At 46.1% G+C, this 57671-nt stretch carries 52 protein-coding genes and 2 pseudogenes (1 of these 54 running past the window's edge); 40 read left to right on the top strand and 14 right to left on the bottom strand.

Annotation, left to right across the window (positions count from 1 at the left end):
- From CS921_RS11460 to CS921_RS11400, 13 genes are all read left to right on the top strand, one after another.
- On the top strand, window positions 1-309 hold the 3' portion of the coding sequence (locus CS921_RS11460) for a DUF3284 domain-containing protein (RefSeq protein ID WP_099224013.1). The gene continues 165 nt to the left of window position 1, outside the view; 309 of the gene's 474 nt are visible here — the last part of the coding sequence; the start codon falls outside the window, past its left edge; it ends in the stop codon at window positions 307-309.
- Window positions 310-949: 640 nt separating this feature from the next.
- A complete protein-coding gene (locus CS921_RS11455) occupies window positions 950-3025 on the top strand; it encodes a LapB repeat-containing protein (protein WP_099224012.1) in 2076 nt (691 codons plus the stop codon).
- A 159-nt stretch (window positions 3026-3184) separates the two neighbouring features.
- Window positions 3185-4924, top strand: a complete 1740-nt coding sequence (gene dnaX / locus CS921_RS11450) for a DNA polymerase III subunit gamma/tau (protein ID WP_099224011.1) — start codon at window positions 3185-3187, stop codon at window positions 4922-4924.
- A gap of 31 nt (window positions 4925-4955) precedes the next feature.
- The gene (locus CS921_RS11445) at window positions 4956-5273 is read left to right on the top strand and encodes a YbaB/EbfC family nucleoid-associated protein (protein ID WP_099224010.1); all 318 of its coding nucleotides are present in this window, start codon (window positions 4956-4958) and stop codon (window positions 5271-5273) included.
- Window positions 5274-5363: 90 nt separating this feature from the next.
- Entirely contained in the window at window positions 5364-5960 is a 597-nt protein-coding gene (gene recR / locus CS921_RS11440) for a recombination mediator RecR (protein ID WP_099224009.1), read from the top strand.
- 12 nt (window positions 5961-5972) lie between these two features.
- Complete coding sequence (locus tag CS921_RS11435; protein WP_099224008.1) at window positions 5973-6230, top strand: YaaL family protein; 258 nt, start codon at window positions 5973-5975, stop codon at window positions 6228-6230.
- Window positions 6231-6391: 161 nt separating this feature from the next.
- A complete protein-coding gene (locus CS921_RS11430; protein WP_099224007.1) occupies window positions 6392-7753 on the top strand; it encodes a glycoside-pentoside-hexuronide (GPH):cation symporter in 1362 nt (453 codons plus the stop codon).
- A 1-nt stretch (window position 7754) separates the two neighbouring features.
- Window positions 7755-9320, top strand: coding sequence for an alpha-L-rhamnosidase-related protein (locus CS921_RS11425; protein ID WP_099224006.1), 1566 nt, complete (start codon window positions 7755-7757; stop codon window positions 9318-9320).
- A gap of 48 nt (window positions 9321-9368) precedes the next feature.
- Window positions 9369-10334, top strand: coding sequence for an AraC family transcriptional regulator (locus tag CS921_RS11420; RefSeq protein WP_099224005.1), 966 nt, complete (start codon window positions 9369-9371; stop codon window positions 10332-10334).
- Window positions 10335-10546: 212 nt separating this feature from the next.
- Window positions 10547-10771: a hypothetical protein gene (locus CS921_RS11415; protein WP_099224004.1), complete on the top strand. Its 225-nt coding sequence runs from the start codon at window positions 10547-10549 to the stop codon at window positions 10769-10771.
- Window positions 10768-11157, top strand: a complete 390-nt coding sequence (locus tag CS921_RS11410; protein WP_099224003.1) for a hypothetical protein — start codon at window positions 10768-10770, stop codon at window positions 11155-11157. The genes CS921_RS11415 and CS921_RS11410 overlap by 4 nt, the downstream gene beginning before the upstream one ends.
- 134 nt (window positions 11158-11291) lie before the next feature.
- Complete coding sequence (locus tag CS921_RS11405; protein ID WP_162921754.1) at window positions 11292-12935, top strand: LapB repeat-containing protein; 1644 nt, start codon at window positions 11292-11294, stop codon at window positions 12933-12935.
- Window positions 12936-13074: 139 nt separating this feature from the next.
- Window positions 13075-13725 (top strand): DUF1266 domain-containing protein, encoded by a 651-nt coding sequence (locus CS921_RS11400; RefSeq protein ID WP_099224000.1) that lies wholly within the window; start codon window positions 13075-13077, stop codon window positions 13723-13725.
- A gap of 67 nt (window positions 13726-13792) precedes the next feature.
- On the opposite strand, the gene CS921_RS11395 is transcribed toward CS921_RS11400, so the two are convergent.
- From CS921_RS11395 to CS921_RS15725, 5 genes and pseudogenes are all read right to left on the bottom strand, one after another.
- A complete protein-coding gene (locus CS921_RS11395; protein ID WP_099223998.1) occupies window positions 13793-14650 on the bottom strand; it encodes an aldo/keto reductase in 858 nt (285 codons plus the stop codon).
- Window positions 14651-14950: 300 nt separating this feature from the next.
- The gene (gene dhaM, locus CS921_RS11390) at window positions 14951-15325 is read right to left on the bottom strand and encodes a dihydroxyacetone kinase phosphoryl donor subunit DhaM (RefSeq protein WP_099223996.1); all 375 of its coding nucleotides are present in this window, start codon (window positions 15323-15325) and stop codon (window positions 14951-14953) included.
- Window positions 15326-15922, bottom strand: a complete 597-nt coding sequence (gene dhaL / locus CS921_RS11385; protein WP_099223994.1) for a dihydroxyacetone kinase subunit DhaL — start codon at window positions 15920-15922, stop codon at window positions 15326-15328. It abuts the gene before it with no gap.
- An 18-nt stretch (window positions 15923-15940) separates the two neighbouring features.
- Window positions 15941-16931, bottom strand: a pseudogene (dhaK, locus tag CS921_RS11380) (dihydroxyacetone kinase subunit DhaK).
- Window positions 16932-17139: 208 nt separating this feature from the next.
- Window positions 17140-17235, bottom strand: a complete 96-nt coding sequence (locus CS921_RS15725; protein ID WP_240422347.1) for a type I toxin-antitoxin system Fst family toxin — start codon at window positions 17233-17235, stop codon at window positions 17140-17142.
- Between the two features lie 209 nt (window positions 17236-17444).
- Here CS921_RS15725 and CS921_RS11375 point away from each other — a divergent pair, with 209 nt between their 5' ends.
- The 3 genes from CS921_RS11375 (at window position 17445) to CS921_RS11365 (ending at window position 19950) form a co-directional block, all read left to right on the top strand.
- Window positions 17445-18833, top strand: a complete 1389-nt coding sequence (locus CS921_RS11375; protein ID WP_099223992.1) for an aminotransferase class I/II-fold pyridoxal phosphate-dependent enzyme — start codon at window positions 17445-17447, stop codon at window positions 18831-18833.
- A gap of 39 nt (window positions 18834-18872) precedes the next feature.
- Window positions 18873-19505: a dTMP kinase gene (tmk, locus tag CS921_RS11370; RefSeq protein ID WP_099223990.1), complete on the top strand. Its 633-nt coding sequence runs from the start codon at window positions 18873-18875 to the stop codon at window positions 19503-19505.
- Between the two features lie 115 nt (window positions 19506-19620).
- The gene (locus CS921_RS11365; RefSeq protein ID WP_099223989.1) at window positions 19621-19950 is read left to right on the top strand and encodes a cyclic-di-AMP receptor; all 330 of its coding nucleotides are present in this window, start codon (window positions 19621-19623) and stop codon (window positions 19948-19950) included.
- Between the two features lie 186 nt (window positions 19951-20136).
- Here the strand turns inward: CS921_RS11365 and CS921_RS11360 are convergent, their stop codons facing one another.
- Window positions 20137-21507 carry a LysM peptidoglycan-binding domain-containing protein gene (locus CS921_RS11360; protein ID WP_476738463.1) on the bottom strand — a complete coding sequence of 457 codons (1371 nt, stop codon included), beginning with the start codon at window positions 21505-21507 and terminating at the stop codon, window positions 20137-20139.
- Between the two features lie 684 nt (window positions 21508-22191).
- Here CS921_RS11360 and CS921_RS11355 point away from each other — a divergent pair.
- Both CS921_RS11355 and CS921_RS11350 read left to right on the top strand, forming a co-directional pair.
- Complete coding sequence (locus tag CS921_RS11355) at window positions 22192-22758, top strand: TetR/AcrR family transcriptional regulator (protein WP_099223985.1); 567 nt, start codon at window positions 22192-22194, stop codon at window positions 22756-22758.
- 112 nt (window positions 22759-22870) lie between these two features.
- Window positions 22871-23194, top strand: a complete 324-nt coding sequence (locus CS921_RS11350) for a nitrous oxide-stimulated promoter family protein (RefSeq protein ID WP_099223983.1) — start codon at window positions 22871-22873, stop codon at window positions 23192-23194.
- Window positions 23195-23278: 84 nt separating this feature from the next.
- Here CS921_RS11350 and CS921_RS11345 read toward each other — a convergent pair whose 3' ends face one another.
- The 3 genes from CS921_RS11345 to CS921_RS11335 form a co-directional block, all read right to left on the bottom strand.
- A complete protein-coding gene (locus CS921_RS11345) occupies window positions 23279-23581 on the bottom strand; it encodes a PTS sugar transporter subunit IIA (protein WP_099223981.1) in 303 nt (100 codons plus the stop codon).
- A 30-nt stretch (window positions 23582-23611) separates the two neighbouring features.
- Window positions 23612-24916 carry a PTS sugar transporter subunit IIC gene (locus CS921_RS11340; RefSeq protein WP_099223979.1) on the bottom strand — a complete coding sequence of 435 codons (1305 nt, stop codon included), beginning with the start codon at window positions 24914-24916 and terminating at the stop codon, window positions 23612-23614.
- Window positions 24917-24990: 74 nt separating this feature from the next.
- Window positions 24991-25296 (bottom strand): PTS sugar transporter subunit IIB, encoded by a 306-nt coding sequence (locus CS921_RS11335; protein WP_099223977.1) that lies wholly within the window; start codon window positions 25294-25296, stop codon window positions 24991-24993.
- A 258-nt stretch (window positions 25297-25554) separates the two neighbouring features.
- Here CS921_RS11335 and CS921_RS11330 point away from each other — a divergent pair, with 258 nt between their 5' ends.
- From CS921_RS11330 to CS921_RS11295, 8 genes are all read left to right on the top strand, one after another.
- On the top strand, window positions 25555-25644 hold the full coding sequence (locus CS921_RS11330; protein ID WP_099223975.1) for a potassium-transporting ATPase subunit F: 90 nt from the start codon (window positions 25555-25557) through the stop codon (window positions 25642-25644).
- Window positions 25641-27329 (top strand): potassium-transporting ATPase subunit KdpA, encoded by a 1689-nt coding sequence (gene kdpA, locus CS921_RS11325; RefSeq protein WP_099223973.1) that lies wholly within the window; start codon window positions 25641-25643, stop codon window positions 27327-27329. The genes CS921_RS11330 and kdpA overlap by 4 nt, the downstream gene beginning before the upstream one ends.
- 10 nt (window positions 27330-27339) lie before the next feature.
- Window positions 27340-29397, top strand: a complete 2058-nt coding sequence (kdpB, locus tag CS921_RS11320; protein WP_099223971.1) for a potassium-transporting ATPase subunit KdpB — start codon at window positions 27340-27342, stop codon at window positions 29395-29397.
- 1 nt (window position 29398) lies between these two features.
- Window positions 29399-29974: a potassium-transporting ATPase subunit KdpC gene (kdpC, locus tag CS921_RS11315; RefSeq protein WP_240422346.1), complete on the top strand. Its 576-nt coding sequence runs from the start codon at window positions 29399-29401 to the stop codon at window positions 29972-29974.
- A 20-nt stretch (window positions 29975-29994) separates the two neighbouring features.
- Complete coding sequence (locus tag CS921_RS11310) at window positions 29995-32742, top strand: sensor histidine kinase (protein ID WP_099223969.1); 2748 nt, start codon at window positions 29995-29997, stop codon at window positions 32740-32742.
- Complete coding sequence (locus tag CS921_RS11305; RefSeq protein WP_099223967.1) at window positions 32711-33415, top strand: response regulator; 705 nt, start codon at window positions 32711-32713, stop codon at window positions 33413-33415. Before CS921_RS11310 ends, CS921_RS11305 begins: the two co-directional genes overlap by 32 nt.
- Window positions 33416-33720: 305 nt before the next feature.
- Window positions 33721-34422: a Crp/Fnr family transcriptional regulator gene (locus tag CS921_RS11300; protein WP_099223966.1), complete on the top strand. Its 702-nt coding sequence runs from the start codon at window positions 33721-33723 to the stop codon at window positions 34420-34422.
- A 22-nt stretch (window positions 34423-34444) separates the two neighbouring features.
- Entirely contained in the window at window positions 34445-36217 is a 1773-nt protein-coding gene (locus tag CS921_RS11295; protein WP_099224049.1) for an LPXTG cell wall anchor domain-containing protein, read from the top strand.
- Window positions 36218-36364: 147 nt separating this feature from the next.
- On the opposite strand, the gene CS921_RS11290 is transcribed toward CS921_RS11295, so the two are convergent.
- Window positions 36365-37822: a PTS transporter subunit EIIC gene (locus tag CS921_RS11290; protein WP_099223965.1), complete on the bottom strand. Its 1458-nt coding sequence runs from the start codon at window positions 37820-37822 to the stop codon at window positions 36365-36367.
- A 17-nt stretch (window positions 37823-37839) separates the two neighbouring features.
- Entirely contained in the window at window positions 37840-38724 is an 885-nt protein-coding gene (gene murQ / locus CS921_RS11285) for an N-acetylmuramic acid 6-phosphate etherase (RefSeq protein ID WP_099223964.1), read from the bottom strand.
- A gap of 142 nt (window positions 38725-38866) precedes the next feature.
- Between murQ and CS921_RS11280 the strand changes: the two genes are divergently transcribed.
- Complete coding sequence (locus CS921_RS11280; protein WP_099223963.1) at window positions 38867-39925, top strand: MupG family TIM beta-alpha barrel fold protein; 1059 nt, start codon at window positions 38867-38869, stop codon at window positions 39923-39925.
- A 45-nt stretch (window positions 39926-39970) separates the two neighbouring features.
- Here CS921_RS11280 and CS921_RS11275 read toward each other — a convergent pair whose 3' ends face one another.
- Together CS921_RS11275 and CS921_RS11270 are read right to left on the bottom strand one after the other, a co-directional pair.
- A complete protein-coding gene (locus CS921_RS11275) occupies window positions 39971-40822 on the bottom strand; it encodes a MurR/RpiR family transcriptional regulator (RefSeq protein WP_099223962.1) in 852 nt (283 codons plus the stop codon).
- Between the two features lie 62 nt (window positions 40823-40884).
- Window positions 40885-41757, bottom strand: a complete 873-nt coding sequence (locus tag CS921_RS11270) for a class I SAM-dependent methyltransferase (RefSeq protein ID WP_162921753.1) — start codon at window positions 41755-41757, stop codon at window positions 40885-40887.
- Window positions 41758-41883: 126 nt separating this feature from the next.
- On the opposite strand from CS921_RS11270, the gene CS921_RS11265 reads away from it, so the two are divergent.
- Window positions 41884-43545, top strand: coding sequence for a bacterial Ig-like domain-containing protein (locus CS921_RS11265; RefSeq protein WP_099223960.1), 1662 nt, complete (start codon window positions 41884-41886; stop codon window positions 43543-43545).
- A 196-nt stretch (window positions 43546-43741) separates the two neighbouring features.
- Window positions 43742-44557, top strand: a complete 816-nt coding sequence (locus tag CS921_RS11260) for an alpha/beta fold hydrolase (RefSeq protein WP_099223959.1) — start codon at window positions 43742-43744, stop codon at window positions 44555-44557.
- Window positions 44558-44640: 83 nt separating this feature from the next.
- On the opposite strand, the gene rpiB is transcribed toward CS921_RS11260, so the two are convergent.
- A complete protein-coding gene (gene rpiB, locus CS921_RS11255; RefSeq protein WP_099223958.1) occupies window positions 44641-45096 on the bottom strand; it encodes a ribose 5-phosphate isomerase B in 456 nt (151 codons plus the stop codon).
- Window positions 45097-45356: 260 nt separating this feature from the next.
- Between rpiB and CS921_RS11250 the strand changes: the two genes are divergently transcribed.
- The 11 genes and pseudogenes from CS921_RS11250 to CS921_RS11200 form a co-directional block, all read left to right on the top strand.
- Window positions 45357-45653 carry a WXG100 family type VII secretion target gene (locus tag CS921_RS11250; protein WP_099223957.1) on the top strand — a complete coding sequence of 99 codons (297 nt, stop codon included), beginning with the start codon at window positions 45357-45359 and terminating at the stop codon, window positions 45651-45653.
- A gap of 97 nt (window positions 45654-45750) precedes the next feature.
- Window positions 45751-49182, top strand: a complete 3432-nt coding sequence (gene esaA, locus CS921_RS11245; RefSeq protein ID WP_099223956.1) for a type VII secretion protein EsaA — start codon at window positions 45751-45753, stop codon at window positions 49180-49182.
- Window positions 49172-49699, top strand: coding sequence for a type VII secretion protein EssA (essA, locus tag CS921_RS11240; protein WP_240422345.1), 528 nt, complete (start codon window positions 49172-49174; stop codon window positions 49697-49699). Before esaA ends, essA begins: the two co-directional genes overlap by 11 nt.
- Before the next feature lie 25 nt (window positions 49700-49724).
- Entirely contained in the window at window positions 49725-49976 is a 252-nt protein-coding gene (locus tag CS921_RS11235; RefSeq protein ID WP_099223954.1) for an EsaB/YukD family protein, read from the top strand.
- A gap of 18 nt (window positions 49977-49994) precedes the next feature.
- Window positions 49995-51209: a type VII secretion protein EssB gene (gene essB / locus CS921_RS11230; RefSeq protein WP_099223952.1), complete on the top strand. Its 1215-nt coding sequence runs from the start codon at window positions 49995-49997 to the stop codon at window positions 51207-51209.
- A gap of 4 nt (window positions 51210-51213) precedes the next feature.
- Window positions 51214-55725, top strand: a complete 4512-nt coding sequence (gene essC / locus CS921_RS11225) for a type VII secretion protein EssC (protein WP_099223950.1) — start codon at window positions 51214-51216, stop codon at window positions 55723-55725.
- A 12-nt stretch (window positions 55726-55737) separates the two neighbouring features.
- Window positions 55738-56136: a chorismate synthase gene (locus tag CS921_RS11220; protein ID WP_099223948.1), complete on the top strand. Its 399-nt coding sequence runs from the start codon at window positions 55738-55740 to the stop codon at window positions 56134-56136.
- Window positions 56133-56432, top strand: coding sequence for a WXG100 family type VII secretion target (locus tag CS921_RS11215; protein ID WP_099223946.1), 300 nt, complete (start codon window positions 56133-56135; stop codon window positions 56430-56432). The genes CS921_RS11220 and CS921_RS11215 overlap by 4 nt, the downstream gene beginning before the upstream one ends.
- On the top strand, window positions 56429-57133 hold the full coding sequence (locus CS921_RS11210) for a DUF5081 family protein (RefSeq protein WP_099223944.1): 705 nt from the start codon (window positions 56429-56431) through the stop codon (window positions 57131-57133). Before CS921_RS11215 ends, CS921_RS11210 begins: the two co-directional genes overlap by 4 nt.
- Window positions 57134-57469 (top strand): hypothetical protein, encoded by a 336-nt coding sequence (locus CS921_RS11205; RefSeq protein WP_099223942.1) that lies wholly within the window; start codon window positions 57134-57136, stop codon window positions 57467-57469.
- 14 nt (window positions 57470-57483) lie between these two features.
- A pseudogene (locus CS921_RS11200) lies at window positions 57484-57671 on the top strand (hypothetical protein); the annotation flags it as partial.

Here is a 57671-nt window from a genome sequence, read left to right as displayed (position 1 = left end):
ACGACGATCGAGGAAATCACACCAAATTCGGTTTATCGTTTCCAAACGAAGGGACGCGTCAATACACATACAACGACGTACACGATCACGCCAAACAGTGAACACAGCTGTGAAGTGGAGTATTTGGAAACCATTGAAGCAGAAGCGACCATGCAAAAAATGAACAATGTGCTAGTCGGCTTTATTTTCGGCTTCTTCCGCAAAAGAAAAGTCAAAAATCTGCTGAAATCCATCGAACTATCCGTTATCAACCAAAATAAAGAAAAGCAAAAAGTAGGACAGAACGTAGAAGCACCACCAGAAAAATAGTTGTTGCACTTATATATTTTCTTACCGGCCAAGATATGCTCTTGGCCTTTTGGTTGTGCAGAATAAAGGGAGTTTTACCACGGGTGAATAACAGGGGGATTTTCATAGAAGATATCCTGCTAACAGTTATGTGAGCTGGAGAGAGGTTCGACCGCCTACTCAAGCTCGCCAAGTTTGTCAAAATTTGGATGTATGTGAATACAAACAAATGGCTTTAGTGAAGACCAATCATACAACCAAGCCTATCAAACCATGCTCGATGTCTGAAATATAGAGTTAAGTAATATCAAAGCAATTTTTTCGCGAAGTGCTCAAATAACGTGAGATTATTATATCGCTGAGGAAAATTTCTGGCTTTCGAAACATAAAATTAGAGGCAGTGCGTATTTTACTGAGAAATTTTCTGTAGGGACTCTTTTGACGGCGAAAATTATTTGGGATTAGAGATGTACTTTGTTCTACATGATATAGTTTTATTTCTTATTTCAATAATAAAAATTTGAGTGAAAATTCATCAATCACTATAAAAGACACTAAAAGTTAACATTTATGCTTCGATAAGTACTTGTATGAGAATTATTTATTTTTGATATAAAGTATAATAAATAGTACGATAATAGTGAATTGAGGAGTCCTTATCTTGAAAACACCTAAAGTCTTAACCGTTTCTTTTATTAGTTTAGCTACACTTTTAAGCCCAATTACAACTTTAGCAGATACTGTTGATAATAATACATTAGTACCATCTGAGCAAAAAGAAGAGAACAAAGCAAGTTCGCTGAAGCAAGTTTCGGCAACTTCGCAAACTTTTGATGAATGGTTTCCTGATGATAACTTAGCAAAGACAGTTGCCGCTGCTTTTTCACAGCAGTCAACGGATTATATTAGTGAAGAGCAATTAGCCACGCTAACCAGCTTAGATTGCAGGGGTAAAAATATTACCGATATGAGTGGTTTGGAAAAATTAACAGGATTAACAAGTTTGGATTGCGGGTGGAATTCGCTAGGTACACTTGACCTGAGCGGTAATCCACAATTAAAAAAGTTGGATTGCAGTTACAGTCAGTTGACTTCTTTGAATATTAGCCAGAATCTGCAGCTGACAACTTTGGATTGTAGCCTTAATATGTTACAAACATTAGATGTTACACAAAACCCTCAACTTTCTTCTTTGAATTTTTCTGGCAATTTATTAACCCAACTTGATGTCAGTCAAAATTCTAAATTGCATTTTCTAGATGGTTATTATAATGACCTTCGGACTCTTGACCTTAGCCATAATCAAGCACTTAGCAGTATTTTTTGCTATGGAAACAGTCTTTCAGAATTGGATGTAAGCAATAATCCTAATCTAACTCAATTGAATTGTGCAAGTAATAATTTAACAGAATTAAATCTGGCGAATAATGTAGCTTTAGATAATTTGGATTGTTCGAATAATCAATTGACCCAACTGGATGTAACTAATAATACCCAGTTAACTTATCTTGCTTGCGCGCATAATAAAATAGAAAAGCTTGATTTAACGAATCAGCATAAATTAGATACCTTAAATGGGGATGACAACGAACTAACTTCGTTAAAAGTGGATAAAAATGGTGCATTAACAACCGTTAACTGTTCCAAAAACCACTTGACTGATTTTTCTTCCATACCAGAGGGAGCGGCTATTGATGGTTCAAGCCAAAAGATTACACTAGAAACCGTAATCGGTGTGAATGGTATGATCACGCTACAACTTGATGATTCCTGGAAAGATGTATTTGGAAATCGGTTGATTATTACCCCTGAAGGAAACGGAACCTATGATAAAACAACTAATACTATTACTTGGGAAAATGTGCCGAATAACAGCGAAACAGAGAATTTCAGCTTTACGTCTGAAAACGGACAAATAAGTGGTAATGTATGGGTTCCTTTTAATGTCGTTATGATCAATTTAACGGCAGATGATGAAATAACCTATGATGTGAATGCTGATGTGACGGAGGCGGAGTTCTTAGAAGATATTAACGCAGAGACAGATGAAGGCAATGAACTTGATAGTGATTTTGAAACGCAGGTGAATTTTTCGACGCCGGGGGATTATCAAGTAACGGTTTCAGCAAATGCTGGATCGGCCAAAGTGGAAAAAGAAGTAACCGTGCATGTGGTTAGTCAAGCACCAACGATCAAAGCGGAAACGGATGTTACTTTTGAACAAAATCAGTCAGTATCAGAAGTAGAATTTCTTGAAAAAATCAATGCAGAAACAGCTACTAATGCAACAATCAGCTCAGATTTTGATTCAGTTGTAGATTTTTCGACGCCAGGGGACTACATCGTTACTTTGCAGGCAGAAAACCAATACGGTCAGAAGTCAGAAACGTTACAAGTGATAGTGCATATCGAGAAGAATGAGGAGGATGTTGTGCCACCTGATTCGGATGATTCGGGAACTCAGGCGAATGACCGTGCAAGTGACGGAGTAAAGGACGATGTAGAAGAATCAGTTTCATCTTCAAGTGTGAAAGAAAATGATGCGCAGAAAGTAGTAGCGACTGAAAAACAAACAGATTTAGATGTACAAACAAATACGTCAGAAAATGTTTCACAGGTTAAAAATATATTACCAAAAACCGGTGATAAACAAATGAACGTTTGGATAGCAGCTGGTGTAATCATTGCTCTTGTAGGTTTTAGCTTGCTAAGAAGACGGAAACATAGTGAGAATTGAGTTTATAAGGTCTAACAAGGTCTTCTGTTTTTGACAGAAGGCTTTGTTTTTTCATGCAGTGAGAAAAGGGGGTTTTTTCCAAATTCCAGCAGTTTCTTCTTATCAAATGCAGGCAGATAAGCTATAATAAAACTACTAAGGTTTAGAGGAGCGTGACAGATGGCATACCAAGCATTATATCGTGTTTTTCGGCCGCAGTCTTTTGAAGATGTCGTCGGGCAGAGCCATGTGACGAAGACGCTTCAAAACGCCATCACCCAAAATAAAACGTCGCATGCCTATTTGTTCAGCGGACCTCGTGGAACTGGGAAAACAAGTGCGGCGAAAATTTTTGCGAAAGCGATCAATTGTGAACACAGTACGAATGGGGAGCCTTGCAATGAATGTGAGATTTGCCAAGGGATTACGGATGGAAGTATTCCCGATGTGCTTGAGATTGATGCTGCCAGCAATAATGGTGTGGAAGAAATTCGGGACATTCGGGAAAAAGTAAAATATGCGCCGACTGTCGCTAAATATAAAGTGTATATTATCGATGAAGTCCATATGCTTTCGACAGGTGCTTTCAATGCCTTGCTCAAAACACTGGAAGAGCCGCCGAAGCATGTGATTTTTATTTTGGCTACGACTGAGCCGCATAAGCTGCCGCTGACGATTATTTCACGTGTGCAGCGCTTCGACTTTAAGCGAATCACAACGCAGGATATCATTGGACGAATGGCTTACATTCTGGACGAAGAGAAAATCGCGTATGATGAAAAAGCTTTGATGATTGTGGCACGTGCGGCTGAAGGCGGGATGCGGGATGCGCTGAGTCTGCTCGACCAGGTGATTTCTTACGGTTCGGAAGAGGTGACGATTGCGGATGCGCTTGAGATTACCGGCTCCGTTGCGCAGAACCTCTTGACGAGTCTGGTGGACAGTGTGATGACGCAGGATGCTGCCAAGGCGCTGGAAACATTATCGGCACTTCTTTCGGAAGGGAAAGACCCGGTTCGACTGGTGGAAGATTTGCTGGTCTTTTTCAGAGACATTTTGCTCTACCAGAAGGCACCCAATCTCGAGGAAACGCTTGAACGGGCGCTGGCGGATGATGCGTTCAAAGAGTTGGCGGACAGGGCGGATACCAGTAAAATCTATGCCTGCGTGAAGGTCCTGAATGATACCCAGCAGCAAATGCGGTTTACCAATCATCCTGGCATCTACGTCGAGGTGGCAATCGTCCAAATGACCCAACTTAGCGGCGGGGCGGCTCCTGCTACAGGAGCGGGCGACAGTACAGCGGCACCGGTCGATACGAGTGCGTTCAGGCAGGAAATCGATCAGTTGCGCGGCGAGATTGCCAGTTTGAAAAAACAGTTGGCAAATGGCGGGGCGGCTCCAAGCCAAGCTGAAGCCAAACCGGCGCGCGGCAAAAAGGCGAATATTAATAACGGCAAGCAGTTCAAGGCACCGGTGGGCAGGATTAATCATGTGCTCGGCGCGGCGAAAAAACAGGACTTGCAGCTGATTCGCGGCTGTTGGGGAGAACTGCTTTCCATGCTGATGGCTTCTCAGGCGGCACTTCTCAATGAAGCGGAACCTGTGGCTGCCTCTGAAGACACTTTTGTGTTAAAATTTAAGCATGAGATTCACTGTCAGATGGCGATGGATAATCCGAACTTTGTCGAAACGGTCACATCCGGGATTTCACGGCTGACCAAGGTCAATTATACATTTATCGGCATTCCTGAGAACCAATGGATCGAGGTGCGTGAAAGCTTCCTCCAAAGCCATGACATGCAGTCGGATGGTGATGACGAGGCAGGGGCGCCAAAATCGGCACCGAAGCAGGAGGATACTTTTGTCAGTGAAGCAATGAAGCTGGTAGGAGAGGACTTGCTTGAAATCAAGGAGTAAATAATCTTAAATAGAAGAGGAGATTTTAAATATGCGTGGAATGGGAAATATGCAAGGTATGATGAAACAAATGCAGAAAATGCAAAAGGATATGGCGAAAGCACAGGCTGAAATCGAAGCGTCTGAATTCGTTGGAACAGCTGGCGGCGGTATGGTCAGCGTAAAGGTTACTGGTAAACGTGAAGTTTTAGATGTTGAAATCAAAGAAGAAGTGGTAGATCCTGAAGACATCGAAATGCTGCAAGATCTTGTTCTGGCTGCAACGAATGATGCGCTGAAACAAGTGGATGAAACAACGGCTCAGAAGATGGGCAAATTTACACAGGGTATGAATATCCCAGGACTTTAATTTGAAATATGAATCAGTGGGGAGCGTTTGTCTGAGCGGAGTTTCCGGCGGGCAGACGCTTTTTCCTTCAATGAAAGCGAGCGATGAAAAATGCATTATCCAGAGCCGATTACACGACTAATGGATAGTTTTATGAAATTGCCGGGAATCGGCCCAAAATCGGCTGCCAGACTTGCATTTTATGTACTAGACATGAAAGAAGATGACGTGCTTGATTTTGCCAAGGCACTGGTCGATGCCAAGCGTAATTTGAGTTTTTGCTCCGTGTGCGGACATATTACGGATAAGGATCCCTGCTATGTTTGTTCAGATACGTCGCGCGACCAAACCGTTATTTGTGTGGTGGAGGAGCCGAAAGATGTGATTGCGATGGAAAAAATGCGCGATTATCATGGTCTTTATCATGTACTGCACGGAACGATTTCGCCAATGGACGGGATCGGGCCGGAAGATATCAATATTCCTGATCTGATCAAACGCCTTCAAAATGAAGAAGTGGAGGAAGTCATTCTTGCCACGAATCCAAATGTAGAAGGTGAAGCAACTGCCATGTATATTTCTCGTCTTGTCAAACCAAGCGGAATCAAAGTGACGCGAATTGCGCACGGACTTCCAGTTGGCGGCGACTTGGAATATGCAGATGAAGTAACTCTTTCTAAGGCGCTTGAAGGCCGTCGGGAAGTTTAAAGAGGTGATCATGTGGAAGCACGAAGCGCCAGACATGGCCGTAAGAAAAAGAAAAAAATCGGTAAACTGCATAAGGAATATGACCGCTATCTGCTCGATTTGATCGAAGCCACACAGGAAAATTGGCACAAGCAGAAGGTGTTGCTGCACAAGAGCTTTGGCTACGATCCTCGGCTTGAATTTGAAGAAAAAAAGGCGGAGGCCAAGTATTTCTATTTGTTCAAAGAAGCGCGTCATCGCGAAGTACAAAACAGACCGCATAATCAGTGATTGATTATGTGGTTTTTTTGTGGCTTTAAACAAGAGTTTTGTGGTCTTTCTGTAAAAAGCGGATAAATACATGTAAAAATGACATTGAGCTTTTCTTGAGAAAGCGCTTTAATAAAGATGTTACGTAACGCTGAAAAAATGACTTAGATGGAGGGAATAAAATGGAAAAAACTGCCGTTGTTGAAGTAAAGACGGTTTCCAAGTGGCAGCAGCGCATTGGGTACGGTGCCTCTGATCTTGCATGTAATTTGATTTGGCAAATGATAACGCTTTATTTAATGTATTTTTATACGGATGTATTTGGACTGGCCGCAGTGCAAGTCAGTTTGCTTTTTCTGGTCACGAGAGTAATCGACGGCTTTTCCGATGTGTTGATGGGAATCATTATTGATAAAACAAACACGCGTTGGGGGAAATCACGTCCATATTTTCTAATTGGCGCCATTCCATTCGGGTTGCTGGGCGTGCTGGCGTTCTTCGTTCCTGATATTGGCGATGTTGGCAAGCTGGTTTATGCCTATATCACCTATATCGGGCTATCGATTGCCTATACAATGGTCAATATTCCGATGGCTTCAATTCTGCCTAGCCTGACAAGTGATACGAATGAACGGACCGTACTGGTGACATTTCGGATGATCTTTGCGGTCATTGGTTCGACGATTGTGAGTGTGCTGACCATGCCGCTTGTGCAAATGCTTGGCGGTGGCTCGGAGCAGCAGGGCTTCTTCTTCACCATGCTGATTTTTGCAGTTGTTGGCACGCTGCTGTTCTTTTTCACCTTCCGAAATGTGGAAGAAAAAGTGAAAATTCGCAAAGAGCAGGTGACGGTCAAGGAGGCGTTCACGGCGCTCAAGGGCAACAAACCGTGGTACATTTTTGCGGTTAACATCTTGTTTATGTGGGGCTCGGTCTTCCTGATGTCCGGCTCGCTGATTTATTATTATACCTATAACGTAGGGCGGCCGGATATTGCGGGAGTGATTGCTGGGATTGGCTCGTTTGTGCCGCTTGCTGGGACGGTCATCACGCCTTGGCTGTCTCAAAAGTGGATTAAGAAGCGCATTTTCATGCTGGGAAGTGTGATCAACCTGCTCGGCTTCGTGGTCATGTTTTTGGCGAATGTCAATGTACCGCTACTGATTGTTGGGGCAATTGTTATGGCGTTTGGCAGCGGTCTCCGTCAGGCCATCTACTTTTCCATGCAGGCCGATCCGGTCGACTATGGGGAATTCAAGACGGGTGTCAGCGCGGCCGGGGTGCTTTCGGCAATCAACGGCTTTCTTGGAAAAGTGGCAATGGCGCTAACGGGTGCTATGTCCGGTTTCATGCTGGCGTGGGGCGGTTATGTGGCAGGTGCTGAGCAAACGACTAGTGCCCTCTTCGCCATTAAGTTGAATTATTTGATATTACCGGCGATTCTCGTGATTATCTCGATGATCATCATGTCTTTCTATGATTTGGATAAAATCTATCCGGCGATTCGGAAAGAACTGGATCGGCGTCTGCAAGAGGAGGAATAACATGGATATGCAGATAAATAAAGAAGTGAAAATTATTCGAAATGAGGCGTTTTTGGAAAAAGCAGAAGCGCTCGACCATCCGCTGTTTGAAGAATGGGTCCGCCCGGTGCGAATGGTCAAAATGGTAGCAGACGAAGCGGCCATCCATGGTTTTCGGGCAGAAGCGCTGCCGGACAGCCCGCTTGAAACTGCGCCGCTCGGCAAAGGGGACTGTGTGATTTTTGATTTTGGTCGGCACCTGGTTGGCTATCCTTCTTTCGAGTTGGAGCCAGTTGGGAGCCCTCCTGATGCACCGCTCTACTTTCGGCTCACCTTTGCGGAAATGCCTGTTGAGGCGGCAGTCGATTTCTCTGCATATGACGGCTGGCTGAGCAAATCGTGGCTGCAAGAGGATGCTTTTCATATTGACGTGTTGCCGAAAATTTTCCATGCAGAACGGCGGTACAGTTTTCGCTATATGAAACTGGAGGTGATTGACTCGTCGCCCAAGTATCAAGTGAAGCTAGCTCACATCAAAGTTCGAGCGGTGACATCAGCCGACCAAGCCAGTTTGGCACCACTTCACGCGACGCGGCCGGAAAACCGTCAGCTGGACCATGTGAGTCTTGAAACGCTCAAGAGCTGCATGCAGTCAGTCTATGAAGATGGACCAAAACGGGACCGGCGTTTATGGCTGGGCGATCTTTATCTGCAGGCTCAGGCCAGTTATGTCAGTTTCCAAAATGTCGACCTGGTCAAGCGCTGCCTCTATCTGTTTGCCGGACTGCCGGATACACAGGGACGAGTGCCGGCCAATCTGTTTATCGCGCCGGAAGTGAGGGCAGATGATACCTATCTGGTCGACTATGCGCTGTACTTTATGGACACCTTATATGACTACTATCAGCATACAGGCGAAAAGGAAACGGTGCGCGAACTCTGGCCGACTGCCAAAAGTCAGCTGAACTTTGCGGCGGAGCATTTGAATGAGCTGGGCATCATGGAGGACCGGCCCTACTGGTGGTCATTTGTCGACTGGAATCCCGATTTGAGCAAAGCGACCCCCACGCATGGTCTCTACTTGCTGACTTTGAAGCGCGCGGCAAGTCTGGCGGCTGAATTTGAACCGGCACTTGTCGAGGAGCTCACCGCCAAATGTGAAATGGGCAAGCAGGCGGCAAGAGACCATCTTTATGATGCGCCGACTGGCTTTTTCCGAAGCGGCACGGATCATCAAATTTCTTGGCATAGTCAAATCTGGATGGTGCTGGGCGAAGTGGTTTCTAAAGAAGAGGGCAGGCAGCTACTTTTGCGTACCATGCGGAAGAATCCGGAAATCGGTTTGACGACGCCATTTGCCTATCATTTCATGGTGGAGGCACTGTTTAAAACGGGTCTCAAAGAGGAAGCGGAACGGATGATGGATACGTATTGGGGCGGCATGATCAAGGCGGGGGCTGATACATTCTGGGAACTGTTTAAGCCGGACGATTTGAATTTCTCTCCGTATGGCAGTCATCTGATCAATTCGTATTGCCATGCGTGGAGCTGCACGCCAACTTACTTTATTCGCAAGTATCAACTATAATGGAGACGGGGCGGCAGGTGACCGCTCCGTTTTTAGGAGGTTTTGAGAATGGATTTTGCTGAACTCGACCATTTCCTGCGGCGGTATGATGAGATCGAAAAGCGGCAGGTGATCGACCATGTGAACATTAATGATATTGCGCTTGAGGCATCAAGTGGCACTTTTATCATGCCGCAAGACCCCTTTTTCAAAAAAGATGAGATTTTCATTCGGAAACATCACCGATTTGCCGCCATGCCCGAGCATCAGCATGCGTTTATTGAGTTGAATTACTTATATTCGGGGGAGTCAACGCAAATTGTCAACGGGAAGGAGATTACTTTTCCGCAGGGGACTTTCGTTCTGTTTGACAAAGGAACGCGGCACAGCATTTGCGACATGGGGGAAGACGATATTTTGATCAATATCATTTTTCGCAGTGAGACCATTCAGACCACCTTTTTTAAAACGCTGGAAAATAGTCGAAGTATTGTCTCTGATTTTTTGCTGAGTGCGGCGCTTCAATCCACTACAAGGAATCATTTTATCCCGTTTTACGGGGCCAAAAATAAACGGCTTCAAGAAATTACCAGAATGATGCTTTGTGAATTCTATGATCCGTCCGATTACTCGGCTGAGCTGATCAAACATTATCTGAGCATCATTTTGATGGAGCTGGCACGTGTTTTTCATCAAAACACCAAATATCAGAAAAATAAAAGCAACCAGTTTTTTGCAGTGCTGGAGTATATTGAAGATCATTATCAAACTGTGACTTTGCAGGAGCTGGCGCAGAAATTTGGTTTCAATAAAAATTATCTGGGCAACAAGCTGAAAAGCGAGACGGGCAAGACGTTCCTTGAGCTTGTCAAACGGAAGCGGCTGCATCATGCCTGCTATTTGATGAAATATACAGATAGGCAGATTTCGGCGATTGCAGAAGAAGTGGGCTACTCTTCGCCGAGTTTCTTCTTTGAGCAATTTCAAAAAGAATATCAAATGACGCCTGGAAATTGGCGGAAAATAAATGAATAAGAGAGGTGCGTGTTGCTACTAGTATTAGTAGTAACACGTTTTTCGTTTTTTTGTGAATAAAGAGTGAAGTTTACAAGTAAGATTAAAAACTTTTTTTGAAAGAACTTGTTTTTAATCGCTTTAATAGATATTATAAAAGTCTCATTAATTTTTATGAAAATGAGTAGTCTAACGAGAATGGTCCACTGTCTAATTTGTAAAGGAGAGCAAAAATGAGTCCGCAGATTGTAACATATTTGGTTTTATTAATATCCGCTGTCTATTTAGGGCACACGATTTATTCCGCCCGCCGAGCACGTAAAAAGGGGATGCGAATAGCCTTCCAACCGATTCGCTGGATAGGTGCCGCCCTTGTCTTCTGTCTCGCTTTGGTGGCAGTTGTGACGAACATGACGTATGATGATTTGATCAATCTAATTAATGGTTGGTTTGAATGAGTTCTTTTCAAAGGATACTGTTAAAAATTGTTTCGATTCTGTCGGTGATTTTTGTGCTGACAATGACCTTTTTTTATCGAGAAATGAAAAGCGGAGATATAACTTCGCTGACGCACTATTATTGGGTGCTATGCGTGGGTGCTGTGGTGATTCTCAGCTTGTTTATAATTAGTCTGCTGAACCGAAAAAATGCCATTTGGCTGGTACTACTGGTCGTGGCATTTTTAGTTGCGGCGGCTGTTTTTGCAACGGTTTATTTGGGGATGACATTTCTGCCGGATGAGCTGACAAATTGGTTGAATCTGCATGTAGGTCTGGCTGTTTATGGCATGATTGCTTTAGTTGGACTTTTCTTCTATTTGTTTGCTCGCTTCAAACGTGAATAGATTTTCTTGAGTGAAATGTGTCAAAAAATACATATTAGACAGAAATAAAAGGATTTTTTGGTATATCTCGGGACTAATATGGGTAAAAACATGTTGTATAATGTTTTTATAACACGATGTATAGGAGTTTTGATATGAAAGTAAAAAGTCTTGGAATGGTTTCTTTAGTTTGTTGCTTACTGTTTTTAGGGCCTGTGGGAATATTGGCTGATACAACAGAGTCAGAAGAGCAGAAAGTAGCTCTTCAGGATGTGGCAGCGAAGAAAATTGATGACTGGTTTCCAGATGATAATTTGGCAGAAGAAATGCGTAAGTTGCTTAATAAAAGTAGTACCTCTGATGTTGTTTCTCAAGAAGAGCTGAATGCAATTCGAGATGTTAGCTTTGTTAAAAAAGAAATTCATGATTTGACAGGTATGGAGAATCTTCATTCACTGTACACATGTGATTTATCTAATAATCCGATCACTGATATTAGGCCATTGATGAATTTGCAGGATTTGTGGTATCTAAAATTGGATGGCACGGATGTGACAGACTTATCCGCTTTTTTGACAGCAGATCTTCCACTATTGATCAACTTATATTTAAACAATATCGGGCATATAGATTTGATTAATTTGAAAAATCTTCCGCAATTAGGTGTGCTTCAAGTGAAGGGAGACCAGCTAACCGATTTAGATGAGATGAAGGAGTTGCCACAATTATATTCACTCTGGGCGGAAGGGAATCAGATTACCGATATCACAGGGCTAGCTAACCAGACGAATCTGAACTTTTTGTACCTCGATGCCAATCAAATTAGTGACATTCAACCCTTAGCTGGCATGTCGAAACTGAGGCATCTTTCGTTAACGGAGAATCAGATTACCGATATCAGTCCGCTAGGGAATCTGCCATCATTAATCTCTTACAATGCAGTGAACCAATATGTGGTAAACTCGCCGCTTGTTGCGATTCCTTCTCAGCCTTTTACGGTTGAAAATCAAATAGTAAGCTTTGATGGATCCGTTTTAGCACCGATTGATGTGTATCCTACCGCGTATACCTATGAAGAACCGAATTTATCATGGGCATTCACGGATATTGAATATGAATCATCCGTTTACTATGTGGGACAGGAATCAACGGCTAAAGGTGAATTTCTAGTGGTTGTCGATCAGCCGTTAATACACGATTTTGAACAGCCAGTCATTACTGCTGATCCGGAAATCACCTACACATTAGGTGAGCAAGTCGATCAGCCGACTTTTCTAAAAGATATTCATGCCTCAACAAGTGATGGTTCGGAAATTACGAGTGATTTTACAGAGCAAGTTGATTTTCAAAAAGAAGGCGACTATCTGGTAACGCTGAATGCCACAGATGATTCAGGCAATGTGGCGGAGCCTGTAACGGTCATCGTGCATATTGTAAAAGATGCCACGCCAATAGATGGTGGCGGAGATGACCCGGATGATAATAATCAGCCTGATGGCGGAGACGAGCCAAATGACAATAGTCAAACCGATGGAACTGATCAAAACGACAATAGTCAAACCGATGGGACTGAGCAAAACGACAGTGGGCAAAATCAGCCGAAAGAAAATGCGAATACTACTGGATCATCCCTGCAAGTAACGCAAAATGATAGTGGACAGGAAAAAGCACAGCTGCAAGAAGCCGATACATTGCCGAAAACTGGGGATGCATCTGATTTTGGCTGGATGGTAGCAGGTGGCCTGTTGATTTTATTGGGCAGTTATGGGCTGCTGAAAAAACGTTCCCGGACGAATTAGATGCCCGTTTTCTCTAGTAAAAGAATAGGAATAAAGAATTTTGACCGAAGTAAACAGCTTACTTCGGTTTTTTTCGCTTTTCACTTGATAAGAAATCGGCTACAATAAGGGGACAGAAGTTGAAAGAAGGTCGGGGGACATGTTCAGCAAGAAAAAGATGATAACCTTTATTGAAGAAAATCAAGTAGCGCCTGATTTGGCACCATATCTTGGCTTAGGGGCGTTATATGTCGAAATTTATGCACCAACAAGTGCGGTCTTAGCGATGCACATTAAACCGCAGAAGCTCTCAAAAATATTGATTCAAAATTGGGGGATTACGAGTAGAGAAGGCGCTCTGGGAAAAATCATCGGGTTGCTTGAAGACGGACGGACCAAAGAGTTTGAGGGATCTTTCGCAGCATTCCAAGCAGGAAACAGCGATGCAATTTTAGATGAAAACTTCCGCAGCTACGAAGAACTGCTGGAATCCTGTGAAATATATAATTTGAAAGAAAGTGATTTTCAAACAAATGAAACCATTCGTGCTTGGGATTTCGAGCAGGCTGCTTTTATTATCCGAGCTGCACATTATCTGGGCTATCTGAAAGAAGAAGAAGTGTGGAATTTATTGCAAAATGAAGTGGCACCGCGAGTCAAAGAGGCCGGCTTCAAAGATTGGCAGGCATATGGAATCTCTGTTGCGGCAGGTCGCAGTTTTTGTGAAGGAACAGCACCGATTGAGATTCTTTATCCGTTCCGCCGATTGCTGAATGGCAAGGGTGCTTGGAAAGATGGCGCATTCCTTTAAGTAGGGACAAACTTAGAAATGAAAAACCGTGGGAACCTTTAATAGATGGGGTCCCACGGTTTTTTATTTATTGAAAATCAGGTTCTGTCCGAACATAAATCACATCCGGCGCATTGCTGACCCGTTCACCGCGATTCAGACGGTCGATCGCACGGAGGTCCTGATCAGCAAGCGCGAAATCATAAATTGCGGCATTTTCACGGATTCGTTCAGGTGTTTCAGATTTTGGGATGATGGCCACACTATTTTGAAGATGCCAGCGAAGCACGATTTGTGCAGGTGTTTTGCCATACTTGTCGCCGATTTCCTGAAGCAGCGGTTCGCTTGTCAAAAGTGGGCCACGACCGAGTGGGCTCCAGGCCTGATGGGCAATGTGCAGCTCCTCCAAGTAGCGGTGAAGGACGCGGTTGCTGAAATGCGGATGGGTTTCCAACTGGTCGACTGCTGGCAGCACATTTGCTTCGGTCATCAGTCGATCCAAGTGGTGCGCTTCAAAATTGCTGACACCAATCGCGCGAATCAGCCCCTCGTCATAAAGTCGTTCCATGGCACGCCAGGTATCAAAAAATGGCTCTTTTTTTGGCCAGTGGACAAGGTACAAGTCGAGCCAATCCAGCTGTAACTTTTTCAAAGAAGTTTCAAAAGCACGCAAAGTTTCGTCATAGCCCTGATCGGTATTCCAAACCTTGGTCGTCACAAAATAGTCGTCACGTTTCAAGCCGGACGAGGCAAGAAAATTTCCCAGATAAGCCTCATTGTGATAAAACATTGCTGTGTCAAATAAGCGGTAACCGACTTCTGTTGCGACTTCCAAAGAGGTACGAAACCGGGCTTCATCAGCAAGCTTGTAGACACCAAATCCGTGGCGCGGCATCTTGACACCATTGTTCAATTGAATCGTATCATCGAAAGAAAGCTTTTCCATTGTAACTCAACCTCCTTGTTTCTCTTATTTCTAGCATATAAAAGATTGGCTGAAATTGCCAGTCATTGCGTTAGACAAAAAGCCTATATTTGTGCAAAGTTTCACGTTGGAAGGCCTAGGTCTGCTTATTTTGTAGCGGTAACAGGATGCAACTTTTTCTAAACATTGAAAGGCGCTTGGGTGCAGATAGAAAAAGAAGCTGAAAATTAAGCAAAATCCATGGTTCGGAGGCTTAATTTTCGCTTCTCTTATTTTTCCAATCGTCTTACTAAAAGAGTTTCACAAAGTCCGGCGGTTATTTCATTTGATTTCAATCGATTTCAGGTTTTGCTTGATTACTTCCGGGTCCTCGTCCATTTGAAGCTGAGCAGCTGTTGCATAGGCTCCTTCAAGAATGGGGGCGTTGTAGAGAATGATTTCCTTATCTGAAACTTCTGCTACGGTTTCAATGTTCATTTTGGCACTGCCCAGATCATAGAAGGCAAAAATCTTGTCAGCCGAATTTTCCTCAAAGGCAGCATTCACTTTGTCAAAGCTGGTGCCGATTCCGCCGTCATCCGTGCCGCCTGCAAATGTGATCACCACGTCTGCTGCAATTTGCTCGATAATGTCATGAACCCCTTTTGCCACATCTTTTGAATGGGAAATGATGACGACTCCATAAGGTTTGGTCATTTATTTCGCCTCCTGATCAAGGAAAGCATGGAAAAGTAGCGCAGAAGAGTAGGCGCCGGGATCAAGATGTCCCACCGAGCGCTCGCCCAAATAGGAGGCCCGGCCTTTCGTTGCTTTCATATCACTCGTTTTCTGTAAAGCCGCCTCAATCACGTCATGTGTCAAATCTTCCTGCCGAAGTGCCCGCGTAACAGGCTCCCAAACGTCGATCATTGTTTTTTCACCTGCCGCTGATTTGCCACGATTTTCAATGCCTTCAAGTCCTGCTTCCAGTGCGGTCGTAAGCTCTGTTGGCGTCAGTTCATCGCCTGTGATTTTTTTACTGATATTCAGAAAGGCCGACCCGTAGAGCGGACCACTAGCCCCGCCGACTTTACTCAAGATGGTCATGGCCGCCGTTTTGAAGACCGCTTGAAGTGTTTCCGGTTCTTTGGCGTTAAAGGCTTTTTTCAGTTCTGTCATGCCGCGCGCCATGTTCACACCGTGATCGCCATCTCCAATTGCCTGATCAAGGTCGCTCAGCAGCTGTTTGTTTTCGATAATTCGGTCGCTAAAATCATTCAGCCAATCGAGGGCCCATTTTTTATCATATGTCATTTGTTTTTGCTCCTTTCATTACCATGCAATCGTGCTGACCGGCAGATTTAACATTTCCACCCATTTTTCATCAGCCAGTTTTAAAATAGTGAGTGAGATGCCGGCCATTTCGAGTGAGGTCATATAGTCGCCGACGAGTGTTTTCTTCACTTCCACACCAAGGCTTGATAAAAGTTCATGAACGTCATTTGAAAATACGTATTGTTCCATCAGCGGTGTGGCGCCCATTCCATTGACCAGTACAACCACTTTGTCACCGGCAATCAGCTGATGCTCCCGATTGATCCGTTCAACCAGCTGGTTGGCCAAGGCGTGCGAAGGCATCAGTTTTTCGCGGCTGAAACCCGGTTCTCCGTGGATGCCAATTCCGAGCTCGATTTCATCCGGTCCAAGCTCAAAGCCGGGATGACCAACCTTCCGGCACAGTACATGGTGAAAGTGCCACACCGATCGTTTTAATGTGCTGGATTACTTTTTCGCCAAGTGCCTTCAGCTCAGCCAAATTTGCACCAGCTTCAGCAGCCGCACCGACAATTTTGTGAACGAGAACAGTTCCTGCCACACCGCGTCGACCTGTTGTAAACGTACTGTCTTCAACGGCAATATCATCATCAACAATAATCTGCTCGACCTGAATGTCATCTACACTGGCGAGTTCGGCAGCCATATCAAAATTCATCACATCGCCCGTATAATTCTTAACAATTAGAAGGACACCTTTACCTTGATCTGCCGCTTTAATTCCTTCATAAATCTGGTCAGGTGTTGGCGAGGTGAAAACATCGCCGCAAACCGCAGCAGAAAGCATCCCGCGACCAACATAGCCAGCATGAGCCGGTTCATGACCACTTCCGCCGCCACTGACGAGACCGACCTTTCCCGGCCGTTTATCAACGCGCGCGATGACACGAGTATCAGGAATGCGTGCCACAATTTCGGGATGAGATTTCGCCAAACCCTCAACCATTTGTTCAACTACTTGCTCTGGGATATTGATAATTTTTTTCATTTGCCTGAAAACCTCCTCATCATTTTCCTACGCTAAGAAAATTCCCTTTTGCTTGCGCTTTCAAACGTCCAAAGCAGCGTGCTATAAAAAGGTTGCTGATTAAAAAGAACTATGCTATAATGAACCCATAATAACTGACAAGGTTCACCAAAAACCCCGGTTCGTGTAGGAACCGGGGTTTTACTATGGGCTGGAAGGCCGTCTTGTTTCATTTGCTACGCCTAGCGTCCAGCCAGTGTTTGAAGAGTGCAATTGTGCACCCGACAATGATTGGCGCAACAATGCTGGTCAAAAGAACTGACAAGGGATTCACCTCCTTTAAGGCAAGGATATTGCCAAAGGTAGACGACTCCTTTAGTATAATAGAATTCATAATAATAGGCAAAAAGACCTGATCATAAAGAAATGTAAAAAAGCAGCCCAAAATACGTTTCCAGCTTTAAAAAGTATATAATAAAAGCAAATCTGGATTTTTTAACAGGAAAAAAATTTTTTAATGAAAGGGGTCGTCACATGTTCGCTCAAAAAAAGAAACCGCTAGTCGAGCGGATTGAAAGCCATATTCAACTTGATTCAGTCTCGCTACACGTTCCAGGTCATAAGAATGGTCTGCTTTATCCGGCGAGCTGGCAGCCCTTTCTGAAATATGATTTAACAGAAATCACCGGTCTAGACGATCTGTATCATTCGGAAGCGGCGATTGAAGAGAGCCGCCAACTGTTGACAGCCTGTTACGGGGCTGAGGAAAGCTATTTTCTAGTGAATGGGACGACAGGGGGCAATCTGGCGATGATTTTAGCGGCAGTTGGACGTGGGGAAAAGGTGCTAGTTTCGCGAGATGTCCATAAATCGATTCTGCACGGTCTCGAGCTGGCCGGGGCAGTCCCCATCTTTTTGACAGCAGCAGTCGACCCGGAAATCGGTGTGGCAAGCGGCGTATCCTGTGACCTTCTGGAAGAGGCCTTCACACTTCATCCAGATATTGCGGCCTGCATTTTTACCTATCCCAGCTACTATGGGACCGTTTTTGATTTGGCAAGCTGTATCAGTATTGCCCATCGATACCAAGCTGTCGTGCTGGTGGATGAGGCACATGGCGCTCATTTTGCCGCGCATCCTGATTTCCCAACAGACGCCCTGCAACTCGGGGCAGATGCAGTCGTTCAGTCGGCGCACAAGACGCTTCCGGCTATGACGATGGGATCATTTTTACATATTGCAAGCAGCCATCCGAGGCTCCAAGAAGTCCCGCGGTATTTGCAAATGCTCCAGTCCAGCAGCCCGTCCTACTTGATCATGGCCTCATTAGACATCGCGCGGCACTATGTAGCCAATTATGAGGCGGCTGATTTTGAAACATTTTGGGAAATGCGTGCGAATTGGGAGGCATCCCTCACGGCGAGCGGCTTTGAAGTCCTGACACCAGCTGATCCACTCAAACTAGTCATTCGGCGCGCCGGCAGCACAGGTTTTGAACTGCTGGCAGAATTCGAGCAGAACGGCTATTTCCCAGAACTGGCGGACGAAAGCCAAGCGCTGCTGATTTTGCCACTTTTAAAAAAGAACGACTCATTTCCCGCACCTTCCAACTGGCAAACAGTCGCAGCGGACAAAAAGGAAAGACAAGAGATTCAGCCAATCGCGCCAGCTGCCATCACAGAACTGGCGATTTCCTATGAAGCCATGCGGGGACTGAAAACGGAATTCCTACCAGTCGAGGCGGCAGTTGGCTATGTGGCCGCTGAGAATGTGATGACCTATCCACCCGGCATCCCCGAACTAATACGCGGTGAAAAAATAACGGCAGAGCATGTAACGGTTTTGCAGGCAATCAAAACGCGGCGCTATCAGGGCGGAGAGAAGCTGCATGAGAATAAGCTCAAGGTTTTTAAGGAAATATGATATAATTTGAACAGAAAAGAAGTAGAAAGAGGTACACAAATGAAGGCGATTTTTATCACGCTTGAGGGTCCAGACGGCTCCGGCAAAACAACAACCATGCAATTGCTTTATGAAAAAATGAAAAAATCGGGTATTCCATTTATTAAAACGCGCGAACCGGGCGGCAGTCCTATTTCGGAAAAAGTGCGGGAAATCGTTCTAGGGATTGGCAATGAGGAAATGGACCCGCGGACGGAGGCCTTGCTGATTGCTGGTGCGAGAAGGCAGCATGTGGTCGAAACGATCCGGCCCGCCTTGGCAGCAGGCAAAACGGTGCTCTGTGACCGCTTTATCGACAGTTCGCTGGCTTATCAGGGAGCAGGTCGCGGAATCGGTATTGATGAGGTTCTGGAAATCAACCTTTTTGCTGTGGAAGAAACACTTCCAGATGTGACCTATTATTTGGACGTTCCCGCAGAGATCGGTCTGGCGCGGATTGCTGCGAACAAAGGGCGTGAAGTCAACCGGCTCGACAAGGAGGATGTGACTTTTCATCAGCAGGTGCAGACGGGATACGAGGAACTATTGAAGCGTTTTTCGGCGCGATTTGTTCGGGTTGATGCCACACAGACTCCTGACCAAATCACGGATCAGATTCTTGCGGATATTTTAAAACGTGTTGCGGAGAGCTGATTAAGGATGTTTGAACAGCTGAAATTAGGTAAAACTAAATAGTAAAGTTGAAATGAAAATTTTGCTATAATGAAAAAAAGTGCAGAATGGCTCTGCACAAGGAGGGGACAGGAAGATGAAATTAATTTTTGCGATTGTGCAGGACCAGGACAGCAACCGCCTTTCTGATGCTTTAACAAAAGCGAACTTTGGTGCGACAAAGCTGGCTACAACGGGCGGCTTTCTGAAAGCAGGCAATACGACTTTTATTATCGGGACTGAGGATGAACGTGTTCAGGATGCGCTGGATATTATTAAAGATAACTGCAAGGCGCGCGAGCAAATGATGACGCCGTCTGCCTCACTTGGCGTTACGGTCGACACATATGTTCCTTATCCAATCGAAGTGCAAGTTGGCGGGGCGACAGTGTTTGTAATGCCAGTCGAAAGTTTCCACCACTTTTAAAAAGTAAAATCATGCTGTCAAACAAGTGAGATGTTGCAGTCTTTCTGTTTGGCGGCATTTTTATTTTATACTCATTTTTGGCTGGAGAGAGCCTTGCTTTTTTAACAAGTCTTATTTTTTGAACAGAAAAAGACACTTAGTAGAGCCGATAATAGGGCGCTTACTAAGTGTCTTTTTATACATGTTTTATTTGATAACTAATTTTTGTCCTACATAGATAGTTGTGCCGTTCAATTTGTTCCACGATTGCAGATTGCTTACAGAAACATCATTTTTCTGTGCGATTCCCCACAATGTATCACCTTTTTGCACGGTATATGTTTTGGAAGCAGAATTAGAATTGCTCGAGCTAGCTGAATTGGAGCTAGAGCTGTTGCTGCTTGAACTACCAGATTTGGAAACAACTAATTTTTGTCCCGGCTGGATTGTATCAGAGGACAGGTTGTTCCATGATTTGATATTGGCCACAGAAGTGCCGTATTTATTGGCGATCTTCCAAAGTGAATCACCGGATTGAACAGTATAAGTTGTGCCGGATGAAGCATTGCTGTTGCTCGAGCTAGAGCTGTTGTTGTTGGATGAATTGCTGGAACTGCTGCCAGATGAGCTGCTGTTTGAGCTGGACGAACCGGCGGACACTTTCAATACCTGACCAACATGGATTGTGTCAGAGCTTAGGTTGTTCCACGATTTCAGATTGGCTACAGAGACACCAAACTGCTGGCTGATTTTCCAAAGCGAGTCGCCACTTTTGACGGTATAAGTGGAAGCGGAACTGTTACTTGATGATGAACTGCTACCGCTATTATTATTGTTGCTATTGCTGGAAGAATCAGAAGCATTTGAGTCGCTGCTCGAGCTTGATTGGGAGACAATCAATTTTTGTCCCGGATAAATCGTATCAGATTTAAGGTTGTTCCAAGATTTTAGATTTGCTACGGAAGTGCCATACTTGCTGGCAATCTTATAGAGCGTATCCCCAGATTGCACCGTATAGTAAGTGCCGACAGATGTATTGTCTGTTGTACCACTGTCAGTATTGCTGCTGCCAGATGAACCCGTATCATATTGAGTCAAATTGTAGCGTTCGATAATGCTGTTCAGTTTGCTGGCATAGCTTGTATCTGTCGCATAGGTTCCAGTTAGCGCCTGTGTGGCATCTTTATATGAATTCGTGTTGCTTTTCCAAGTGCCCGCATAATAATTAGGATTCCAAGAAGGGCCGTTATGCAACACATTCGCATTGTCTTGCAAAGAAGCGGCGTAATTAGGATACTTCCGGAACTTGGCTGTAATTTGATAGTAGTTGCCTGAACCGTCATCTTCAAGAGTTTTCATTTCGACGTACTGCCCGTTGTAAGTCCCTTTAATGCCGAAAAGATTATAGTTCGGTGCAGAAGAAAGGGTGCTCGAACCATAGCCGCTTTCAAGGCATGCCTGAGCAATCATTACCGAAGCATACAGGTCGTTCGCTGCTGCCACTGACTGAGCATCTGCTGCGATCGAATCAATGAAAGCTTGAGCCGACTGAGAGCTAGCTCGTAATGAAGTCCCCATGACATTACTGGTATAAGTAGTAGGGGAAGTTTGTACATTAGAGCTGCTAGCTGTGGCACTGCTTTCTTGAACAGTAGTAGTATTGACTTGGACGGTGGCTTGTGCGGGCTGCGTTTGCGTTGTAGTTTCTTGCGTTGTGTTCACGGCTGTTGCTGTATTTTCTGTGTTAGTGGTTGTGTCACTTTGTTCTGAATCGGTTGTTTCAGGTGCTGTTTGGCTATTTGTTAAGTTGCTGTCATTTGTTGTATCGTCACTATCCGTGTCCGTGTTGGAAACTTCATCTGCTGATACTACCGTCGAATAGGCAGGCACGGCAATTGTTGTTGCAACTGCTGCAAGGCTCGCGATCGTTGTACCGGTTTTTATGGCGTCTTTCTTCTTGCGCTTCTTGCCTTCTTTTTTCTCTGCTTCAATTCGCTCTTTTCTGGTTAATTCCAAAACTATCACTTCCATTTCAAACTTTTTTTCGCACCGTAGATAAATCAATTATGCCATTTTTCACAAGACATTTCTATTGCAGGAATATTAAATTTGCTTACAAGCCGATAATCTTTCACACTTTTGTCAAAAAAGAGTGTCGAAAAAATCACTAAATCAAAAAAGGTTGAAAGAAAAAATGGGCTTTGCTATACTGAGATAAGTAAGTACTTGCTTTATGTAAGGGTGGCAGAAAGGAGTCCGGACGTGATTACAAACGAATCCATTATGGAAGCAGCGCTAAGAATGGTTGCCAAAAACGGCATCAAAGGCTCGACTACACGGCAATTGGCTGAGGCGGCCGGCATCAATGAAGCAACGATTTTCAAGAAATTTAAAAACAAAGAAAATCTGATCCATCTGACACTTGAGCGGCAGATCGAATCCATTAAGCAGGAGATCGATCAGTTTTTTGCGGCTGGTTTTCCTGATCGGGCGACTTTTTTGACAGCTGTCAGTGAGTTTATGCTGTCACTTTATGATAAATATCGAGATTTCATGGTCATTTCGGTTAAGGAAATGGGAAGTAAGGATATGGAATTTATCAACCCTTCTGTCATCGAATACCTTTATGAGAAAATTGATCAAAAAGTAAAGCAGGTCATTGGCCGGAACGAGCGCCATTGTGCAGAATCAGAAGCCGTCTCACTCGTGCTCAACAGCGTGATTTTGCTAACGATGGTTGAAAAAGTAAATGATGATATCTACGAGCGACCGCCAAAGATTCAAGTGAGTGCCGAGACGCTGACGGGTGTTCTAGAGAAATTGCTTTGATCCATGCAGGCGGCTGCTTTTTGAAGAGGGGCAGCTGTCTGTTAAATAAACGAGAACAGTTGGTCATTCATGTGAGAAAAATCACGATTTGATTTTAAAAAGGGTGAGGCGTGTGAAAGCAATCAATGATGGGCCTAAAATCAGGCAGGAAATGCGAACAGTCAGTGCAATGATCCACCTGTATTGTCGAAAAAAACACGGCGGGAAAGATTTGTGTGAGGAATGTGCAGATTTAGAACGCTATGCGCATACACGTCTGTCCCACTGTCGTTTTGGCGAGGAAAAAGGAACCTGTGAGAAGTGTCAAGTGCACTGCTACCGAAAAGACTATCGCGAAAGAATCAAAGCAGTCATGCGTTTTTCTGGGCCGCGGATGCTCACTCGTCATCCGATTTGGGCCATTCGGCATTTAATCAAGAATTTGAAAAGCGGATGACGCTCGAGCTGGTGCCTTTATGGCGCTGGCTTTTTTTGATGTAATAAGCAAAAAACCTCCGACGCACGCGCCGGAGGTTTTCTTTTATTTCGACCGATAAAGATCGACTAATTCTTTTGCCAAGTCCTTAAAGGTGATGGCATTCATTAAATGATCCTGTGCATGGACGAGAAGAAGGGATACTTCTGTTTTTTCGCCGCGTGCTTCACCTTGAATAAGGGCTGTTTGTGAATGATGCGCTTCAAGTAAAGCCTGCTCTGCTTGTTCGATTTGTTTATCAGCTGTTTCAAAGTCGCCTTTTTTAGCTGCTTCGATGGCAAGCATTGCGTCGCTCTTGGCGTTACCGCCGAATACGATCAAACTCATAATTGTTTGTTCTAGATCCATATCTAACACGTCCTTTAAAGGAATTCCAGATTAAGCTTGAGCTGCTTCTTTAGCTTGAACTTCTTTTTCACGACGTAGCTCTTGGATTTGAGCCATTTTCGCGAATGGAAGGAAGATAATGATAGAAAGCGCCAAGTTAACTGCTGCCAAGATACCACCTGCAAGGCTTTGTGTTGCAAGGAAGCCGCCGATGATTGGTGGAGTAGTCCAAGGAACAACGATCGTACAAGCTGGTACAAGACCAGATGCTGTTGCAAAGTAAGCAACCGTTACAAGTACAAGTGGAGTCAAGATGTAAGGAATGAACATGATTGGGTTCAGTACGATTGGAAGACCGAACATCATTGGTTCATTGATGTTGAACAAACCTGGTGCTGCAGACAATTTGGAAACTGTCATGTAAGCTTTGTGTTTACGTGCTACTAGGAAGATTGCGATAACAAGACCGATTGTTGCACCAGTACCACCAAGGTTTACAAATGCATCGAAGAAAGGTTTGTTAACGATGTAAGGAATTTCTTTACCAGCTTCAAGAGCTTTAACGTTTGCTTCAATAGCAGGAACGTTGATTGTTTGCATGAACGGGTCGATAATGTTCGCACCGTGCAAACCGAAGAACCAAAGGAATGCAGAAACAAATGCTAGCAGTAGTGCTGCTGGAAGTGAGTTTGCAAGACCCATGAATGGTTCTTGGATAAGTTTGTAGAATTCAGCTACAAGGTCAGTGATACCAGCTGCTTGGAAGAACGCAGTGATAAGACCGAAGATAGAAACTGTGATCATTGCAGGGAATAGCGCTGCGAATGAACGAGAAACTGCTGGTGGAACACCGTCAGGCATTTTGATGACCAATTTGTCACTGCCGCTTAGACGAGTGAAAATTTCAGTAGAGATAATCGAGATAATAAGAGCTAGGAAAAGACCAGTAGATCCAAGTCCAGCTATGCTCATGCCACCTTCAGCAGCTGGTGCAACAGCGCCGATTGCGAAGAAAGAAGCAACAGATACGACACCAGAAGAAAGTGCATCTTTGTCGTAAGATTTTGCAAGGTTATAAGCAACGGTGAAAGAAATTAAAAGTGCTAGAATCGCGAAAGTACCATTCCATACGTTAACGCCGAAAGCTTGCCATTTGCCCTCTCCGAAAAGTCCGTTCATGAAGTCTTGATATGCTTGAATCGGGAAGTTGTTAATCAGTACGGCGAAAGACCCGAGAATCATCAGTGGCATTGTTGCGATGAAACCATCACGAATTGCAACTAGATGACGCTGCCCGCCGATTTTTGCTGCGTATGGAATAAAGTGTTTCTCCATAAAAGCAATAAATCCATTCATTATAATAATCTCCTTTTTTTGACAATCTCGAAAGACTGCTTAGTATTTTACAGCTATTGCTGGTGATACCTGTTTTACTTGATTAATTCAAGTGCTTGTTTTAAGACGTTGTCGCCTTTCATCATGCCGTAGTCAACACTGTTGATAACAGCAACTGGAATACCTTTTGGTTCCAATTTTTTCTTCATGCTGCCTTCTAAGAAACGAACTTGTGGTCCTAGAAGAAGTACATCGATTTCATCAATGTGTTTGTCAGCTTCTGCTTCAGCTACTGCAAAGATTTTTGCATCCATACCTTCTGCTTCTGCCGCTTTTTCCATTTTAGTTACTAGTAAACTGGTGGACATCCCAGCAGAACAAACTAACATAATTGTTTTCATTTTAAATTCCTCCTTTTCAACTTTACATAGAACTATAATGCAAAAACCGTGCCAACTTTGAAATGGCTTTATAAGAACGTTTTCATAAATGTAAAAAGGCTTACACAATCTAACTGATGTGTGTAATTGTTACACAGATGCACATTCTTAATACAATCTTTATTCCCTAGATTTCTTTTTTTACACTCTCTTTACGCACTTTACGGTTAAGATAGGCATGAAAGAGGATGAGAACAGAAAAAAAAGGAGTGATTAGAGATGTTGATCATCACAATTTTCATGGGGCTGATCGCGCTCGGATTATTGATCTATCTATTTTATGTGTTATTTAGAGGTGAAGACTTATGAAATCGATCATCATACAAGATATTTTTTTTCTGGCAGTGCTTGTTGCTTTGGCAATTCCGCTGGGGCTTTACATTCATAAGCTGCTGATTGGCGAGAAGGTCTGGCTAGAAAAGATTCTCGGTCCGCTTGAACGGGCGATCTATCGACTAATGGGCCAAAGCGCGGCCTGTGAAATGACAGCAAAGCGCTACGCATTCTCAGTACTTGCTTTCAGCTTTCTAGGACTGGCCTTTTTGATGCTGCTGCTTCTGCTGCAAGGATTGTTGCCGCTCAATCCGGAACATTTGCAAGGAATGTCGTTTGATCTGGCCTACAATACGGCGGCTAGTTTTGTTTCAAATACCAACTGGCAGGCCTATTCCGGCGAAGGAACGCTCTCCTATCTCGCCCAAATGTTAGGGTTGACAGTGCAGAATTTTGTTTCGGCGGCGGCTGGGATTGCCGTGTTGTTCGTTCTGATTCGCGGCTTCCTTTATAAGAAAGCACACGGTCTAGGGAACTTTTGGCGGGATCTGACAAAAATCACCCTGTATCTGCTGCTACCGCTTTCGCTTGTTTTGGCGGTTTTACTGGTTTCGCAGGGCGTTGTGCAGACTTTTTCTTCCTACCAAGTGGTTGAAACGCTTCAAGATGGCGTGGGGCAAGTGATTCCGCTGGGACCGGCCGCTAGTCAAATTGCCATCAAGCATCTCGGGACAAATGGTGGCGGTTTTTTTGGTGCCAATTCGGCGTTCCCTTTTGAGAATCCGACGGCCGTTTCCAACTTTTTGGAGATGCTGGCGATTTTGCTGATCCCGGCAGCGCTAGTGTTTACTTTTGGGAAGGCGGTTAGGGACATGCGGCAAGGACGGGCCATTTTTGTGGCGATGATGCTGGTCTTTGTGATTGGGCTGATTGGGATTACGGCGGCTGAGATGTATACGGGGCCTGATTTTGCAGGGGTGTCGACAGGTGGCAGCATGGAAGGGAAGGAAGCGCGCTTTGGGATTGGCCAGTCGGCGCTGTTCAGTGTCTCGACAACGGCTGCTTCCAACGGGGCGGTGAATGCCATGCATGACAGTCTGACACCGCTCGGCGGGATGGTGCCGCTGTTTATGATGCAGCTCGGCGAAGTGATTTTCGGCGGTGTGGGCAGCGGACTCTACGGCATGCTGGCTTTTGTGATTCTGACGGTATTTATTGCGGGGCTGATGGTGGGTCGGACGCCTGAATATTTGGGCAAAAAAATCGAGCCGTATGAGATGAAAATGGTCTGCCTGCTTGTCCTTGTGCCCCCTCTTTTAACGCTGCTCGGGACGGCCGCTGCAACGATTCTGCCGCAGACATTCGGCTACTTGTCGAACGGCTCGGCGCATGGCTTTTCGGAAGTGCTTTATGCGTTTACCTCGATGGGCAACAATAACGGGAGTGCTTTTGCGGGATATGCGGCGGACAATCCGTTTACCAATCTGGTCGGCGGGACGATGATGCTCCTCGGTCGATTTATTCCCATGGTGGCAGCCATCTTTCTGGCCGGCAGTCTGGCGAAGAAGAAAAGTGTGGCGGAAAGCAGCGGAACCCTTTCGACCTCGAACGGCCTGTTTGTCGGTCTGCTTCTCGGTGTGATTCTGCTTGTCGGAGCGCTCAGCTTTTTGCCAGCCTTGGCGCTTGGTCCGCTTGCAGACTTTTTCACAACTTTAAATTGAGGTGATTAAGATGAAAAAAGAAGATTCAAAAAAAGAAATCTATCGGGATGCGACGGTGCAATCTTTCGTCAAGCTGTCGCCGAAGATTCAAATTAAAAATCCTGTCATGCTGGTGGTCTATATCGGGGCTGTTTTGACCACACTGCTCTATTTCCTCGCGTTTGCTGGAGTCGAGGATGCGGCGGCGGGCTACACGCTGGCGATCGCACTAGTCTTATGGTTTACGGTGCTTTTTGCCAACTTTGCCGAAGCGATCGCGGAAGGACGCGGCCGGGCACAAGCGGATAGTTTGAGAAGCGCACGGAAAGATGTCACGGCTCGGAAGCTAGAGCGGGCGGAGGATCATGCTAACTATACGGAGGTGCTGTCGAATGCGCTGCACAAAGGGGATGTGGTCTTTGTAGAAGCAGGCGAACAAATTCCAATGGACGGCGAGGTGATCGACGGGGCGGCATCGGTGGACGAAAGTGCGATTACGGGTGAATCCGCGCCGGTCATTCGCGAGTCTGGCGGTGATCGAAGCGCTGTGACTGGCGGGACGACCCTCGTGTCAGACTGGCTGGTCGTGCGAATCACTTCCGAAGCAGGCGAAAGTTTTCTGGATAAAATGATTGCCATGGTTGAAGGGGCGGCGCGAAAGAAAACGCCAAATGAAATAGCCCTGCAGATTTTGCTGGTGACATTGACGATTATTTTCCTTGTCGTGTCGGTCACACTTGTGCCATTTACCCACTTCTCCAGTGAGCTTGCCGGAAACGGGGCGGCGATTTCAATAACCAATGTTGTCGCGCTGCTCGTTTGCCTGGCACCCACGACAATTGGGGCCTTGCTTTCGTCCATCGGGATTGCTGGAATGAGCCGGCTCAATCAGGCCAACGTGCTCGCCATGAGCGGCCGTGCGATCGAAGCGGCTGGGGACGTGGATGTGCTTTTGCTCGACAAGACGGGGACGATTACGCTTGGCAACCGAAAAGCGAGTGAATTCATTCCGGTTCCGGGTGTCAGAGAGCAGGATTTGGCTGATGCCGCACAGCTTTCCTCTATTGCAGACGAAACGGCAGAGGGGAGAAGCATTGTGGTGCTGGCGAAGGAGCGGTTCGACATTCGGGGGCGTGATTTCGGCTCGATGGGCGCGACATTCATTCCTTTTACAGCCAAAACGAGGATGAGCGGAGTGGATTTTGGCGAACAGAAAATTCGTAAAGGTGCGGCAGATGCAGTGAAAAAATATATCGAGCAGATTGGCGGTCATTATCCGGCAGCCTGTGATGAAATTGTCGAACGGATTGCGCGACTGGGCGGGACACCACTTGTTGTCGTGCGGAATCAGGACGTATTGGGTGTCATTTATTTGAAGGATATCGTGAAAAACGGTGTGAAGGAAAGATTTGTCGATCTGCGGAAAATGGGCATTAAGACGATCATGATCACCGGTGACAATCCGATGACCGCTGCGGCCATTGCGGCAGAAGCAGGAGTCGATGATTTTCTTGCCGAGGCCACACCGGAAGCCAAGCTCGATCTGATTCGTTCCTATCAAAAAGAAGGCCATCTTGTCGCGATGACGGGAGACGGGACGAATGATGCGCCCGCCCTGGCACAGGCAGACGTGGCAGTCGCCATGAACTCCGGGACGCAGGCAGCCAAGGAGGCAGGCAACATGGTGGATCTCGATTCGAGCCCGACCAAGCTGATCGACATCGTGCGAATCGGCAAGCAGCTCCTGATGACACGCGGCGCACTGACAACCTTTAGCGTGGCCAATGACATTGCTAAATATTTTGCGATCATTCCCGTGCTTTTCTATAGTATATACCCAGAGCTGGATGCGCTCAACGTGATGCAGCTTACCAGCCCGACAACCGCCATCCTATCGGCGATCATTTATAACGCGCTGATCATCGTGGCGCTGATCCCACTTTCGCTGCGCGGTGTGAAATATCATGAAATGCCCGCCGGAAAGCTGCTCAGCCGCAATCTGTTTATCTACGGACTGGGCGGCATCATTGCGCCGTTTATTGCCATCAAAGCGATCGATCTGCTGCTGACATTATTGGGGGTGTCCTAACATGGAAAATGAAAAAATGCTCAAACGATTCATTCAAATATGGCGGCCGGTTTTCGTGAGCTTTCTAGCGCTCACACTGCTTTGCGGAGTCGCTTATCCGGGCGTGGTGACACTGATCGCCCAAGCTGCTTTCAAAGACCAAGCGAACGGCAGCTTAATAGAGGAAAATGGTCGAACGGTCGGATCAAAACTGATCGGCCAATCGTTTACAGACCCGAAATACTTGTTGGGAAGGCCGGACAATACGGGAGCTCCGAGCAACCTGAACCCGATGAGCGCGGCCGAGCAGGCCCTAGTTAAAAAACGAGTGGCCTATTACCATAAAATTGATCCGCAAAATCAGAAGCCCGTCCCAGTGGAGCTGGTGACCGGTTCGGCAAGCGGCGTTGATCCGCAAATTTCTGTTCAGGCCGCTAAATATCAGGCTGCACGGATTGCCGCTGAACGGGGTATAGAGGAAGAAACGGTGGACAACATCATCGACCGCTATACAACGAAGCGGACCGCTGGATTTTTAGGGGAACCGGTAGTGAATGTTTTGCAAGTCAATCTGGCGCTTGATAAACTGAAAGCATAGAAATGGAGGTGTCATTCAACATGGAAAGGAAGGCCGAACGTCCGAATCCGGATGCACTTTTGGGACGGTTTAAAAATGAAATTCAGGAGGAAGGCGGCAAGCTTAAGATTTATTTTGGCTATGCGGCAGGCGTCGGCAAGACTTATGCCATGCTGAATGACGCGCGGGAACAGGCCGAGAGCGGTCGAGATGTGGTGATCGGTTATTTGGAACCGCACGCCCGGCCGGAGACGCTTGAACTGGCAAAGGGCCTCGAAACCCTTTCCCCAAAAAAGGTTTTGCATCGAAATATTCAATTGACGGAATTTGATTTGGACGGGGCGCTGGCGCGGAAGCCGGAGTTGATTTTGGTGGATGAGCTGGCGCATACGAACGCTGAAGAGATGCGCAATAAGAAGCGTTATCAGGACATTGAGGAATTGCTTGCGGCCGGGATTGATGTGTATACGACGGTCAACGTGCAGCACATTGAGAGTTTGAATGACATCATCGCGGGCATCACACAGATTGTGGTGCAGGAGACGATTCCCGATCAGTTTTTCGATCAGGCGGATACGGTCAAATTGATCGATATTGATCCGGACGAGCTTCTCAAGCGGCTGGCGCAGGGGAAAATTTATCAGCCAGATCGTGCCGGTGTTGCGATGAGGAACTTTTTTACGAAGGATAATTTAAAACTGCTGCGAGAGATTGCTTTGCGGAAGGCGGCCGATCGAATCAGTTTTGAAAATAGCCGAATATCGATTCTGACGGACAAGTTTGCCAGTATGAAGCTCCTAGTCTGTATTGGTCTGGCGCCATCTTCCAGTCGCTTGATTCGCTGGGGAGCACGTGCGGCTGAGGCTTTTCATGCGCCATGGACGGTGCTCTATGTGGACGATGGCGACACGGAGAAGATTTTGCCGGAAGAAAAGCGGGCGTTGCGGGAGAATCTAGAGCTGGCGGAGCGGCTCGGGGCGGAAATCGTCACGCTGAATGGTGATAATTTGGCGGAAACGATTGCGGAATATGCCAAGCAAAGCGGTGTGACCGATATTGTGGTGGGCAAGTCGCGGCGAAAACGGCGTCTGATCGGCCTGTGGGAGGAATATTTGGAGGACCAGATCATTTCGGAAATCCATAACATTGAAATTCACATTATTCCCGCTGAAATGGCTGTCGGGCGAAAAGCAAAATCACGCAGACGTCGCCAGTTCATTAAACCAATCACCTGGCATGATACGGCGAAAATGATGGGACTGCTAGTTTTAGCGACACTCGTCTCCCTCGGGCTTTCAGAACTTGGTATCGGCGATCAAAATGTCATTATGGTCTATATTTTATCCGTGCTAATCATTTCGCGCATCACAGAAGGCTACCTGTACGGCGTTTTAGGTTCGCTTCTCGGCGTGCTGCTGTTCAACTTTTTCTTCACCACGCCTGTGTATACATTTAACACGATTCAGGCCGGCTATCCAGTCACTTTTGCAATCATGCTAATTGTCGCACTGGTCACAAGCGCGCTAACTGTTCGTATCAAAAAGCAGGCCAAGCAGGCGGTCGCCAAGGAGCACCGTACGGAAGTCCTCTATGAAATCAACAAGCAGCTCCTAGTCACGCGCAATTTGGCGGGGATCGCAGAACTGACCAACGACTATGTTGCAAGGCTGTTTGGGCGGTCGGCGGTATTTTTTCTGGAAGATCCGCTTAGTGGGCACGCGCCGGCATTCCAGCAGGTAGCGGATGAAGCAGGTGCCGATAAACTGCTGACAGAAGATGAACAGGCCGTGGCGCATTGGGTTTTTAAAAATAAAAAACGCGCCGGTGCCGGAACGGATACGTTGATGGGAGCCATGGGTCACTACATGCCGGTCATTTCGCAGGGTCAAGTACTCGGTGTTTTGGGCGTGTACTGCTTGAAAGAGAAAGGCCTGCTGACACAGGACAACCGGCTGTTCCTCCGCATGATCACCAGCCAAGTGGCGATAGCATTAGAGCGACAAAAACTCTCTGATGAGCAGCGGACGATCTTAATTGAGGCGGAAAAGGAGAAAATGCGTGGGAATCTGCTTCGGGCAATCTCGCATGACCTGCGCACGCCGCTGACCGGAATTCTAGGCGCCAGTTCGGCGATTCTGGAAAATACGGCAACCATGGATGACCAGACGAAAACGAAGCTGGTTCATGACATCAAGGACGACTCGGAATGGCTGATTCGCATGGTGGAAAATTTGCTGTCCATTACTCGAATCAACGAGGGGCTGGTCACAGTCGACCGGACGGAAGAAATCGTGGAAGAAGTGGCCGCCGAGGCTGTCGGTCGCATCAAGCAACGCTTCCCAGACCGAGAAATTTATGTCAAAGTGCCCGACGAGCCGCTTTTTGTGCCAATGGACGGGACGCTAATCGTGCAAGTCTTGATCAACCTGATCGAAAATGCCCTCCGACACGGCGGCGAAACGGCCAAGGTCTGGCTTGAAGTCGGTCGATCAGGCGAGGAGGCTGTTTTTACGGTGCGAGATGACGGGATAGGGATTCCGCCGGCCAAGCTGCCCCACCTGTTTGACGGACTTGCAGCGGGCGAAGAGGATCAGGCGGACCGCACACGTGGCCTTGGCATCGGCCTGTCGATCTGCTATTCCATCGTGCGGGCGCATCAAGGCAGAATGGCCGCTTATAATCAGGAAGCTGGTGGACATAGGGGACATGGGGCGGTTTTCTGGTTTTCGTTGCCACTAGCAAAAGGAGGAGAACAAAATGGGACCCAAACGAGTCATACTTTTGATTGAGGACGAGACGGGCATCAGCAATTTCATGTCGGCCGTATTGTCAGCAAGCGATTATCAGGTTCTTCGGGCTGAAACCGGGCAGCAAGGCATTGAAATGGCCGCCACACATGCGCCTGATTTGGTGCTGCTCGACTTGGGGCTGCCCGATATGGACGGCCTGTCGGTGCTTGAAAATATTCGCAGCTGGACCGCCTTGCCCATTGTGGTCGTTTCGGCGCGCGGTCATGAGAAGGAAAAAGTGGCGGCACTCGATCTCGGGGCAGATGATTATATCACCAAACCGTTCGGCACCTCCGAACTGCTGGCAAGAATTCGCACTGCATTGCGGCACAGCGGGGCACAAGCGGCTCAAAATGCCGGTGCCAGCAGTCTCATTCAAATCAACGGGCTGCGGATTGATGATGACCGCCGAATCGTCACGGTGAACGATCAGGTTGTCCATTTGACACCGATTGAATATAAAATCCTGCTACTCCTGGCGACCCATGCCGGCAAAGTGTTGACCCATGATTTTCTGATTCGTGAAATTTGGGGCCCCTATGCCAATGAAAGCCAAACTTTGCGCGTCAATATGAGCAACATTCGCCGCAAAATCGAGCAAAATCCTGCCGAGCCGGCCTACATTATGACGGAGGTCGGTGTGGGCTACCGAATGGTCGAAGCGCCTCTATAGGCTGTGTGAAAAGTAATCGGCAAGTTCCCATCAAACGGGCGCTTGCCGATTACTTTTTTTGTATAAAGAATCATAAGGCAGCCAGTTTTAGAAGAAATGCAGATCGGTTCGTGCTTTTTGCAGATAACAATTTTATTCGGAAAAATAATGAATATAAGGCATTTTTTTATGGGAAAAGGGTATATGTTCACAAAATGTTCAATATTTCGTGTATTAGTTTGTCCATCGTTATATTTTCCAAATAAAAAAACTTATATACTGTTTACAAACCACGCTATTGGAGGGTGAATGAGAGGGATCGTTTAATGAAGCCAATTTTTGAACTTTTAACTCAGGCACCAGACTTAGCAAAGAAGTTTTTACAGGACGTTGAAATAAAGCCGAAGATGAAGATCTATGAATTTACAGCAGAGCGAGAGAAGCAAAAGGTGTTGATTATCAAAAAAGGAGGTGTGAAAGTAGAAGTTTGGTATAAAGGGAAGTGGCGGCTGGCCAGTTTTTACGGTCTGAATGGTGTGATTGGAATAGGGAGCTTTGTAGAAAACCCTGCCTATTTGGATAAAATTGGTCGGTACCGTGTGATTGCTTTGACTGATGGCATCGTTACAAGTGTAGATGCAGAATTTTTTATTGACCATATGTATGCCAATCCAAGGCTTTTTCAAGGAATGATGGAGGAATTGACCCTGCGCTACATAACCAGTGAATTTATTTATCGCGAGCGGCGAACCCCGCTTTCAACCAGACTCGCAACGGGACTCATTTCAATCATCAATATGATGAAATTTACAATGGATGGCTCGGGTGTCGAATTTATGGCAGCTTTTACAAAACAGTTGATTGCCGCCTTCATTCAAGTGCATCCGTACCGCTTAAATCGTGTGTTTAAAGAGTGGGAAGAGGCAGGTTTAATCACATTTGATACGCATCTGATCATTCATGATATTCGACTGTTAGAGAAGAAAACCGATCTCAGACTTTCTTATATTGAAACTACAAAGGAATAAACAATTAAAAAGGGGTGTCTAAATGACAAGGAAAAAATGGGGAATTTTATGTTTGATTGCGCTTTTTATTTTCAGCCAATGGCCGTTTCATCAGGTGCAAGCGGCTGAACATGGAAGTGAATTTTTAACAAATGTCGAGCTGCGTGATAGTAATGGTGTGCCGAAAAACGAATTCACTTACTACGACGATATTCAGGTTCATTATGACTTTTCAATTCCAAATGATGTGATGGTTTCTGCCGGAGACACGATGACCATCCAATTGCCGAATCAACTGACTTTAGCGGGCAATGTCACATTTAACGTGGTAGACGATCAAAATAATATTATTGGGCAGGCGACAACAAATAAAGCCACCAATCAGGTCGTGATCACATTTACGGACTATGCAGCTACCCACGAAAATGTACAGGGCAGCATCAATATTTGGACGAGCTGGAATAAGACCGTTGTGGAAGCCAATGAAACAGTCAACTTGGAATTCCCTGTGGATGGCGGAACAACCACGCTAGTTATAGATGTTGGCGATAAAATGACGATTTCTCCAGATGAAAAGTTGCTGAAATGGGGAGATGTAGACGAGCTAGATCCGACGCTGATTCATTGGACGGTCCGCGTCAATTATGAAGGCAACCCAATCACGAATGCCGTTTATACAGATGTTCTCGGTCCCAATCAAACACTGGTGGCGGATAGCGTGCAAGTGACACCGGGCACCTATGATGAAAATGAAAACTGGACACCGGGTGGCACACTGCCGAATTTGGTTATCACGCCAACTGATACGGGCTTTAAAGTAAACCTCGGTGATTTGCCTAGCTCGGCCGTCATAACCTATCAAACACGCGCAACGGATAACGGCGTCTCTTCGCAATATCAAAATACAGGAATATTAACAGGGGGAAATATAACCGAGCAGACGCAAACGGCTTATACACCCAACTCAGGCGGCGGTGGCAACGGTTCAGGTGAGCAGTACGTCAATGTTGAACTTTTCAAACTGGACGCTAGTGACCCTCAGAAAATGCTGAGTGGGGCTGAATTTGAATTGCAGAATGGAACGGGCACTACCCTGCAAACTGGTCTGACAACAGGAGCTGACGGTAAAATCATATTGTCAAAATTAGCACTGGGAGACTACCAACTTGTCGAAACCAAAGCGCCAGATGGCTATATTCTGGATCCAACGCCCGTCACTTTCTCGTTAAAAGCAGTAGATGTCGGCAAAACGATCTATCTGCAAAAAGACAATCAGGCAATGCTTGGTCAGGTAGAACTGACTAAATACGATGAGGCAGATCCGAGTAAAGCCTTGCCGGGCGCGGAATTTAAACTTGTAGATTCCGAAGGCGACGTATTACTAGAAAATCTCGTCACAGATGCGAACGGCCAATTGTCGATCGATCAACTACCATTCGGTGAATATGCGCTGATTGAAACCAAAGCGCCGGCGGGTTATCAATTGGACGGGACCCCGGTTGCATTTGTGATTGATGAAAGTAATGTGTCAGAAATGCTGCTTCTTACTAAGGGAAATGTGAAGCTGCCCAATCCGCCAACTATGCCGGAGACACCTTTAGAGCCGGGGCAGCCGGAAATCCCCACAACACCGACCCCACCGGTTGCACCTAGTGACCCATCTATGACGCTAAAAGTGACCTCTTCTCCAAATGGCGGCGGGACAAGTGTGGAAAAAACATTGCCGCAAACAGGCGATCAGTCGCAGCAATGGCCAGCGTGGACCGGTCTCAGCTTACTCTTTATTGCCGGAACGTATTTGCTTCGGCGTAAGTAAAGCAGCCAAAAAATAAGCACCACTAAAAAACAAGGACATGCCTGACGGTAGTGCCGCTTCTAAAGTTAGACCAAGAAAAGCTAGCTTTGGAGGTGCGCTACAGATCGACCAGGATGTCCTTGTTTTTATTGAGTGATAAAATGCGACCTATTCATCCACAGATAACATGGCATCTTTTGGTGTTCCAAAGAAATAGGTCAATAGGAAGCCACCCGTATAGGCAGCCAATAAGCCGATGACATAGGAGAACCATTCGCCATTTGCAATCAGCGGAATCAGTGCGACGCCAGATGGGCCAATCGCAATCGCGCCGACATTTCCGAAAGCGCCAATCACTGCACCGCCGATACCGCCGCCCAGACATGCTGTGATAAATGGTCGACCTAGAGGCACCGTGACCCCATAGATGAGCGGTTCGCCAATGCCGAGAATCCCAACTGGCAAGCCACCTTTGATCATGTTGACCAGCGGACGATTTTTCCGGCAGCGAATCCAAAGGGCGATAGAAGCGCCGACTTGACCGCCGCCAGCCATTGCCAGAATTGGAAGCAGCAATGTGTAACCAGTTTGGGCAATCATTTCGACATGGATGGGTGTCAGAATTTGGTGCAGGCCCAGCATGACCATTGGCAGGAAGAGCGTGCCAAGAATGAAGCCGGAGAAGAGACCGCCCACGCCAATCACCCAGTTGATAAAGGTTACAAGGCCTTCTGAAACAAGCCCTGCGAACGGCATGATCAGGAAGATGGTGATCAACCCGATAATCAGTAACACAAGTGTGGGTGTCACAATGATGTCGATCGCATCAGGAATATACTTGCGCAGCCATTTCTCAACGACACACATCAGCCAAACTGCAAGCAGTACGCCAATGATGCCGCCTTGTCCAGCGGTAATCGGGTCGCCAGTGAAAATGTTTGTGATGGTGTGCCCTTCAGCCAGCCCGCTAAGCATCGTGATTCCGGCAATACCACCGCCCAGAACAGGCGTGCCGCCGAACTCGTTGGCCGTATTAATCCCCACATAGATAGATAAGAAAGCAAAAATACCTTTATTAATAACACCTAAAATATCTACATACTGATTCCATGTGTCAGGATCGAGATTGCCCGCTATAATATTATTGGACAAAATGGCCGCAATACCGGCGATCAGACCGGCACCGACAAAGCCAGGAATCAGCGGGACGAAAATGTTGGAAATGGATTGCAGCAGTCGCTTGAAGGAAGATTTATTGTTTTGCTTGGACTTGATGCCCGCCTTGGTAGCCGCCGCCTTTTCCTCGACAAGCTCTTTACCAGTTTTACCAGCTGTCAGATTTTGATCAAGATTTTCGGCAATAGTTTCCCCAATTTTCACGCCGGCGCTATCCGCCATATATTGCGCCACTTTATTAACAATACCGGGACCCACGATGATCTGTAAGGTATCGTCTTCTACAACGCCTAAAACGCCCGGAACCTTTTTCAGTGCAGCCACATTCACCTTTGAATGGTCACGGATCCCTAAGCGGACACGCGTCATACAGTGTGCGATTCGAGAGATATTCTCCTTGCCGCCTACATTTTCAAAAATGCCGTTTCCAATCTCTGTTTCTTTTGACATGTTTGGACACTCCTTTTTTATGAGGTTTTACGAATAAATCCTTGTGCTTGTTGCATTTTTTGGGTGGCAGTTGAGGCATCGCTCCCAGTCAGCAGCATAACGATCGCCACTTTTACCTGTTTATCCGCTTGCAAATAGGTGGCGCTGGCTGTTTCAAAATCGCAATCCGTCGCTTCCATAATGATTCGCTTCGCCCGCTCCTCCAGTTTTTCATTCGTAGGCTTGACATCCACCATCAGATTCTTATACACTTTGCCAATTCCAACCATGGCAGCAGTAGAAATCATATTTAAAACGAGTTTTTGAGCAGTGCCGGCCTTTAAACGTGTTGAGCCAGTCAAAACTTCCGGTCCGGGCACCACTTCGACCGCAAGATCCGCATGCTTGGAAATTAGAGCATCTTGATTGCAGGAGATGCTGGCTGTCTGCGCCCCAATCTCTTTTGCATAATCCAGTGCTCCGATGACATAAGGCGTTCGTCCACTGGCGGCAATACCAATCACATAGTCTTTTGCCGTCAAGTCCAGTCGCTCTAAATCTTCTCGACCAAGCGTTTTAGAATCCTCGGCACCTTCAACGGCCGTGACAAAAGCTTTTTCACCGCCAGCGATCAGCCCGATGACCTGTTCCGGCGAAACACCGAAAGTTGGGACACACTCGACTGCATCCAGAACGCCGAGACGACCGCTTGTGCCGGCACCTGTATAAATCAAACGACCTCCTTCATTAAAACTTTTGATGATGCCGCTTACAATTCGCTCGATTTTACCTAGCTCAGGCTTGATTGCTGCAGGAACACGCTGATCTTCCTCATTCATGATCTGCAGAATTTCGCCCGTACTTAATTGATCGAGGTTCAATGTTCGGCTATTTTGTTTCTCTGTTGCTAAATGGTCTAACATAAGGTTCACTCCTTTAAATTGATTATATAGTCTTTGAAATTAAATTTCAATATATTTTTAAATAAAAAGGAATAAAATTTTATTTATGTGGTATGATTGAACGGAGAGAGTGGATCCATGCAAATAAAAGGAGCTGATCTAGATGTTTGGTGTGAGTGTGTATTTACAGGACTTGGAAAAAATAGAAGAGCGGTTAGCTAGGGAATATCAGGCAGGCTTCCGAAGTATTTTCAGTTCGCTTCATATTATGGAAGAAGACGCATCGACCTATCAGGAAAAGCTGGCTCGGTTGGGGCGTGCTGCACAAATGCAGGACATGGCGCTGATTATGGATATTTCCGAGGAGTCGCTTGCCTATTTGGGGCTGTCGTTTGAAGAGGCGGGGAAAATTGTGGAACTCGGCGTGACGGGACTGCGGATCGACTATGGGATCGGGGCGGATAAAGTGGCGCTGTTAACGCATGAAATAGCCGTCTATCTGAACGCCAGCACAATCGATAAGGCCACTCTGGCTGAGCTAAGGGCGTACGGGGCGGATTTTGAACGACTGGAGGCTTTTCATAATTACTATCCGAAAACAGGGACGGGGCTAAGTCATCATTTATTTCAACAGAAAAACCAATTTTTACAAGAAAACGGGTTGAAAATATCTGCTTTTGTTCCAGGGGATGCCGAGAAACGTCAGCCGCTCTACGAAGGTCTGCCAACGATCGAAGCACATCGGACACTTTCGCCGTATGCAGGTGCGCTGGAATTGTTAAAGCTTGGCGTCGACCATCTTTATGTGGGGGATCCCGAACTTGCGGCAGCGCACTTGGATGTTTGGCAAGGGCTGATCCGTGGGGAGATTCATTTGAAAGGTCAGGCAACTCCGGGGATTTCGACCGCTATACAGGCTTATTTGGAGGCGGGGGACCAGAACCGGGTGGACGAGGCGCGGGACTTCATTCGGCTGGAAAAAAGTCGCCTGCTATTTGGACAGGCAGATATTGAGCCGCAGCCAGCAGAGGCGCGTTCGATTGGCGCAATTACGATTGATAACCGGCAATTTGGACGTTATCAAGGGGAAATCATGATTGCAAAAAGGGCGCTTGCAGCAGATGCCCGAACGAATATAATCGGTCAGTTATATCCACCTTTTATAGACATGCTGCCCTTTATTTCCGGCGGCGATCGCATCTACATTCATTTGGACAACTAAAAAAAGCCTTTCATTACGCGACAATTTTCGTAATGAAAGGCTTTTTTAAATGCGAAAACGATTTGTAGCTTCGCGGGATTTTTGGATTTGCTGAATCATCGTGTCATAGTGGAGCGTCGCATAATAATAATAAAGAATGTCAATCGTCAGTAATTGTGCGTGACGAGAGCTGGTTGCGGCACTACGCAGTTCGGCTTCTGGTGCACGAGACGTTTCAAGGGCAAGATCAGCGAGCGACTTCAATTTGTTGTTGCCAAAACGAGTCAGGCTGATAACCGTCACGCCATTTTCTTTTGCCTGCTGGGCGATTTCTAAAACAGAGGACGTCTCGCCACTGTTGGAGATAGCGATGAACACACCTTTTTTCTTACTGGCCGCGAATGCCATGGCTAAAACGTGTGTATCTTGACTTGCCAAAACGGGTTTGCCAGAACGCATCCACTTTTGGGCAACATCTTCCGCTACCGGCCAGGAAGCCCCCACACCATAAACATAAATCGATTCGGCCTCCCCAAGCAGTCGACATGCCTCACGCAAGGCAGGCTCCTCCAAGAGTCCCGCAGTATCGTTAGCAGTCTGCACCATATTTGACACCAGTTTTTCCTTGATGGAAGAAAATGAATCGTCCGGCTCAATATCAAAATAGCCCGTCCGTTGCGGCTTGGAAAGCTCCACCGAAAGCTGCCGTTTCAATTCCGGGAAGCCAGAAAAATTGAGCGAACGGCAAAACCGAATGACCGCTGCGCCGCTCGTGTCTGCTTTTTCAGCCAAAGCCTGAATCGAGGCCCGAACCACCCATTCAGGCTCAGCCAGAATGGTCGTACCGATTTTTCTTTCTGACTGTGGCAATGAGGTAAGAATCCCTTCAATTCGGCTAGTTACGCTACCTGTATGCATATTCACGGCTCCGTTTCATTTTTTCTTTTATTGTAGCATAAGTCGAGCGGGAAATTGAAATTTTATTTTAAAGCCGCATGTGCAAAGTAGAAATAGGGCAGCGTCGCTAAATCGCTGGACTGATTTTCAAAATAAAGCTGGTTGATATTCTCGCTGGACAGATTTTCATAAATAAAAGCGGTATTCTCCAGGAAAAAATCCATGAAGAGCGGATCGTAGCCGGCAACGATTTCCGCACGATTGCTTTTGCTTAGAAAGAGTATTTTTTGAATGGTCTCATCGGCATCCATCAAAAAAGAAGCTTCATCCACATAGTCGAACACCACCGAGCTGCCTGGATGTGCCACTTGACCAAGCTGCTGCAAGAGTTTCAGAAAGTCGAGCTTCTCCATATACATGGCGTGCCCCGGTAAAAGGAAAAAAGCCGGCCGATCTGAATGAAATCCGTTCTGGCTGAGTGCTTCTGATATATCCGTAAAATAATCGATCGAAAGGGTATGCATAGCTGCTGTATTTGTTGTATACTTTTGAAGCAGCATGTTATGATTATCTAAATCGAAAAAACGAACCTCATCGTGAGCAGGAAGAAGTGGCACAAAGGATTCAAGGCCGCTCCCAACTGATACAAACTGATAGGTGCCACGTTGCACCGCCAGCCTCATCTGCTCCTTGATATAGCAAGAAAAAGCGACAGTCTGAGGAACGAAATAACGATTTAACACATAACGACGCTTTTTGGCCGGATCAGTAAGCAGCTGATTCATATCAGGGTCAAAAAAGGCCAGTGCATCCTCAATGCGCGCCGACAAAGCGGCTATTTCTGCATCGGTCAGATTAGCGGCGGCTTCCTCGCAGGTCAATAGTGGCGAGGTGCTATCGTTATAATGATATTGACGAGAAAAAGCACGAATGGCGGTAGGGTATGGATGGGTCAACAATTTTTTCACCTCAAAGAGATAGATTGGATTTCTTATGATAAGCCATGTATACAAAAAATGCAATATGTTTATTCAATCGATTTTGGGTGAATTAGAACAATAAAGTGGGAAAAGAGGGATTTGATGAAAAAAATCATATATGTATCAATTATTTTGTTATGTTTCATACCTTTAAATGTTTATGTGTTTGCAGACGAACAGCCGGATGCTGCCGCAGAAAGTACGAATTCTGAAACTACAGCCGAACAGCCGACCATTTCTGAAACCGCACAACCAAACCTTGCTACTGATGAAATGAGTCAAGCGGCCCCAGTGCAAGAAACGACACCATCTGAACCAGAGGAGCAGCCAGAGGAGCAGCCAGACGACAGCGAAGCGGGCATTGAAAATATCAATGACTGGATGCCCGACCCTTATATGCAGGCAGCTGCAATGACAGCCCTTGGTGTGGATTCGCCGGATCAAATTACGAAAATCGGACTATCAACGGTCGATTCTCTGTACATTGATGCCCGCGTTCAGACTCTCAAAGGTATCGAGTATACGAATCAAAAGAACTTTTTTCAGATTCATTTTGAAGGAGATCTAACAGAAGATTTCCATCCTGATTTTTCAGCTTTATATATAGGAAATCGAGTGGTCTACATATTTGCCAACACGCAACTCATCAATATCGATTCCATTTTTGCCGATGTATTTACGAATATGTCAGCACTTCATCTTTTTGTAGTAAATAGTACGCCTATGATGCTTACAGAAGAGCTGACAGCAGATAATTATCAAAACTTTAGTATTCCGATTTCCTCCTTTTATACGCCCGTCCATTATTTCACTTATGAAGCCTATCCCGGAGAAAATGAGGACTTCTGGGCACAGCACAGCGGAGAGACCGTCGATCAAGTGCCATTGCCAGTAGAAGTCGGTCGTTATTTTTATGTGGATGTTGGTGATCAAAGATTGCTGTACAAGGGAAATGTAGATGTGGCAAATGAAGCATTGACTTTCCAGCTTGTCAACCAAGTAAACTATGAAGATATTGCGAATCTGGAAGGCACCAGCTCGACTACTTTCTTTGCACATGGTTACAGCTATGGGGCTACTCAAAATCTTTCAGCCGTTTCAGAGGGAGTCACGGAGCAGGATATTTATTCATTCAACAGAGATTTACAATTACAGATACACTTTGCCCCTGAGCAGGACTTAACGGCAGTGGTAGCCCATGATTCCACCCTTTATACTGGGGACAAGTGGGAGCCAGCTGATAACTTTGATAGTGCGACAGACAAAGCCGGCAATCCGGTCGATTTCAGTCAGGTGAGTGTGAAAGGCACCGTTGATACGACGAAAGCCGGCACGTATCCAATCACTTACCAATACGGAACAGCCACAACCACTATAAATGTTACTGTAAAGCCTGATCTAACAAGCATCGAGGCCCATGATTCCACCGTGTCGATAGGTGGTATATGGAACCCGGCAGACAATCTGATTGAGGCAACAGACCGTGACGGAAAGCCCGTACCATTTGAAAACATACAAGTAACCGACCAAGTTGATACGACGAAGGCTGGCCGCTATCCCGTCACCTACCAAAATGGCTCAGCCAAGACAACCGTTTATGTGACGGTAGAGGGGATGTCGGCAACTTCCGGCAGTCACACAGGGAATTCGGCCACTGGCGGACAAGCGAATCAGGCCGCTTTGCCACAAACCGGAGACAGCTCCACTTGGCCACTCGTGCTACTTGGATTAGGATGCCTCTTCCTATATCGGTTGAAAAAATAAAGCGTCAATAAAACATCTTTTTTACAGCTTTTAGACTGGCTGTGGGGAAGGTGTTTTTTTGTTAGAGGTAGAGCTTTTGGAAAATATATGAACGGCGCACGAATACACGCCAATAAAAGTTGTGGGTGAATAAAAAACTGTGCTGGTAGCAATATATGATAAAATGAAAGAAACAGATGGAAGGTTGTGAGAAGACATGTATGACCAAATAAATGGCGTAAATCTCTACTATGACCGAATCGGTACGGGGATGCCGATCATTATGCTTCACGGCTTTGGACCAGACTCGGAGCTGATGAAAGGCTGTATGGAGCCAATTTTTGATGAAAATAGCCCATTCGAGCGCATCTATATTGACTTGCCGGGAATGGGGAAAACGGAAAATTACGAAGCGGTTCGTTCAGCGGATGACATGCTGAAATTATTGCTTGCTTTTATTCATAAAAATTTGCCGGAGCAGGATTTTCTGCTTGCTGGCGAATCTTATGGCGGCTACCTGGCACGCGGCATTCTTTCCCAAATGACGACACGTGTAAAAGGATTGCTGCAAATTTGCCCCGTGATCCATCCAGAACAGGGAAAACGCACGCTGCCCAAACCGCAGATCATCTATCAGGATGAGCAGCTGATGGCGAGCCTAAGTGCCGATGAACAAGCTGAATTTATCGAAAATGGGGTCGTTTTGACTGCCAAAAACTGGCGCCGGTTGATTTCAGAAGTCCTGCCCGGGCTCATCACAGCAGACCATGACCATCTGCGCCTGTATGAACAGCGTTATGCGCTCAGCTTCAATCCAGACGAGCAGTTGCAATTTGCCCATCCAAGTCTCTTCTTGTTTGGTCGTCAAGATTCGACTGTCGGCTATCAAGACGGACTGGCACTGATCGAGCATTACCCGCGCGCCAGTTTTGCCATTCTAGACGGTGCCGGCCATAATTTGCAGATTGAGGAAGAAAAAGTATTCAAGGAACTTGTGACCGATTGGCTGAATCGTTTCAGCTATCTGAACTAAAATAAAAAAACTGCAGACCCGACAGCTTGTGCCGAGTTTGCAGTTTGAAGCTTGCCGCATCAGTCAGTCGGCAGGCTTTTTTATTAGCAATGCTGGTCTTCATAATCGGTGATCTGCCCCAGTCGATTCGCATGGCGGCCACCTTCGTAATCCGTATTCAGCCAAATATCCACAATGTCGAGCGCCAAACCAGGCCCAATCACCCGCGCGCCAAGTGCCAGCACATTCGTGTCATTATGTTCGCGCGTTGCATGAGCGCTAAAAGTATCGCCCACAAGTGCACAACGAATCCCCTTGACCTTATTGGCCGCAATGCTCATGCCAATCCCAGTCCCGCAGATCAGAATGCCGCGTTCAACTTCACCAGAAGCCACTTTTTCCGAAACAGTAAAAGCTAGATTGGGATAGTCGACGGATTCTGCCGTTTTCGGGCCAAACTCCTGATAGTCGATTCCCTGATCTTCCAAATAGCCAGCAATCATTTTACGCAATTCAATACCTCCATGATCGGAAGCAAGTGCAACAGTTTTTACGGTCATGCGATTTCCTCCTGCCATCATTTTCTCTACTGTCATTATACACTTTTTTTCCTAACTGACCAGAAATGAATAAGAATTGAAAAATCAGACAATTATTTTATCACTGTTAAATTTCTTATTTCTTTTGAAGCTAAATTTATAACTTTGGTGGAAATATTGTTCGGATTATTGTCACAAACATATGATTATGCACATGGTATACTACTATTGTGATGGAAATCACACCAAAAATTTCAGACAGAAAAAGGAGATGAAGCGCAATGTCAGGACAAATTAGAATGACCCCTGATGAGTTACGCAACGACGCAAGAGAATACGGAGCAAGTGCACAAACAATTGAAGATGTTCTTCAAAGACTAACGAATTTGCAAGAAACTCTTCGTAGTCAATGGGAAGGTAAAGCATTCGGTGCTTTTGACGAGCAATTTAATCAATTAAAACCGAAAGTAACAGAATTTGCGGAACTTATGAACCAAATCAATGACCAGCTTAATAAAACAGCTGATGCAGTGGAACAACATGACCAAGAGCTTTCTCAAAACTTTGGTTTCCAATGATTCATGCGAAAGCCATGCAGTCTATTTCTGCATGGCTTTTTCTGAAAAAAACACAATTGTAACATACGAACCAAAACAGCGGGAGTGATTATACATAATGAAAAGAATAAAGTGGAGTATTTTGCTTTTTGTCCTCCTGGCGATTGGCTTATCGATTGGCGTGACTTATTTGGCGTTCAATCAGAAGGTCACGGAGAAGAAAGAGGAAGCGGATACACAAATAGCGGGAACACAGACAGAGACACATAAAATGACGATTGCACTGGTCAATGAAGATCAGGGAGCGACGTACCAGGGGGAGACAATCAACTTTGGTGCAGAATTTGTTAAAAGTATCGAAAAGGACAATGAAAATGAATGGTTTGTCGTCAGTCGAGGCGTGGCAGAAAGCGGCCTGAAACGCGACATTTACAATATGGAAATCATTATACCAAGCGATTTCTCAGAAAAAGCACTTTCGCTGACATCAGACAATCCGGAGAAAATTACCGTGAGCTACAAGGTCAATGATGTCGGCAATGACGAACTGAAAGCAGAAGCCGAAAAAACGGCAGGACAGGTACTGGAAGATATGAATAAGCGCGTAATCGACGTTTATTTTGCCAGTATTTTAACGAATTTGCAGGAAGCGCAGGACAATATCGGTCAGCTGGTCGAGAAGGAAGAGGCATATACGGACCGGTTCGACGAGACGGTCAATTCGCCGCTTTCCAACTATACAGACCAATTCCAAACGGTGCAGGACTATACTGGCACATCAAAGGAAAGCTTCAAGTCATTTCAGGACATGCTGAATGATTATGAAAAATCCCTGCAGGAGTCGGGCAAACAGAGTGAAACTTACGACAAGTCATTGGAAGAACTGCTTGCCATGCAGGATGAACACGCGCCATTTGGAGAATCACTGAGCGACAATTTGACCAAGTTCAGTGCAGATCTATCGGCAGACACGGTCATGTCAGAAACGCAGGCCTTGGAACAGGCGAACCAGCTGTTTTCAAGTGAATTCCAGGCAATCGAGGGAGAAAATTCACTACTAACACAAACGCAGGGCTTGCAGAATTATATTGCGGACATCAACAGCCGTGTGACAGGTGTGGACGAGGAACTGCAAACCGTACTTGATAGTGAGCTGGAACAAGCTGTAGCGGCAGATTTGAAACGAATTTTGCAGGGTGATGCGGATAATCCAGCACAGTTTACGCTGAATGAATTGGATACGGGAATTAATGATCGCTTCAAGCAGACGATCGCGGATACGATTCAAACGTTGCCTGATTTTGACTCCGGCGTGCTCGAAAATTGGGGCCTAAGCGCAGAAACCCTTCACACATATGAAAATGTCACAAATTTATCGCAGGATTTTGTTAGTCAGGAAGCGGAGTACTTTCCAGAGGGCTATGCTTTTCCAAATCGAGAGCAGCAAATTTCAGCAGATGACCCTAGCTTGCCAATCAACCAATTGATGGCTGAAACCACGGATAAGCTGAAAAAAGAAGCGACAACTCTTACCAGTGATCCATTTACAGTGCCGGCAAGTGAAAATGACACGACCGTCTATATCACGCTGGATAGCCGATTCAGCTTGCAAGATGCGGATATCAATGTGTATAGACAACCCTATGCGGGCTCGAGTAGCTATAATACGCCGGTGGGAGTGAATATTCAGCCCTATGACGGCGGCATGAAGATAACGATTCCGGCATCTTATACGAAAGAACCTTGTAATTTTCAAGTACGTGCGAACGTCCTTTTGAACGGCGACGTTGACACGATTCCGCTGTTCGGCTCGATTGACTGGGGCGTTTACTACCAGCAGACAGAAAAAGTGGATGCCTATGTAGCAAATGGAAGTCAACCAGTCCCGTCTACAGATGATGATGCAACCGATGATACAGCTGATACAGCGGGAGAAGAAGGCACGGATGATTCAAAAGACGTACAGGCGGCAAGTGATGCAACAGAAAATAGTGTGGAAAGTAACTCAGAAGAACAAACAGCGGATGAAGAGAAGCCTGCTGAATCCACGACTAAACAGTCAACAGTAACAGGCATCTATACTTTTCAAACGCTCACGAACGGCCTGGAACCAGTAGCCGTCTCCGTCACCCAGCCGAATTACCTTTCAAATGAAGCGGCCTACGGGGAAGCCTACATGGACACTTTCAAGGGGTATGAGGAGTTGGCGGCGCTGTATCAGCTTTATTACGGTATAGTTGCAAGCAGTAATGAACCAATGCCATACAATCTTGACCAAGCGGCAACAGCGGATTCCTATTACGGCATTCTTAACAACAAAGACGTCCTCGATTCCATCGTCAGCTTGACCTCGCAGGACATTACAGATGAATACTCTCGGAAACTAAGTGATTTCCAAGACCGGATTCAGGCTTACCAAATGACCATGCGGGAAGCCGACCAGCGCTCGCTTGATGTGACGCGGCGATTGACGGATGCTACAGCGGAAGCGGCCAGTCAGAATGAAAATCTGGCGGCACTGCTCGCCGAACTGGAAGCGTGGCGGGACAGCAGCCTAGACTTGATCGAGGAAGACGACGTGGTAGTTCAAAATGCGCAGGATGAGCAGACGCTTGCCATGGATCTCGACAGCTCGTTCGGAGACCTGCTGATGACAAGTCAGTCGCTTGCAGAAGAATCGGCCAGCAATTTGGACTCGGCAGAAGGTGTCTATGAAACCTTTGATGCGATCGACCAGGAGGCGCAAGATATTGAAAAAAGCGGTCAGGATCTGGTGAGTGAAGCCTCCAATCTATCCACTGATCTGGCTAAGAAACTCAAAGATGACGGCACGTTTGAAGACAATTTCTCACAAGTCATGGACAACAGCCGCGTGGGGGACCGCCAGAATGAGACGCTGTACGATTTCCTAAGCAGCCCCGTTCAAAAGGTCAACGCCGGAACGATTGTGGCAACCGATAAATCGACCCCTTACTTTATGGTGCTGATTTGTACCGTCGTCGCCCTATTTACAAGCTATGTGATCGCACATCAAGAGAAAAAACGACGGCAAACGGATGCCTTTGCAGAGGAAATGTCACTGGCATCGAAAAACCTGCCGATCACCTTTATGACATTCGGGATTGCTTTGATCGAAGGACTCCTGATAGGTGTCATTACTGCAAAATTGTTCAGTATCGGACAAATTGGTGTCATTTTATGGATTGGCATCATTCTAATAATTATGTTTTTCCTTGTGGGATTATTTACATATTTACTTCGTCAGCTCAACATGGGCGGGATGTTTATCATCTTGACGATTGTCAGCATGTATCTTTTCCTAACAGATGCCGTCGGACTCACGATCGACAACGAATCGATTTTCGGGACATTAAAAACCTTCTCACCACTGCAATATATTGAGCAGCTGCTTGTGAGTGTCCTAGGCGCTGAGCAGGACTTCTCGATTATCGTCTATGCACTGATTGGCGCAGTCGTCCTTCTTGTTGTCCTAAACCTGTTCGTTTGGCATCGGGAAAAAGAAGCGGAGGAAGAACCTCATGAAGCGTAAACAAATCATGGCAGTTGGTGCACTCGGACTGCTGGCGGCTGGATTCATCTTGCCGCTTGCAGCCACAGCCGACAGCTATTTAGATAATAACGGAGAAATGGAGCTGCAAACCTCGCGCCTCCAGTTAAGTGAAGAAGAGAAGAATAAGCAGATGGAAGAGCAGACAGAAACGACTTTTGACCAGCTCGGGATACCGCTTTTTACCGATCAGATGGACAAAGAGATTGCGGATGAAAAGAAAGTGGAAGAAAAGCAGCTGGAAAACCTCGAATCGGAACTGTTTACAGGCGATAGTGAAAAAGGCGCGACCGCTAAACAGGCAAAAGCAGACCTTTTTGATGAAACGAGTACAGCGGCAAGCAGCACGACAACCAGCTCGTCAAGCGGCACGGAAACGACCGCCACTACCGGCACAGAAGAGGGAACGAAGAAAAAGACAGTTGGCGGAATTTTAGGCGGAGCGGTTCTGGCAATTGGTGCCGGCATCTACGCCGCCTGCCGCAACGTGTTTGAGTAAAGAAGAACAAGGGAGCGAACCACAAATGGCCAAAGAAACACATATCGACGTGACGGTCGACTTAGAGAACTGGGGAGCGGGACAGTATGATTTGCGCATCCCAATCCACCAGCCCGTCAAAGCACTCATCCAAAATTTAGCAGAAACACTCAAAATACAGCCACCCGACCTGTCGAGCTGCACGATCAAGACGACCAACAAGGCGATCCTGCTGAGCGACGACGACAAACTGACCGACTTTCAAATTACAAGCGGCGACATCTTAAAAATTTTATAAAAAGAGGAGTTAGGGAGAATGACAACAAATCACATCGAAATGGACGGCACGAGCTATCCATTCAGCTATACAGACACAGTTTGGACAACGACTTTCACCGAATCACGCACGAAATTAAAAGCAATCGAGCAGATCGAGCTGCTGAAAAAACCGGCCGAGAGCTTTCTGCCAGTCGCCATTACCCATGAAAACGACAGCTACCGCTTCGACTATACCGTTCCAGACGACACATGCGGCTTTGGTGAACTTTTGAACATGAGCCGGGCGGACAAATTGCGGGCGCTTTACAATGTCGGCAAATTGGCGCGGCTGCTCGACACGCGGTACACATTTTTCCTGCATCCGGACAATCTGGTATTCGACCTGAATTTGGAACCACAAATCGTCCACCGCGGGATGAAAGGCCTCGTGCCGCCCTATGACCTGACAGAAGAACGCTTCCTAAAGCAGTACCGCTGCCTGGCCGTGGCGATGTTTTCCAAAAAATACGGCTTTGAAGATCTCTACAACGGCTCGCTTCAAAACGCCCACAGCACCCAGTATGAAAAAGCCATTGCGAATGCCGGAACGATTGCAGAGCTCGATAAGGTGCTGGCCGAAGCCTATCAAGCTGAAACTAAACGGGTGGCCAAGACGATGACAACCGTTCCCAAGAAAAAATTTAAAACTTTCAAAGGACTTGCTGTCAGCTTTATGATTGCCGCAGTGATTTTGGCGATTCCGCTCGGCTATTTTGCCTTCATGAAAGTGCCCTATCAAAACAAACTACTGACTGCCAACGAGAATTTTCTCAAAACAGACTACGATAAAGTGATCACCGGACTGGAAGACGAGGATCCGGAGAAAATGCCGCAAACCACGCAGTATGAGCTGGCCTATTCCTACATCCAAGGTGAAAAACTCGACGATAACAAAAAAGAGAACATCATGAACAACGTCAGCCTGAAATCCGACCCGCAGTATCTGCTTTACTGGATTTACAACGGCCGCGGAGAATTCAACAAGTCGAACGATATCGCGAAGCTGCTCGACGAACCCGATCTGATCATTTACAGCCTCGTGCAGGAACTGGATCAAGTGAAAAACGATACGACACTGAGCGGCAACAAGAAAATCGAAAAACAAGAGAAAATTGAAGATGAAATTAAAGCGGAACAGGAAAAACTGACAAAGGCGGAAGAAGAAGAGAGTACAGATGATTCTAGCGCCACCACACAACAAGAGGGAGAATAAGAAAATGGGAAAAAGTGCATTTTTGATTGTAACCAATGGCGAAACATGCCACAAACAACATTTGCAGCGAAATGACCGCCGCTTCACGATTGGCAGCCGTTTGGAAGATACGGTGACCTATCCGCAGATGGCCGAAACACTTGAAGTGGCCTGGCAGGACGACAATTGGTTTGCCGGCAGCACGGCGCTTTCTTTGGACAGCCTGACAGAAATCGAAACGGACGATACAAAACTGGGCTTCTATTTGGCGCAGGACTTGAAGAGCCGCAGCTACGACGTCTCGGATAAACTGGTCGTCACATTTGGCGCCGGCGCAGACCGGGATATTATTTTGCAGGACACGAAGGCCAGCATGAGCTTCCTCCGCGACGACAGACAGTGCTTTTTCGAGGCGCATATCGAGAGCGGCGAGGTCTACCATAATTTTGCGCGCGTTCAAGGGGCTATTCGGCTGGAAGCAGGCGACCAGCTTTACACAGACGGTGTGACAATTCAAGTCGGACTGAGCGACCTGACCATCTCGGCAGCAGACAGTCGCGTAACAAGCCGCCTAGCACCACTTTTCGCGGCCGATAATGCCTACAGCGAGGATTATCCGGACTACCACCGTTCCCCGCGGATCATTTACCGAGCGCCGGAAGAGAAAATGACGATTGCCAAACCGTCCGCCGCCCCGTCCAAGCCGACAGAAGGCCTGATCAAAATCATTCTGCCACCACTTGTAATGATCGCACTGACCGTCATCATCTCGATTTTCCAGCCTCGTGGAATCTACATCATCATGACGCTGGCGATGACAGGCATGACCGTAATTATGTCACTGACCAATTTCATTAAAAATAGTAAGAAATATAAAGTTGACGTTAAAGAACGCGAAGAAAGCTACGATCGCTATCTAAAAATGAAAACCAAGGAACTGCATGAAGCGAGCCTTGAGCAGCGCCATGCCTTGACGTACCACTATCCGAGCATTGAAGAAATTCGCGCGATGGCAACCAGTGTCGACTCGCGCATTTACGAAAAAACGATGTTCCACCATGATTTCCTAACCTTCCGCGTCGGTTGCGGCGAAGAAAAAAGCAGCTTCCCAATCGATTTCCGCGAAGAAGAATTCACTCAGGAAAAAGATGCACTGATCGAAGAAGCCAAGACCTTGAAAAGCCAGTATTTGCGCGTTCAAAATGTCCCCGTGGCGACCGATCTGATGCACGGCCCGGTCGGCTATATCGGCCCGCGCCGTCTTGTTTTAGAGCAGCTACAAATGATGGTCATGCAGACAGCACTTTTCCACAGCTATTACGACTTGCAGTTCATCACGATTTTCCCTGAGGAAGAAAAAGCCGACTGGGAGTGGATGCGCTGGCTGCCACATGCTGACCTGCGTGATGTCAACGTCCGCGGCTTTGTCTACCATGAACGTTCGCGCGACCAGGTGCTGAACTCGCTATACCAAATTTTAAAAGAACGCAAACAAACATTGAGTGAACACACGAATAAAACCGAGCAGCTCTATTTTACACCGCGCTATGTCGTGCTTGTGACCGATGAAAAAATGATTCTCGACCACACCGTCATGGAATTTTTCAATGAAGACCCAAGCGATTTAGGCGTTTCGCTAATTTTCGTACAAGATGTCATGCAGAGCCTGCCGGAGCATGTGAAAACCGTAGTCGACATTCGCGACGCCCAAAACGGCAATATTCTGCTGGAAAACGGCGAGCTGGTCAACCGTCATTTCGTACCCGACCATTTCCCGGCTGATTTTGACAAAGAAGAAGTAAGCCGTGCCTTGGCGCCGCTCAACCACCTGCAAAATCTGAAAAACTCGATTCCAGAATCCGTCACCTTTTTAGAAATGTATGGTGTAGAGAAAGTTGAAGAACTAAATATCGCCGGACGCTGGGCAAAAAATGAAACCTATAAAAGTCTAGCAGTCCCACTCGGTTTACGCGGCAAGGACGACCTAGTCCAACTGAACCTGCATGAAAAAGCCCATGGCCCCCACGGACTCGTAGCCGGAACGACCGGTTCAGGGAAATCGGAAATCATCCAGTCGTACATCATTTCCCTGGCCGTCAATTTCCACCCATACGAAGTGGCCTTCCTGCTGATCGACTACAAGGGCGGCGGCATGGCGAACCTATTCAAAAATATGCCGCACCTACTCGGCACAATCACCAACCTAGACGGAGCCCAATCCATGCGCGCCCTGGCCTCCATCAAAGCCGAGCTACAAAAACGCCAGCGGTTATTTGGCGAGCATGACGTGAACCACATCAACCAGTATCAAAAATTATACAAGCAGGGCAAAGCGAGCGAACCGATGCCGCATCTGTTCCTCATTTCCGATGAATTTGCCGAACTGAAATCCGAACAACCAGAATTCATGAAGGAACTCGTCTCGACAGCCCGGATCGGCCGTTCACTAGGCATCCACCTCATCCTAGCGACCCAAAAGCCGAGCGGTGTCGTCGATGACCAAATCTGGTCGAACTCCAAGTTCAAACTGGCGCTAAAAGTCCAAAATGCCAGCGACTCAAATGAAATGCTAAAAACGCCCGACGCCGCAGACATCACCCTGCCAGGGCGAGCCTACCTGCAAGTCGGCAACAATGAAATCTACGAACTATTCCAGAGCGCATGGAGCGGCGCGGATTATGTACCGGACAAAGAAGACACCGAGTATATCGACACGACGATCTATGCGATCAACGAACTAGGCCAATATGACATTCTGACCGAGGACCTGAGCGGCTTGGACAAAAAAGACGACCTGACGAAGCTGCCGTCTGAACTGGACGCAGTGATCGACCACATCCATGAATATACAGAACAACAAGGAATCGAAGCCCTGCCACGGCCGTGGTTGCCGCCGCTTGAAGAGCGGATTTATTTACCAGAGCTTCATCCGGTGAACTATACGGAAGCTTGGGAGGGGGAGAAGAAGCCGCTTGAAACATCTTTCGGCTTTCTAGACATTCCACAAATGCAGCAACAAGAACCAATTAAGCTTAATCTTACAAAAGATGGGCATATGATTGTTTTTTCCAGTCCAGGATATGGCAAATCAACCTTCCTGCAAACAGTCACAATGGATTTAGCAAGACAACATAATCCAAAGCGTTTACATGTCTACTTGCTGGATTTGGGAACAAATGGCCTGCTTCCATTGAAATCACTACCACATGTCGCCGATACGATCATGGTAGATGAAGAAATCAAATTAGGTAAATTAATGCGACGTCTTGCGCAAGAACTGAAAGAGCGGAAACGTCTTCTGAGTCAGTATGGTGTTGCAAATATGACGATGTATGAAAAAGCAAGTGGCAAAGAAGTACCCTCTATTCTCCTTGTAGTGGATGCCTATGATTCTGTTGCAGAAGCTCCATTTAAAGAACCCTTTGAAAAATTGATCGCTCAAATTGCTCGTGAAGGTGCAGGTGTAGGCATTCATCTCATCATAAGCGCTGTACGTCAAAATGCCTTGCGCGTTCAAGTACTCGCAAATATCAAGCATCAGATTGCCCTTTATCTATTGGAAGCAGGAGAAGCGCGCAGTATTGTAGGGAAAACTAACTTGACAATTGAAGAACTTCCGGGACGTGGACTTATCAAAATAGATGAGCCGCTCTCCTTCCAAACTGCGCTGCCTGTTAATGGTGAAGAAACGCTAGCGATTATTGAGGGCGTCCAGTCTGAAAGTGAAGCAATGCACAACAACTGGCAAGGAGAACTGCCAGAACCGATTCCAATGGTACCAGAAGTTCTGTCCATGGAAGACTTTAAGAAAAAGAAAAAAACAATCGAAATGCTCAAAGAAGGAAAAACGCCATTTGCAGTGGATTTTGAAGAAGTGGAACCAATTGAACTAGACGTTAAAAGTGACGGCACAACACTCGTATTGGCAGACAACCGTGACATACTTGAACGGACAACAGTAGCTTTATTTGAACTAGCTATCTCCAATCAAGAAATCGATATTATTTTACTTGATAATTCAACCGGTCGTTTCCAAGCATACAAACAAAATGCCAATATCTATGCTGGAGACGGAGAGGCGATGAATCTTGTCGCAGACCAAATCTTGCAGCTCTTTGAAGCACGTGAAGACACTTGGAAAAAACTTCAACAGGAAGGGGATGGGGCTGTAACACTGAAAATGTACATGGAAGAACTTCGTCCGACCTACGTTTTCATCACAGAAGCAAGTTATGCAACAGAACAGATTGATCCGGCTAATCAAAAGAAAATGGCCAAAATCATCGAACAAGGGGCACGGATGGGCATCTATGTGATTGGCTCAGGTGTTAGTGGCATACTTTCACGCGGACTAGATGACATATCTGCACATCTGAAAAAGCAAAAAGTGGGCATCATTGTGGGCAGAATCAGCGATCAAAATGTTTTGTCCCCCATTCAATCGGTTTATAGAGAACAGCCTTTAGCACCGTATGAAGCCTACTACATGAAAAATGGTCAATATCAAAAAATCAAATTAACAGCACCCATGATGTAAAGGAGTGAAGACATGTTTGGATTTGGAAAAACAGAGACTGAAAAGAAGCGAGATAAGTATCATGATCTATATGACGATATCAAGGATGCAGTGAAAGATCATAAAGAACACATGTCGGAAATTGACGACATTCTGAGCACATATAACAAAAGTGTGCCAGATTTGCCCAATAACTGTACGCCATCTGATCCGTTCATTGAAAAAAATACCGCAGTAGTTGATCGTTTAAAAAAGTACATCAATAAAGAAAAAGACAAACTGAGTGAGTTAACTAAGGCGAGGGACAAAGCTTACGAAAAGTATCAGGAATACAAAGCAAAAGCCATTAAGGAAGAAGCCGAACGCGAACGAAAAGAGAAAGAGAAGAAAGAAAAAGAGAAAAAGGAACGGGAGGCGAAGAATAAAAAATGAGCAAAGTAAAAATTGACGCAGGCAAAGTTGCTGATGCCAAAACCTCTGCCAAGCAAGTAGAAGATTCTTTGGAAGCCACACATACCAAATGTAAAAAATTAGTCAAGTATGTCAAAGATGCCAAATGGAAAGGGAAATCACGTGATGCTTTTCTGACCTATATTGAACTGATCGAGCAGTATCACGAAGATGTACAAAAGGCTTACAAGAAACAACGCAAAGCCTTAAAAAATCTGGATGGTTATATCACTGATTTCAAAGACGGCAAGGAAGCAGAGGAGGTTCGACGTCTATGATGACACATGCACGTGACACCTTTTCACCAGCTGAATTATATCTTTTAGTGGCACCATTTGATCTCAATCATATCTTTGGTGTGCCCGATAAGATGATTTACAAGTTAAAAGGCAGTGAACATTTTGAAGCAGCTTATGAAGAATTAAAACAAAAAAATATCCTCACGCAGGAAGATACCCTTACAGATGGTGGCGGGATTGTGATGGAGACTTTGCGCAGTTATTGTCAGAGCTCCAAATATGTCCGTCTTAACCAACTGATGTTTGCTTTTCCGAAAGACGCTGATAATGAAGTCATAGTTTTAGCTGAGATTAAAGCAGACCAAGAGTATCGAATCGAGCGACTAAATAAAATCTATGCGCTAGCACTTATTCGAAAATTATTTCCAATCATCGAACGCGAGCCATTGGAAGACGAAACATCCTTCATGCAGCGAGAACTAACGAATGCCGAACGGAGAAAGGCATTGGAAATTGACCCAGGTAAGAATTTTATCAGTATGGAGTTTTTCCATCTAGAAAAAGAACCACATGAAACAACCAATCATGAATTTTATCAACAATATTTGGCTTTTGCGATGGATGAATGGCTGATTCAAACAGATGTCATGACAGAGGATTATTATCGAATCAGCCAATATGCCTTGATGAAGCAGCTATTTGACGAAATGGAATTTCCATACAAGGAGGGGAAAATATAAATGGCACAACAAGCAGTATCAGGACCGGGAGCAGGTTCAACGATTGACATCAACCCAGATGAATTGACCCACATTGCCAATGAACTTATTGCGATTGCAGATGAATTTGAGAGCATCATAAAACCAGCAGTAAAAAGTTTGAAATCAAACAAGTACCTCACCGAAGGCGCAGCAAAAAAAGCAATGGACAAGGTACCAAAAGCCAACGAACGAGTACTCGAGTTGGAGGATCATTACAATCGAGCCTCCACACTTGTATTTGAGACATTGGAAAGCATGATTCAAGCAGATGAAGCCATCGGTCAGCAAATCATTTCAGCACTCAACATCGAATAAGGGAGGCCAGCCGAATGAAAGACATCAAATACAACAGCGAGAAATGGGTCAAGATGGGGACCTCCATCGCAGAGCTAACAGCCAGCAGCTGGTTTGCCGGGTTGTTTCACGAACTGAGTGAGGTCAACAAGAACTATGAATCCGTCGAAACCACCATCCAAGAAAACGACCCAGACGACGCCGTTTCTTTCAGCCACACCAG

The organism is Listeria costaricensis, assembly GCF_900183385.1.
GTDB classification, from domain to species: Bacteria; Bacillota; Bacilli; order Lactobacillales; family Listeriaceae; genus Listeria; species Listeria costaricensis.
Note: the sequence above shows the minus strand (reverse complement) of the source record. Positions and strands in the feature narration are given on the sequence as shown.

Coding starts and splice junctions, on each gene's coding strand:
- dnaX (WP_099224011.1), top strand. CDS start 3,185: ATGGCATACCAAGCATTATATCGTGTTTTTCGGCCGCAGTCTTTTGAA.
- CS921_RS11445 (WP_099224010.1), top strand. CDS start 4,956: ATGCGTGGAATGGGAAATATGCAAGGTATGATGAAACAAATGCAGAAA.
- recR (WP_099224009.1), top strand. CDS start 5,364: ATGCATTATCCAGAGCCGATTACACGACTAATGGATAGTTTTATGAAA.
- CS921_RS11430 (WP_099224007.1), top strand. CDS start 6,392: ATGGAAAAAACTGCCGTTGTTGAAGTAAAGACGGTTTCCAAGTGGCAG.
- CS921_RS11425 (WP_099224006.1), top strand. CDS start 7,755: ATGGATATGCAGATAAATAAAGAAGTGAAAATTATTCGAAATGAGGCG.
- CS921_RS11420 (WP_099224005.1), top strand. CDS start 9,369: ATGGATTTTGCTGAACTCGACCATTTCCTGCGGCGGTATGATGAGATC.
- CS921_RS11415 (WP_099224004.1), top strand. CDS start 10,547: ATGAGTCCGCAGATTGTAACATATTTGGTTTTATTAATATCCGCTGTC.
- CS921_RS11410 (WP_099224003.1), top strand. CDS start 10,768: ATGAGTTCTTTTCAAAGGATACTGTTAAAAATTGTTTCGATTCTGTCG.
- CS921_RS11405 (WP_162921754.1), top strand. CDS start 11,292: ATGAAAGTAAAAAGTCTTGGAATGGTTTCTTTAGTTTGTTGCTTACTG.
- CS921_RS11400 (WP_099224000.1), top strand. CDS start 13,075: ATGTTCAGCAAGAAAAAGATGATAACCTTTATTGAAGAAAATCAAGTA.
- CS921_RS11395 (WP_099223998.1), bottom strand. CDS start 14,650: ATGGAAAAGCTTTCTTTCGATGATACGATTCAATTGAACAATGGTGTC.
- dhaM (WP_099223996.1), bottom strand. CDS start 15,325: ATGACCAAACCTTATGGAGTCGTCATCATTTCCCATTCAAAAGATGTG.
- dhaL (WP_099223994.1), bottom strand. CDS start 15,922: ATGACATATGATAAAAAATGGGCCCTCGATTGGCTGAATGATTTTAGC.
- CS921_RS11375 (WP_099223992.1), top strand. CDS start 17,445: ATGTTCGCTCAAAAAAAGAAACCGCTAGTCGAGCGGATTGAAAGCCAT.
- tmk (WP_099223990.1), top strand. CDS start 18,873: ATGAAGGCGATTTTTATCACGCTTGAGGGTCCAGACGGCTCCGGCAAA.
- CS921_RS11365 (WP_099223989.1), top strand. CDS start 19,621: ATGAAATTAATTTTTGCGATTGTGCAGGACCAGGACAGCAACCGCCTT.
- CS921_RS11360 (WP_476738463.1), bottom strand. CDS start 21,507: ATGGGGACTTCATTACGAGCTAGCTCTCAGTCGGCTCAAGCTTTCATT.
- CS921_RS11345 (WP_099223981.1), bottom strand. CDS start 23,581: ATGGATCTAGAACAAACAATTATGAGTTTGATCGTATTCGGCGGTAAC.
- CS921_RS11340 (WP_099223979.1), bottom strand. CDS start 24,916: ATGAATGGATTTATTGCTTTTATGGAGAAACACTTTATTCCATACGCA.
- CS921_RS11335 (WP_099223977.1), bottom strand. CDS start 25,296: ATGAAAACAATTATGTTAGTTTGTTCTGCTGGGATGTCCACCAGTTTA.
- CS921_RS11330 (WP_099223975.1), top strand. CDS start 25,555: ATGTTGATCATCACAATTTTCATGGGGCTGATCGCGCTCGGATTATTG.
- kdpA (WP_099223973.1), top strand. CDS start 25,641: ATGAAATCGATCATCATACAAGATATTTTTTTTCTGGCAGTGCTTGTT.
- kdpB (WP_099223971.1), top strand. CDS start 27,340: ATGAAAAAAGAAGATTCAAAAAAAGAAATCTATCGGGATGCGACGGTG.
- kdpC (WP_240422346.1), top strand. CDS start 29,399: ATGGAAAATGAAAAAATGCTCAAACGATTCATTCAAATATGGCGGCCG.
- CS921_RS11310 (WP_099223969.1), top strand. CDS start 29,995: ATGGAAAGGAAGGCCGAACGTCCGAATCCGGATGCACTTTTGGGACGG.
- CS921_RS11305 (WP_099223967.1), top strand. CDS start 32,711: ATGGGACCCAAACGAGTCATACTTTTGATTGAGGACGAGACGGGCATC.
- CS921_RS11300 (WP_099223966.1), top strand. CDS start 33,721: ATGAAGCCAATTTTTGAACTTTTAACTCAGGCACCAGACTTAGCAAAG.
- CS921_RS11295 (WP_099224049.1), top strand. CDS start 34,445: ATGACAAGGAAAAAATGGGGAATTTTATGTTTGATTGCGCTTTTTATT.
- CS921_RS11290 (WP_099223965.1), bottom strand. CDS start 37,822: ATGTCAAAAGAAACAGAGATTGGAAACGGCATTTTTGAAAATGTAGGC.
- murQ (WP_099223964.1), bottom strand. CDS start 38,724: ATGTTAGACCATTTAGCAACAGAGAAACAAAATAGCCGAACATTGAAC.
- CS921_RS11280 (WP_099223963.1), top strand. CDS start 38,867: ATGTTTGGTGTGAGTGTGTATTTACAGGACTTGGAAAAAATAGAAGAG.
- CS921_RS11275 (WP_099223962.1), bottom strand. CDS start 40,822: ATGCATACAGGTAGCGTAACTAGCCGAATTGAAGGGATTCTTACCTCA.
- CS921_RS11265 (WP_099223960.1), top strand. CDS start 41,884: ATGAAAAAAATCATATATGTATCAATTATTTTGTTATGTTTCATACCT.
- CS921_RS11260 (WP_099223959.1), top strand. CDS start 43,742: ATGTATGACCAAATAAATGGCGTAAATCTCTACTATGACCGAATCGGT.
- rpiB (WP_099223958.1), bottom strand. CDS start 45,096: ATGACCGTAAAAACTGTTGCACTTGCTTCCGATCATGGAGGTATTGAA.
- CS921_RS11250 (WP_099223957.1), top strand. CDS start 45,357: ATGTCAGGACAAATTAGAATGACCCCTGATGAGTTACGCAACGACGCA.
- esaA (WP_099223956.1), top strand. CDS start 45,751: ATGAAAAGAATAAAGTGGAGTATTTTGCTTTTTGTCCTCCTGGCGATT.
- essA (WP_240422345.1), top strand. CDS start 49,172: ATGAAGCGTAAACAAATCATGGCAGTTGGTGCACTCGGACTGCTGGCG.
- CS921_RS11235 (WP_099223954.1), top strand. CDS start 49,725: ATGGCCAAAGAAACACATATCGACGTGACGGTCGACTTAGAGAACTGG.
- essB (WP_099223952.1), top strand. CDS start 49,995: ATGACAACAAATCACATCGAAATGGACGGCACGAGCTATCCATTCAGC.
- essC (WP_099223950.1), top strand. CDS start 51,214: ATGGGAAAAAGTGCATTTTTGATTGTAACCAATGGCGAAACATGCCAC.
- CS921_RS11220 (WP_099223948.1), top strand. CDS start 55,738: ATGTTTGGATTTGGAAAAACAGAGACTGAAAAGAAGCGAGATAAGTAT.
- CS921_RS11215 (WP_099223946.1), top strand. CDS start 56,133: ATGAGCAAAGTAAAAATTGACGCAGGCAAAGTTGCTGATGCCAAAACC.
- CS921_RS11210 (WP_099223944.1), top strand. CDS start 56,429: ATGATGACACATGCACGTGACACCTTTTCACCAGCTGAATTATATCTT.
- CS921_RS11205 (WP_099223942.1), top strand. CDS start 57,134: ATGGCACAACAAGCAGTATCAGGACCGGGAGCAGGTTCAACGATTGAC.